The sequence below is a fragment of the Streptomyces sp. NPDC031210 genome (assembly GCF_055570395.1).
Window position 1 is genome coordinate 1 of the sequence record NZ_JBVIHH010000009.1, and the last position, 42,717, is coordinate 42,717.

39 protein-coding genes and 2 pseudogenes are annotated in these 42,717 nt (G+C 69.3%); 21 read left to right on the plus strand and 20 right to left on the minus strand.

The window, feature by feature from the left end; all coding sequences use genetic code 11:
- Window positions 1-538 precede the first annotated feature (538 nt).
- From ACZ45Z_RS17820 to ACZ45Z_RS17840, 5 genes are all read left to right on the plus strand, one after another.
- Window positions 539-1,525 carry a hypothetical protein gene (locus ACZ45Z_RS17820; protein ID WP_468362980.1) on the plus strand — a complete coding sequence of 329 codons (987 nt, stop codon included), beginning with the start codon at window positions 539-541 and terminating at the stop codon, window positions 1,523-1,525.
- Window positions 1,522-4,245, plus strand: coding sequence for a helicase associated domain-containing protein (locus ACZ45Z_RS17825; RefSeq protein ID WP_468362982.1), 2,724 nt, complete (start codon window positions 1,522-1,524; stop codon window positions 4,243-4,245). The genes ACZ45Z_RS17820 and ACZ45Z_RS17825 overlap by 4 nt, the downstream gene beginning before the upstream one ends.
- A 104-nt stretch (window positions 4,246-4,349) precedes the next feature.
- The gene (locus ACZ45Z_RS17830) at window positions 4,350-4,865 is read left to right on the plus strand and encodes a TniQ family protein (RefSeq protein WP_468362984.1); all 516 of its coding nucleotides are present in this window, start codon (window positions 4,350-4,352) and stop codon (window positions 4,863-4,865) included.
- A complete protein-coding gene (locus tag ACZ45Z_RS17835) occupies window positions 4,810-5,061 on the plus strand; it encodes a hypothetical protein (RefSeq protein ID WP_468363519.1) in 252 nt (83 codons plus the stop codon). The genes ACZ45Z_RS17830 and ACZ45Z_RS17835 overlap by 56 nt, the downstream gene beginning before the upstream one ends.
- Before the next feature lie 225 nt (window positions 5,062-5,286).
- A complete protein-coding gene (locus tag ACZ45Z_RS17840; protein ID WP_468362986.1) occupies window positions 5,287-5,700 on the plus strand; it encodes a helicase associated domain-containing protein in 414 nt (137 codons plus the stop codon).
- 48 nt (window positions 5,701-5,748) lie between these two features.
- Here the strand turns inward: ACZ45Z_RS17840 and ACZ45Z_RS17845 are convergent, their stop codons facing one another.
- The 3 genes from ACZ45Z_RS17845 to ACZ45Z_RS17855 all read right to left on the minus strand — a co-directional run bounded on the left by ACZ45Z_RS17845 (window position 5,749) and on the right by ACZ45Z_RS17855 (window position 9,100).
- Window positions 5,749-5,874 (minus strand): hypothetical protein, encoded by a 126-nt coding sequence (locus ACZ45Z_RS17845; protein ID WP_468362988.1) that lies wholly within the window; start codon window positions 5,872-5,874, stop codon window positions 5,749-5,751.
- Between the two features lie 68 nt (window positions 5,875-5,942).
- On the minus strand, window positions 5,943-6,767 hold the full coding sequence (locus ACZ45Z_RS17850; RefSeq protein ID WP_468362990.1) for a hypothetical protein: 825 nt from the start codon (window positions 6,765-6,767) through the stop codon (window positions 5,943-5,945).
- Window positions 6,650-9,100: a hypothetical protein gene (locus ACZ45Z_RS17855; protein ID WP_468362992.1), complete on the minus strand. Its 2,451-nt coding sequence runs from the start codon at window positions 9,098-9,100 to the stop codon at window positions 6,650-6,652. The genes ACZ45Z_RS17850 and ACZ45Z_RS17855 overlap by 118 nt, the downstream gene beginning before the upstream one ends.
- A gap of 379 nt (window positions 9,101-9,479) precedes the next feature.
- On the opposite strand from ACZ45Z_RS17855, the gene tpg reads away from it, so the two are divergent.
- On the plus strand, window positions 9,480-10,037 hold the full coding sequence (tpg, locus tag ACZ45Z_RS17860; RefSeq protein WP_468362994.1) for a telomere-protecting terminal protein Tpg: 558 nt from the start codon (window positions 9,480-9,482) through the stop codon (window positions 10,035-10,037).
- A 96-nt stretch (window positions 10,038-10,133) separates the two neighbouring features.
- Here the strand turns inward: tpg and ACZ45Z_RS17865 are convergent, their stop codons facing one another.
- The 4 genes from ACZ45Z_RS17865 to ACZ45Z_RS17880 all read right to left on the minus strand — a co-directional run bounded on the left by ACZ45Z_RS17865 (window position 10,134) and on the right by ACZ45Z_RS17880 (window position 14,240).
- On the minus strand, window positions 10,134-11,261 hold the full coding sequence (locus ACZ45Z_RS17865; RefSeq protein ID WP_468362996.1) for a hypothetical protein: 1,128 nt from the start codon (window positions 11,259-11,261) through the stop codon (window positions 10,134-10,136).
- Window positions 11,258-12,001, minus strand: coding sequence for an AAA family ATPase (locus ACZ45Z_RS17870; protein ID WP_468362998.1), 744 nt, complete (start codon window positions 11,999-12,001; stop codon window positions 11,258-11,260). Before ACZ45Z_RS17870 ends, ACZ45Z_RS17865 begins: the two co-directional genes overlap by 4 nt.
- Window positions 12,001-13,518 carry a transposase gene (locus ACZ45Z_RS17875; RefSeq protein WP_468363485.1) on the minus strand — a complete coding sequence of 506 codons (1,518 nt, stop codon included), beginning with the start codon at window positions 13,516-13,518 and terminating at the stop codon, window positions 12,001-12,003. The genes ACZ45Z_RS17870 and ACZ45Z_RS17875 overlap by 1 nt, the downstream gene beginning before the upstream one ends.
- Window positions 13,519-13,709: 191 nt before the next feature.
- A complete protein-coding gene (locus ACZ45Z_RS17880; protein ID WP_468363000.1) occupies window positions 13,710-14,240 on the minus strand; it encodes a TniB family NTP-binding protein in 531 nt (176 codons plus the stop codon).
- Between the two features lie 1,016 nt (window positions 14,241-15,256).
- Between ACZ45Z_RS17880 and ACZ45Z_RS17885 the strand changes: the two genes are divergently transcribed.
- Window positions 15,257-16,129, plus strand: a complete 873-nt coding sequence (locus ACZ45Z_RS17885; protein ID WP_468363002.1) for a hypothetical protein — start codon at window positions 15,257-15,259, stop codon at window positions 16,127-16,129.
- 286 nt (window positions 16,130-16,415) lie between these two features.
- On the opposite strand, the gene uppS is transcribed toward ACZ45Z_RS17885, so the two are convergent.
- From uppS to ACZ45Z_RS17905, 4 genes are all read right to left on the minus strand, one after another.
- Window positions 16,416-18,215 (minus strand): polyprenyl diphosphate synthase, encoded by a 1,800-nt coding sequence (gene uppS / locus ACZ45Z_RS17890; protein WP_468363004.1) that lies wholly within the window; start codon window positions 18,213-18,215, stop codon window positions 16,416-16,418.
- Between the two features lie 37 nt (window positions 18,216-18,252).
- Window positions 18,253-18,636: a DUF6114 domain-containing protein gene (locus tag ACZ45Z_RS17895; protein WP_468363006.1), complete on the minus strand. Its 384-nt coding sequence runs from the start codon at window positions 18,634-18,636 to the stop codon at window positions 18,253-18,255.
- On the minus strand, window positions 18,627-19,277 hold the full coding sequence (locus ACZ45Z_RS17900) for a DUF6230 family protein (RefSeq protein ID WP_468363008.1): 651 nt from the start codon (window positions 19,275-19,277) through the stop codon (window positions 18,627-18,629). The genes ACZ45Z_RS17895 and ACZ45Z_RS17900 overlap by 10 nt, the downstream gene beginning before the upstream one ends.
- A gap of 677 nt (window positions 19,278-19,954) precedes the next feature.
- Window positions 19,955-21,229, minus strand: coding sequence for a cytochrome P450 (locus ACZ45Z_RS17905; protein ID WP_468363010.1), 1,275 nt, complete (start codon window positions 21,227-21,229; stop codon window positions 19,955-19,957).
- A 577-nt stretch (window positions 21,230-21,806) separates the two neighbouring features.
- Between ACZ45Z_RS17905 and ACZ45Z_RS17910 the strand changes: the two are divergent.
- Together ACZ45Z_RS17910 and ACZ45Z_RS17915 are read left to right on the plus strand one after the other, a co-directional pair.
- Window positions 21,807-21,971 (plus strand): annotated as a pseudogene (locus ACZ45Z_RS17910) (RHS repeat-associated core domain-containing protein); the annotation flags it as partial.
- 340 nt (window positions 21,972-22,311) lie between these two features.
- The gene (locus tag ACZ45Z_RS17915) at window positions 22,312-22,701 is read left to right on the plus strand and encodes an Imm50 family immunity protein (protein WP_468363012.1); all 390 of its coding nucleotides are present in this window, start codon (window positions 22,312-22,314) and stop codon (window positions 22,699-22,701) included.
- 341 nt (window positions 22,702-23,042) lie between these two features.
- Here ACZ45Z_RS17915 and ACZ45Z_RS17920 read toward each other — a convergent pair whose 3' ends face one another.
- Window positions 23,043-23,168, minus strand: coding sequence for a hypothetical protein (locus tag ACZ45Z_RS17920; protein ID WP_468363014.1), 126 nt, complete (start codon window positions 23,166-23,168; stop codon window positions 23,043-23,045).
- Window positions 23,165-23,551: a serine hydrolase gene (locus tag ACZ45Z_RS17925; protein ID WP_468363016.1), complete on the minus strand. Its 387-nt coding sequence runs from the start codon at window positions 23,549-23,551 to the stop codon at window positions 23,165-23,167. The genes ACZ45Z_RS17920 and ACZ45Z_RS17925 overlap by 4 nt, the downstream gene beginning before the upstream one ends.
- Before the next feature lie 543 nt (window positions 23,552-24,094).
- On the opposite strand from ACZ45Z_RS17925, the gene ACZ45Z_RS17930 reads away from it, so the two are divergent.
- A complete protein-coding gene (locus tag ACZ45Z_RS17930; protein WP_468363018.1) occupies window positions 24,095-25,576 on the plus strand; it encodes an FG-GAP and VCBS repeat-containing protein in 1,482 nt (493 codons plus the stop codon).
- 163 nt (window positions 25,577-25,739) lie between these two features.
- On the opposite strand, the gene ACZ45Z_RS17935 is transcribed toward ACZ45Z_RS17930, so the two are convergent.
- Complete coding sequence (locus tag ACZ45Z_RS17935) at window positions 25,740-26,435, minus strand: hypothetical protein (protein ID WP_468363020.1); 696 nt, start codon at window positions 26,433-26,435, stop codon at window positions 25,740-25,742.
- Window positions 26,436-26,983: 548 nt separating this feature from the next.
- Here ACZ45Z_RS17935 and ACZ45Z_RS17940 point away from each other — a divergent pair.
- From ACZ45Z_RS17940 to ACZ45Z_RS17950, 3 genes are all read left to right on the plus strand, one after another.
- Window positions 26,984-27,640, plus strand: coding sequence for a TnsA-like heteromeric transposase endonuclease subunit (locus ACZ45Z_RS17940; RefSeq protein ID WP_468363022.1), 657 nt, complete (start codon window positions 26,984-26,986; stop codon window positions 27,638-27,640).
- Window positions 27,637-27,990, plus strand: coding sequence for a hypothetical protein (locus ACZ45Z_RS17945; protein WP_468363024.1), 354 nt, complete (start codon window positions 27,637-27,639; stop codon window positions 27,988-27,990). The genes ACZ45Z_RS17940 and ACZ45Z_RS17945 overlap by 4 nt, the downstream gene beginning before the upstream one ends.
- A 409-nt stretch (window positions 27,991-28,399) precedes the next feature.
- Complete coding sequence (locus ACZ45Z_RS17950) at window positions 28,400-29,440, plus strand: vWA domain-containing protein (RefSeq protein ID WP_468363026.1); 1,041 nt, start codon at window positions 28,400-28,402, stop codon at window positions 29,438-29,440.
- A 196-nt stretch (window positions 29,441-29,636) separates the two neighbouring features.
- On the opposite strand, the gene ACZ45Z_RS17955 is transcribed toward ACZ45Z_RS17950, so the two are convergent.
- Complete coding sequence (locus tag ACZ45Z_RS17955; protein ID WP_468363028.1) at window positions 29,637-31,148, minus strand: MFS transporter; 1,512 nt, start codon at window positions 31,146-31,148, stop codon at window positions 29,637-29,639.
- Window positions 31,149-31,233: 85 nt separating this feature from the next.
- On the opposite strand from ACZ45Z_RS17955, the gene ACZ45Z_RS17960 reads away from it, so the two are divergent.
- From ACZ45Z_RS17960 to ACZ45Z_RS17970, 3 genes are all read left to right on the plus strand, one after another.
- Window positions 31,234-31,620 carry a MarR family winged helix-turn-helix transcriptional regulator gene (locus ACZ45Z_RS17960; protein WP_468363030.1) on the plus strand — a complete coding sequence of 129 codons (387 nt, stop codon included), beginning with the start codon at window positions 31,234-31,236 and terminating at the stop codon, window positions 31,618-31,620.
- A gap of 330 nt (window positions 31,621-31,950) precedes the next feature.
- Window positions 31,951-32,949, plus strand: coding sequence for a hypothetical protein (locus tag ACZ45Z_RS17965; RefSeq protein ID WP_468363032.1), 999 nt, complete (start codon window positions 31,951-31,953; stop codon window positions 32,947-32,949).
- An 81-nt stretch (window positions 32,950-33,030) separates the two neighbouring features.
- The gene (locus ACZ45Z_RS17970; RefSeq protein WP_468363034.1) at window positions 33,031-33,660 is read left to right on the plus strand and encodes a class I SAM-dependent methyltransferase; all 630 of its coding nucleotides are present in this window, start codon (window positions 33,031-33,033) and stop codon (window positions 33,658-33,660) included.
- A 403-nt stretch (window positions 33,661-34,063) separates the two neighbouring features.
- Here ACZ45Z_RS17970 and ACZ45Z_RS17975 read toward each other — a convergent pair whose 3' ends face one another.
- On the minus strand, window positions 34,064-34,846 hold the full coding sequence (locus ACZ45Z_RS17975) for a transposase (RefSeq protein WP_468363036.1): 783 nt from the start codon (window positions 34,844-34,846) through the stop codon (window positions 34,064-34,066).
- A 306-nt stretch (window positions 34,847-35,152) separates the two neighbouring features.
- Here ACZ45Z_RS17975 and ACZ45Z_RS17980 point away from each other — a divergent pair, with 306 nt between their 5' ends.
- From ACZ45Z_RS17980 to ACZ45Z_RS17990, 3 genes are all read left to right on the plus strand, one after another.
- Complete coding sequence (locus ACZ45Z_RS17980) at window positions 35,153-35,431, plus strand: hypothetical protein (RefSeq protein ID WP_468363038.1); 279 nt, start codon at window positions 35,153-35,155, stop codon at window positions 35,429-35,431.
- Window positions 35,432-35,601: 170 nt separating this feature from the next.
- Complete coding sequence (locus ACZ45Z_RS17985) at window positions 35,602-36,255, plus strand: hypothetical protein (RefSeq protein WP_468363040.1); 654 nt, start codon at window positions 35,602-35,604, stop codon at window positions 36,253-36,255.
- A 287-nt stretch (window positions 36,256-36,542) separates the two neighbouring features.
- Window positions 36,543-37,637: a hypothetical protein gene (locus ACZ45Z_RS17990; protein WP_468363042.1), complete on the plus strand. Its 1,095-nt coding sequence runs from the start codon at window positions 36,543-36,545 to the stop codon at window positions 37,635-37,637.
- Between the two features lie 6 nt (window positions 37,638-37,643).
- On the opposite strand, the gene ACZ45Z_RS17995 is transcribed toward ACZ45Z_RS17990, so the two are convergent.
- The 4 genes and pseudogenes from ACZ45Z_RS17995 to ACZ45Z_RS18010 form a co-directional block, all read right to left on the minus strand.
- The gene (locus tag ACZ45Z_RS17995) at window positions 37,644-37,781 is read right to left on the minus strand and encodes a hypothetical protein (RefSeq protein ID WP_468363043.1); all 138 of its coding nucleotides are present in this window, start codon (window positions 37,779-37,781) and stop codon (window positions 37,644-37,646) included.
- Between the two features lie 109 nt (window positions 37,782-37,890).
- Window positions 37,891-38,747 (minus strand): annotated as a pseudogene (locus tag ACZ45Z_RS18000) (IS5 family transposase).
- 78 nt (window positions 38,748-38,825) lie between these two features.
- Complete coding sequence (locus tag ACZ45Z_RS18005; RefSeq protein WP_468363045.1) at window positions 38,826-39,707, minus strand: TIGR03620 family F420-dependent LLM class oxidoreductase; 882 nt, start codon at window positions 39,705-39,707, stop codon at window positions 38,826-38,828.
- Window positions 39,704-40,630 carry an NmrA/HSCARG family protein gene (locus tag ACZ45Z_RS18010; protein WP_468363047.1) on the minus strand — a complete coding sequence of 309 codons (927 nt, stop codon included), beginning with the start codon at window positions 40,628-40,630 and terminating at the stop codon, window positions 39,704-39,706. The genes ACZ45Z_RS18005 and ACZ45Z_RS18010 overlap by 4 nt, the downstream gene beginning before the upstream one ends.
- Window positions 40,631-40,749: 119 nt before the next feature.
- Here ACZ45Z_RS18010 and ACZ45Z_RS18015 point away from each other — a divergent pair, with 119 nt between their 5' ends.
- A complete protein-coding gene (locus ACZ45Z_RS18015) occupies window positions 40,750-41,337 on the plus strand; it encodes a TetR/AcrR family transcriptional regulator (RefSeq protein ID WP_468363049.1) in 588 nt (195 codons plus the stop codon).
- 106 nt (window positions 41,338-41,443) lie between these two features.
- Entirely contained in the window at window positions 41,444-42,181 is a 738-nt protein-coding gene (locus tag ACZ45Z_RS18020; protein WP_468363051.1) for a hypothetical protein, read from the plus strand.
- The last annotated feature ends 536 nt before the right edge of the window (window positions 42,182-42,717 follow it).

A 42,717-nucleotide genomic window follows, 5' to 3' on the forward strand; every position in this document is an offset into this window, starting at 1 on the left:
CCCGCGGAGCGGGTACCACATCGCTGCGCGATGTGCAAGCGAACAACCGTGCTGCGCACGGTTGTTGCTCTCCCGCTCCGCGGGAGCGCTAACGGGACGCTGCGCGTCCCGTACAACCTTGCTGCTGCGCAGCAAGGTTGACGCTCCGTCCGCTGCGCTCCCGGAGCAGCGGGACTTCGTTCCGTGGCCAGCCCTCCGCTGACGCTCCAGGCCGGCCGGGCGGATCCGCTGCGCTCCCCCGCCCTCAACGGTCCTTCCGGCTGCGCCTCCAGAACCTTGGGGCCCGCTAGCGCGGACCTGGCTGGCTAGGAGGGTGGGGGTCGCTCGTTCGTGTGGGTTCCAGTGTGCCGTGTGGATTCGGTAGATGCAGCATGTAGCGTTGGCGGAAACACGAGCCCCCCCCTAACCACCCGGGCGGGGCGCGGGAAGCGAGGACTCTTTGAATCCGTCGGGCTTCGAAAAGCGCTTTGAAGCGCGGAAGGAAAGCACTCATGAGGTTACTTCAGGGACGGACCTGGAGCTGATCCGCTATCGGATCGTGGCGCAGCGCACCGATCCGGAGCACCCGGGAGCGTCGGTGGTGACGAACTACGCCTACGGGCGGTCGGTCGAGGAGGCGATCACCAAGGTCCGCAAGGCGCTGGAGAAGCCGGACGGTCTGTACGGGGACCAGGGCATGTACCGCGTGGTGGAGGTGGTCGAGGAGAGCTGGTCCAGCGAGCTCCGGCAGCAGGAGGACGCCCGCCGGCGGTATCTCACCACCATCCTGGAGAACGCCACCACTACCGTGCGCGGTCGTGAGCCGGACAACCCGGATGCGGAACTTCTCAGCCGTCTGGACGACTTCTTCACCCGCGCCGTCGTCTTCCCCGACCCGCATGCCGGCGGCGTACACCCCCGGCCCCACCAGGCCACGTTCGGCTGGACCAGCGAGCCGCCCGGGATTCAGCACGCCAGCGACCCCGGCCGGGCCCTGGCCCTGTTCCTCCTGGCCTACCTGGACCACCACGGTTTGGACCTGGTGGAGGCAAGTGCCCGCATCAGCGCCCTGCCCGATGAGATCACGGGCGTCGGCCGGCCTTCGGCCCGTGCCGCGGAAGAGAACGAGGCGTCGCCGGAACTTGTCGAGCGCGTCCTGGACATCTGCGGACAGCACTACGCGGCCGTGACCGGCACCAGCTCCGAGCAGTGGGACCAGGAGTCGGACCGCGAGGTCGTGCGCATCGCCCTGCGGACCGTGCACTTGGCGGAGCGGGACACCTACTACCCGCGGGCGCTGGAGACCTACCTGCAGATGCACCGGGCGCGGCTGGAGCGGCTGTGGCAGCGCTACGGGCCGGACGGCATGTTCGCGGGCGAGCTCGTGCTGATCGACCTGCCTGCGTGCTTCGTGCTGTGCGAGAGGATCGACAGCAGCCCGCTCTGGCTCGAAGGGGTCTGGACGCAGGAGGGCCAGGAAGAAAACACGCTGGAAAGGCTTAAGAACGCCTGGCTGTACGACACGGGAGAGGACGACGGGCGATGAGCAGGATTCCGCTCAAGAAACACCAGATCGACCAGAAGTCGAGTTTCCGTAATTGGGTCGGATTCCCTGCAAGATCATCTGTGCCCCCTCAGGGTGCCCGTGGCACGATCGTGTCAGCGACCGGGTCCGGTAAAACGATCATGGCCGCCGCGAGCGCGCTGGAGTGCTTCCCCGAGGGCCGGATCCTCGTCACCGTGCCGACCCTGGACCTGCTCGTGCAGACCGCCCAGGCGTGGCGGGCGGTGGGCCACCGCTCCCCCATGGTCGCGGTCTGCTCGCTGGAGAACGACCCCGTCCTGACCGAGCTGGGGGTGCGCACCACCACCAACCCCATCCAGCTCGCCCTGTGGGCCGGGCACGGGCCGGTCATCGTGTTCGCCACGTACGCCTCGCTCGTGGACCGCGACGACTACGAGGCCCTCCAGGAGCAGGAGCGCCCCTACTGGCCCTGGCAGGGCAGCAGGGAGGGCACGGTGCGCAAGAAGACGCGCGGGCCGCTGGAGGCTGCTCTGGCGGGCGGAGAGCGCCTGTACGGACAGCGGATGGACGGTTTCTCGCTCGCCATCGTGGACGAAGCCCACGGAACCGCTGGTGATCTTGGTCGTCCGTGGGCGGCGATCCACGACAACGCCCGCATCCCCGCCGACTTCCGGCTCTACCTCACCGCGACCCCGCGCATCCTCGCCGCTCCCCGCCCGCAGAAGGGCGCGGACGGCCAGGAGCTGGAGATCGCGAGCATGGCCGACGACCCGGACGGCACGTTCGGCGCCTGGCTGCCTGGTGCTGAACTCGGGCTATCGGAGGCGATCGAGCGGGAAATCCTCGCCCCGTTCGAGATCGACGTGTTGGAGATCCGCGACCCCTCGCCGGTGCTCGGGTTGTCGGAGGAGGCGCTGCGGGGCCGGCGCCTCGCCCTGCTGCAGACCGCTCTCCTGGAGCACGCGGCGGCGTACAACCTGCGTACGGTCATGACCTTCCACCAGAAAGTGGAGGAAGCGGCGGCGTTCGCGGAGGCGCTGCCGAAGACCGCAGCCGAGCTGTACGTCACCGAGACCGATGACGCGACCATGGCCAAGGCAGAGAACGAACTCCCCGCATCCTCGATCGACGCTGAGTTCTACGGGCTCGAGGCCGGCCGCCATGTACCCCCGGACCGGGTGTGGTCGGCGTGGCTGTGCGGCGACCACCTCGTGTCCGAACGCCGCAAGGTGCTGCGGCAGTTCGCCAACGGCATCGACGCGGCCGACCGCCGGGTCCACCGCGCGTTCCTCGCAAGCTGTCGCGTCCTCGGGGAAGGCGTCGACATCACCGGCGAACGCGGGGTGGAAGCGATCTGCTTCGCCGACACCCGCGGCTCGCAGGTGGAAATCGTGCAGAACATCGGCCGCGCACTCAGGCTGAACCGCGACGGCTCCACCAAGGTCGCCAGGATCATCGTGCCGGTCTTCCTGGAGCCGGGCGAGGACCCGACCGACATGGTCGCCTCCGCCAGCTTCCGCCCCCTTGTAGCGGTCCTCCAAGGCCTCCGCAGTCATGACGAACGACTCGTCGAACAGCTCGCCTCCCGTGCCCTCAGCAGCGGGAAGCGCAAGGTGCACGTCCGGCGTGATGAGGACGGGCGGATCGTCGGGGCCGGCGGCGCGGGCGACGGCGAGGACCAGGAGCAGGACGACACCGACGCCGCTGCCGAGTCGGCCCTGCTCCACTTCTCCAGCCCGCGCGACGCGGCGACCATCGCGGCCTTCCTGCGCACCCGGGTCTACCGGCCCGAGTCCCTGGTCTGGCTGGAGGGCTACCAGGCCCTGCTGCGCTGGCGGGCGGAAAACGAGATCACCGGCCTCTACGCCGTTCCCTACGACGTTGAGACCGAGGTCGGCGCGACGAAATCCTTTCCCCTGGGGAGGTGGGTCCACCAGCAGAGGAAGGCACTGCGGGCAGGTGAGCTGGAGCCGCGCCGCAAGGAGCTCCTGGACGCTCCCGAGGCCGGGATGGTGTGGGAGCCGGGCGAGGAAGCCTGGGAGACCAAGCTCGCCGCGCTGCGCTCGTACCGGCGGGCCACCGGGCACCTCGCCCCGAGGCAGGACGCCGTGTGGGGCGAGGGCGAGGCGATGGTGCCCGTGGGGCAGCATCTGGCCAATCTCCGCAGGAAGGGCGGCCTCGGGAAGGACCAGGAGCGGGCAGCGGAGCGCGCGCAGCAGCTGACGGCGATCGATCCGGACTGGAACTGCCCCTGGCCGCTGGACTGGCAGCGGCACTACCGCGTCCTCGCCGACCTGGTCGACGCCGATGGCAGCCTGCCCGACATCCAACCCGGCGTACTCATGGACGGCGATGACATCGGGCGGTGGCTGGAGCGGCAGAAGCAGCCGAGCGCCTGGGCGCAGCTGTCGACCGAGCAGCAGGAGCGGCTGTCCCATCTGGGCGTGAAGCCCGTCCAGGCGCCGTCTCCCGCCCCGGCGGCCACGCGTGCGACGAAGGGCCCGAGCAAGGCGCAGCAGGCGTTCCAGCGCGGGCTTGCGGCCCTCTCCCAGTGGGTGGAGCGAGAAGGCGCCCACCGGCCGGTACCGCGCAGCCACAGCGAAGAGATCACGGTCGACGGCGAGGCAGAGCCGATGGTCGTCAAGCTGGGCGTATGGGTCTCGAACACACGCGCGAGGTGCGACAAGCTCACTCAGGACCAGCTGAATGCGCTGCGGAAGTTGGGCGTCGAATGGGTGTAGGAGCCCCGAGTTGCGACTTCCCCGCCAAGCCGTGGCTGGTGCCCCATAACGGGTGAGGCCGACTGACGGTTATGGGAGTTGCAGATCAACGGACCAGGCAGGGCATGGGCGGTAGGAATCGGAAGCTGGCGCCGTTAGGGGCGGGGTCGATACTCCTGGCAAGCGGGGTGTGGCGGGTGGCACCGCTGCGGGGTGAGATGACGCAGTCGTTTCTGAGCCGGGTGGCTGCACGCTATGGCGTAGGGCTCAGGGATCTGCTGGCGGCGATCGCCGAGGTGGGCGGGCTGTCGAACATCACGGGCCAGACGCGGTTGGACAGTGAGGTGTATCTGAACCGGCAGGCTCGGGATCGGGTGTCCCATCTGTGCCGAGTTCCGGAGGATCATTTGCGACAGGCACTGCCTGCCTGGGCACAGGAGGAGCCTCGAAAGCGGTTCGCCGCAGGCCCAGCAGCGCAGTTTCATCACACCTCGGAGAAGGTTGTGCCCTGGGGGCCGGCGTGTCCTGAGTGCGCAGCGCGATCAGCAGGGCGCGCCGAGGGCGCGCATCCTGCAACTCGGTGTCGTGCCGCTGCCCCCGGAGCAGGAGGCGCCCGCGAAGGCGTCCAAGGCGGCCTCTGAGGCGTTCGAGCGGGGTTGCGGCCCTGGCCCGCAGTACAAGGCGCGTACGGGCTCTGTGACGGCCCCCAGGGCCCACGTAGAGCAGATGGAGGACGGGACGGAGGTGAAGCTCGGGGTGTTCCTGTCCAACACGAAGTCGAGGCGCGGGCTCACCGCCGACAAGCTGGCGGTGCTGGCCGGCCTCGGTCTGAAGTGAGCGGCGGCGTGATGCGAGGGCGGTGCCTCGGCACCGCCCTCGCTGTTGGTCCAAGAGTCGGGGCCCCGGGGATGTTCCGAACCGTACGAGCTGGAGCATTCCGGCACGTCCCCGCGGTGCTGACGCTCATCTCGGCGAGCTGGGCACTCTCACTACGTCGAGCGGACGCTTCTCAACCCGCGCTAGCAAAACCCCAGCTCAGCACAGCTCGAAGCCGACACCGACGTGAGCCAGCGCCATGACAGCGGAGCGACAGTCAGCAGCGTCCTGTTCGAGGGCGACGACCTCGGACGCTGGATCCAACGACAAACACGCGACTGGAAGCATCTGTCCGCGGAGCAGCAGGAGCGGCTGTCGGAGCTGGGCGTCAAGCCCGCTGAGCGGCCGTCTCCCGCCCCGGCCCGGAAGGGCGCGGTTGGGGGTGGTCCGGGGAAGGTGTCGGCGGCCTTCCAGCGCGGCGTGGCGGCCCTGGCGCAGTACATCCAGCGTGAGGGGACGCACAGCGAACGGATCGTCATCGACAACCAGGAACACGACGTGAAACTCGGTATCTGGATCTCCAACACCAAAACCCGCCGCGACAAACTCACCGAACCCCAACGCACCGCCCTCACCGAACTCGGGGTGGAATGGGCATAGCCGGGCGTCCTCACGGGGCGGCCAGCCAGCCTGATCTGACCGGCATCGTCAGTCGGTCGGCGGCTTGGCCATGAGTAGGGACCTGAACTGCCAGAAACCGCGGCTGGCGGCGCGATTGATGATCTCGCGGGCGAGATCATCATGCTGCTGACTGCCCAAGCCGGCCAGCAGCATCGTACGAATGTCGGCTTCGCGGAGACCGGGGAGCCAGAGGTCGAGAGCCGGCGAGGTGATCCAAGTCTTCAGGACTTCGAGGACCTGCCCGTCTCGTCGCCTGCCACGCTCGCCAGGTATCGGAAGATCCGCGAGTCGGTTCCAAAGGCGCCGGTGACGCCGAGCACCGCCTGTAGCTGGTCGAGGCTCCAGTCGGCGGGGAACCGGCCGCTGGCGACGAGCGATCCGGTGCTCTCGAGCTCGGCGCGTTCGGCCGGGGTCAGATCAGCGGCGCGGCTGGCGAGGTCGGTGCTGCGCCATTCCACCCAGGTGCGTAGTCGGCCGATGTGCTCCTCGCTGATCGTGTCGTCCCCGTGCAGGGCGGCCACGATCTCCCAGGCGAGTTTCTGGAGGATCTCCGCGCTGGTGCGGGCGTAGTAGTCGGCGACGAGGCTGTCGTCCTTATCGAGGGAGACGACGCCGCACCAATAAAGGCTGATGATGTGGCTGCCCAGTTGCTGGCGCAGCACGGCCTGCCGTTCGGTTCCGTCTTCGGTTCGGGTGGCGGCTGCGGCGCGGTAGCCGTTGAGGAGGAGCTGGGCGGCAGGGCGGAAGTACGGTGCGGCCTGCAGGTATGCGTGCCAGGCGGTGGCTGCGAGCGGCCCAGTGCCACTGAGGAGCGGAACGTTGTGCCGGGCCCAGACGGGGTCGAGGTCGGCGAGCTGGGAGAACCGCTCGCCGATCACTGCGGCGATCAGCTCCGGGCCGGCGGACCCGCCAAGAGGCGCGGGGCCAGTCAGGGTGTCGAGGGTGTCGAACAGGCGATGGAAGTCGGCGCCATGCGTGCGGCGCCAGCGCGCCCAGGCCACCATGGCACGCAGGGCCTGGGCCCGGGGGTCGCTCGCGTAGAGCATGCTGGCGGCACCGGCCGGCTGTCCGCTGTCGGCGGCGGTGTGCAGCACGGTGATGAGGGTCTGCCAGATGTCCTCGGCCCGAGGCCGGGGACGGGCCGGGTCGCGGGTTTGGTGAGCGCGGCGTACAGGAGCAGGGCGGCTTGCCGCTGGAGGTCACGGGCGCGCGGGGTAGTGCGGGTAGTCGCGGCGGCGGCGAGGGCGGTCAGCGGCGCCCATTCCAGGTCATCGCCGCGGAGCGCGGCGTTGGTGAAGCCGGTGAGGACCGCGAGCAGGTAGGGGTCGTCCACGTCGGCAAAGAGCAGCGCGTGCGGGCTGTGAGCCCCGCCCCGCTGGTCGACGGCAGCCTGGACCTCTGCGGCAAAGCCATACTCGTCGGTGCCGCCGAGCGGGCGGGTTGTGGGCTTGAAATCCTGGATCTGGGTGACGAGGTCGGCGGCGCTCAGGGGGGCGAGTTCGGTGGCCGTGGCGTCGGGTTCCCCCGTCACATGGGCGGTGAACGGCTCGGGAACCTCATCCAGGGACGGTGCTGGCCCGTATTCGGCTTCGAGGCGCTCGAGCTCGGCGCGCAGGTCTTCGGGCAGGACGGCCCGGATCGCGGCGAACCGATCACGACGCCAGCCGTCCACCCACCGCTTCAGCCGCTCGTCAGTGACCTCCTGATAGGCGGCCTTCCACTCCTCGGTGTCGGGCCCCTGGCTGATGGCGTCGATCAGGCTCTGACGGGGTTCGGCCCCCAGCCGTTCACAGTGCGCGCGGGCCAGGCGCCGCCATTCGAACTCGACTCCGTCGTCCTGCAACAGCAGACCATCCGTCAGCGCCTGGCCGACCAACTCCGGTGCCGTGTGGCCGTAGTGCTCCAACAGGTGCAGGCGCAGCCTGCGGAAGATCAGGCACGGGTGGTCGGCAAGGATGTCGAGGACGGCCGGCAGACCAGTCTGGTCGGCGGTGAGGAGTTGGTGGACGGCGTTGCGCAGCGCCGCGGTCATGTGGGCCTCCCGCATCCGGTAAGGGTTGGCGGCCTCCTCCTGCTCGAGGGAGGGGTAGAAGGTCTGGGACAGGTCCAGTCCGGCAGTCCGGTGCGCTGCGCCGCGGGTAGCGAGGAGGTCTGCGAGGGTCGCCAGCCAGCGCATGCCCAGGTGTTGGGTGAAGGTGGGGCTGTGGCGGTTCAGGATGTGGCCGAACATCCACTCGTTGTGCTGACCCGTACCGTCGGCGGACTGCAGCAGGCCCGTCATCAGCTCCAGCGCCTCATCCGGCTGGTCGTGCTCGGCGCAGCGCAGAGCCAGAGTGGCGTAGCGGTCGGCGTCGAGCAGCTCAGGCATGCGGCGCGCTGCCGCGGCAATCCGCTCGATGAGCTTGATGGCCTTGGCCGCCGGCAAGGCCAGGGCAGTCTCGACGATGTCGAGGTTGATGAACGGGTTTTCTGCCTCCGGGATGTCGTCGCGGGCGATGACCAGCACCTGGTCCGGGGCGGCGGCCGCGACCCGGGCGAGGTAGGCGGAGGCCGGCCACCGGGAGTTGAAGAAGGTGTTGCCGTCCTCGTCGACGTACGGCGCGGGCATCTGGGTGAAGAAGCCTTGACTGCGCAGCGGAGCGAGCCAGGCCGGACTGTCGAGCCGGGAGAAGAAGATCTCCCAGGTCAGCTGGTTCTGGGGGAACTCCTTGCGCAGCCGCGACGCGTCGCCGTTCGACGGCTTGTCGGTGGACGCGAGCTTCTCCAGCCGGTCTACGACGTCCAGGTAGTGGGCGTCGAACGCGTCAAGGACGACATCCAGCATTTCCTCGAGGCCCTCGACGCGTTCCAGGACCTCGGTGGTGACCTCACGGGGGTGTTCCAGGTTAGTCCGGTGCGCCTGACCGTGCAGCTTGCCCACCGCCGCCAGCCACGCCTTGCCGGCAGGCGAATCCTCAGCGATGCCGTAGGCGGCGAGGATCGCCTTCACCTCGACTTTCTGGATGTTGCCCTCCACCTGGGCACGCAGCTTGCCCACCACCTCCAGGCATGCCTTACCGGCGGGCGAGTCTTCGGGCACGCCGTGAGCTGCAAGAACGGCCCTCACCTGATCCACAGGGTCGGTGTCCTCCGCCTGCGGGGACTTTCGGGCCCCGTCCGGCACCAGGACTTCCCTGACCGAACTCTCCAGTTCCCGAAGCAGATGGAAGATCAGCATCGACCGGCTGACGAGCTGGAGGTCGTAGTCCACCAGGCGACAGATATCAGCGAACAGCGCTGCCGGCCCTGGGCCCAGCCGCGTCAACCGCTTCGAGATCCGCGCCCGACGCTCGGCAACGGCCACATCCGGCTGAGAGAGGAAGGTCTGAGACTCCGTCACCCCACCATCGTCCCACCCGAGGGTAGTGACCAGGTCGGGACGGCGTCGTCGTAGTCGGTGGAGCCGTCGCCTTCGCCGCGGCCGATCCAGCGGCCGGCCCAGCACGCATGAGAATCTGCACTGTGCGTCGTGGGATGACGTCTTTCGGTGTCACCATCCTGCGAGCATTTCGGGTTCTCACGGTGACATCCCGGTGCGGCCGTGGTGACAGCGAACTGCAGATCTGTACAGAGGTGGGGCGGGGCTCATAGCTGACGGTGACCGGCGCTGTCATGGGTACGACGGAACCGGCCGGAGGGGCGGTGCGGATGTGGGACACCTGATGCGCTGGTGGCGAGGCAGGCTGCCTGACGGCATGCGTTCAAAGGGGGGTGGGGCTTTGGGGGAGATCGCAGATGGGCTGGAGCGGGCGTTGCGTACGCGGCCTGTTCCGTCAGATACCGCTGCCCGGCTGAAGTTCCTGCTCAAGGTGGAGAAGGGCTCCACGAAGAACGTCGCTGCCCTGCTGGGGGTGTCCCAGCGGACCGTGCAGCGGTGGGTCACGGTGAAGCCGGGCGGACGGCGCCGTCCTGGGCCAGCGCATGCCAGGGTGATCGAAGAGATCGTCTGGGCCCGGTGGCAGCCGCGGGTCCGCGCCCGTCTGCGTGCCCAGGCCGAGGCCGGCGGCTTTGTCTTGCACACCCGGGCGCGGTTCGGGTTCGCCTCTTCGGCGGGATCTTCCGACGATCCGCGTCTGCGGCTAATCACCCGGCACCTGTCCGGTGCTGTCGCCCGGGAGCTGTTCGCGGCCCGCGACGCCGGGGCCGGCGAGCAGCAACAGATGGTCATCCTCGCCCGTGCGCTGGAGCACGCCTACTTCCGGGACCAGGGCCGGCGTGCTCATGGTCTCCAGGTCTCCTTCAGCGATCTGGAGTTCGCGGACTTCTCTGTTGGCTGAGTGTTCTTGCGGCCTGACGGCGGCGGCGTGGGAGTCCGGTGCGTGGTCCGGGCCGGGGCAGTGGGGCGCGTGGTGGCGGGAGGGTGCCCGGCAGGCTCAGTCGCCCGGGGCCGGGGGCTGCCGGCTGGCGTGATAGGCGGCGAGTATCGCGTCGTAGCGTCCGGCTTCCTTGCGTTCGAGCCAGTCCCATTCGATACGGGACCGCGGGCCGGTCCGCTGTCCGGCGGGAGGCTGCGACGGGCGAAGCTTCGCCTGCTCGGCCAGGCGCAGCAGCAGCGGCCGGTCGCCGGGGAAGGCCAGCAGCCACCGGTCTGCGGTGGGGGTGAGCTCGGCAAAGCATGCGGCGGCGCGGAGGAAGACGCGGGCCCATTCGGGCACGGGGTGGGTGGCACAGCCGTCGGTGCAGCGGGTGGGGTCGTGGAGGGCGAGGGTGGCGGGGGTGTCGTTGTAGTCCTCAGTTCGTGCGGTGGTGAGCTGCTGGAAGGAGGCGCCGGTGAACAAGGTGGCGGCCAGAGCTCCGGCCAGGCGGGGGTGAGCTGTTGAGACGCGGATTCTACCGGCGGCCTCGCGGGCGGTTGCGGGCGTGACAGGGCGGGGCGGCTGACGTTGCCGCCACTCGGGCGGGGGCGGTGCGCACGGTCCGGGGCAGGAGGCGGTGGTGTCGTAGGACACGAGGCGGTCCAGGGCGGGGATGGTGATCCAGCGGCGGGCGCTGCTGCCGCGTTGGGGTGTGCTGGGCGTGGTGGCGGGAGCGCCGTAGTGGCGTCGGGCGGATTCGAAGTCGTCGATGCGGATGTGGGGGACGAGGTGCAGGGCCTGGTGCAGGGCGGCGGAGATGCGGGGGCGGTGGCAGACCAGGGTCAGGTGCAGGCCGGTCACGTCGCGCAGGTGCAGGAGGCGCTGCAGGCGGCGGAGGGTCAGGAGGTGGGCGCGCAGGACGGTGAGCTGGGTGACGGGGGCGGCCAGGATCCATGCGGTGGCGGCCTCCCAGGCGGGTTGTCTACCGGAACGGAAGTGGCCGGGGAGTAGCGGCGGTCTGTCCAGGGCGGCCAGGAGGTCGTGGGCGAGGGCGGTGTCGCTGGTGGTGCCCGGGCCGGGGTGCAGGGTGACCCGGCCGGCAGCCGGGTCGTGGCCGGCCAGTGCGGTGTGGGTGTGTGGCGCGTTGTCGTACGGGTCCAGTACGAGCACGACCGGCGGCGGCTCCGTGGAGCTGAGGGTGGTCATGCGAGGCGGCTGAAGGCCCAGCGCAGCAGTTCCTCGTCGACGTTCGGGCGGCCGGTGCGTGCCAGAGCGGTACGGACGTGGGCGGTGAGCTGGGCCCAGGCACGGAAGTTGCCGTGGGCGGCGTGCTGGTCGGCGAAGGTGATGTCCTCGGGGGTGGCGTCGGCCCACACGGGGTGGAACAGGGGAATGACGTCCTGGACCTCTTGCGGTGTGAGGCGGGTGAACTGCTGCCAGATGAAGACGCGGGAGGAGAGCATCGGTTCGCGGCGCAGCACGGTGTGGCAGCCGGCGCCGCCGACGAAGATGATCGCGAGCTGGGTGGCGGGTTCGTCCCACAGGTAGCGGAAGTATTCGAAGGCCTCCCCGTTGAGCCACTGGGCTTCGTCGACGAGGAAGGTGCGGGGGCGTTCGGCCAGGGCGGTTTTCAGGAGGCGGTCGAATTCGCTGGGGTGGCGGGGTGGTTCACCGGCCAGGTCGAGGGCGGTGAACAGTTCGTAGCGCACCGCGCGGGCGGTGGGGCGGGCGCGGAAGGTGACGCGGCGGACGTCCTCGTGCGGTTCGAGTTCGCGCAGGCAGGTGTTGACGGCGAGGGTCTTGCCGAAGCCGGCGCCGCCGTGGATGCACATCATGGCGCGGGCCGCGACCGTGTCGGTGATGTTCTCCCGTGCGGTGAGCAGGGCCCGGGTGGTGACGACGGACGCGTCGGGCAGGTCGACGTACTGGTAGGTGGCCGCGGTCATCAGGCGTCTCCGGTGGGGTGTGCAGCCGGCGATGGTGGGCTGTCCGCGGCAGGGGTGGGGTCGGCTGAGAGCGAAGCCGGGTCCGGCATGGTCCGGGCGACGAGAGAGGGCGGGGTCCGCCACGCAGCGGGCGGGATGAGGTCGGGCAGCGCCAGCTTCGACAAATCGATGTCGGTGGTCCGGGCGAGTTCACGGCTCGCCTCGGCCGCGTCGAGTGCGCCCAGGCGCTGGGGTGCCTGGGGTCGGGTGGCGGCAGCGTAGCGTTCGCGCTGTGATGCCTGCAGGTCTTTCTTCAGGCGGCGGCTGCGTGCTGCTCGCGTCTGGCGTACGGCGCTGATCTGTTCCTGGGTGGCCTGATCGGCGAGGTCGGCGGGGCCGAGGTAGCGGCCGGTGGTGGCGTGGAAGACCTCGATGCGGTGGTCGTGGTGCGGCATGAAGCGCACCCTGACCTGGATGCCGCCCCGGCCGGTCATCCACGGGCCCACGTAGTCGCGTTTGCGGAAGCGGACCCCGCGCGTGCCGAGCGCGTACACGCCAGCGTCTTCCAGGGTGAAGGTCCACAGGTCCTGCGCGCTCACCTCCCGCAAGGGTGTCGGGTCGGCTTCCCATGCCTGGAGCGGGGTCTTGCCCTTCAGCGGAGCCGGCCGGTGGGTGGTGTTCCACCAGGACACCCAGTCCAGGAGTCGGGCGGTGAAGTCCTCGAAGCTGAGCAGCAGCTCTTCCTTGGGGCGGGAGGGCCGTTTACCGGGGCGCGGTTGGTGGACGTAGCCGGGCAGCGCGGCAAGGAACATTGACTCCACCGCCCGGTTCAGACCCTCGACGGTGCCCTTGAGATGCGGGGTGTAGGCGGGCAGGTCCTCCACCGTCACGATCAGAGCGTCGAACGCGGCGGTCACCGTCTTGGACAAGAAGTCCTTGCCGCGGTCCACCCGCACTTTCTCCGGCAGACCACCGAGCGGACCGTAAGGATCCTCGCGCAGGACCGCCGAGCGCAGCGCGGCCAGTACCGACTCCCGCGACGGATGCCCGGGGGTGACCGCGACGCCCGTGATCGCGTTGGTGGCGCAGTCGGTGAACCAGGTGATCCACGGCCTGCGCGCGACGGCGTCGACATCGACCAGGACCGCGGCCTGCATGTGGTCGGTCTCCCACACCTGGTTACGCCAGCCCCGCGGCCGGGTGAGGAACACATCGTGCTTACGGGCCGCACGCTCCCCCGCGGCCAGGCCCGCCCGCTCCCCCGGCGTCAGATCCCGGTGGATCGCCCGGTGCAGGGTGGGCAGCGACGGCGCCGCGGCGGGCGGGCGCTGCCGGGCGGCGCGGGCGGTCAGTTCGCGGTGGACCGCGGCCACGTTCCCTTTCCACAACGCCAGCAGGTGGCGTACCTCGGGGGTGACGGTGAACCGGTCGCGGGTCTGGGCCCGCGAACCGGGCTCGACGGCTGCGGCCTCATCGCTCTCGGCTGCGGCCAGCCACCGCCACACCGTGCGCTCAGTGACCTGGAGGGACTGCGCCATCAGCCGCACGTGCTGGGTCGTCAGCGTCTGCTCCTGGCGCAGCGTCAGCAGCCGGCGTACCGCGGGGCCACGCAACGACGCGAGAGAGGCAGCAGGTAAGCCCGCCGGTACAGCTGGGCGGGCCTTGTCGGCGTCAGAGTGGGGAGGGGCGCTCCCCGGTAGTTCCGGCATTCCCGGGTCGGCCGTGTGGGTCACAGGGGCCCCACGAGCCGCGCGCAGACCCGCTCCAGCATCCGACGGTCGACCACCGCAGGACCGTGGCCATAAGTCTCGGCGGTGAGGTGCGAGGTGAGCTCCGCCCAGGTCCGGAAATTCCCGTGCCCTACATGCTCGTTCACCCACTCCATGTCTCTCTCGGCCACCTCGCCCCACAAAGGGTGGAAGGCCGCCATCACGGTGCTGACCTCGGCCGGGCCCAGGCGCGGCACCAGCTCCCATGCCAGCACCCGAGAGGCCAACGCCGGCACCCGGCGCAGCACCCGCTCACTGCCCGCCCCGGCCAGCACGAGTGCGGTGTCCGTGTCCGGGTGGTCCCACAGCCCACGGAGATACTCCAGCGCCGGCACCGGCAGGCGCTGTGCCTCGTCCAGCACCAGCACCCGCGGCTGCCTGAGCCCATCCACGAGCAGCAGGTCCGCCTCCCCCGTGCCGTGTGGGAGGCGTTTGTCCATGTCGAGTGCGTCGGCCAGCCCCCGCCGCAGCTCCGGCACCGTCGGGTGCACCCTACGTGCACCCGGCGGACCCGCGCCGGGTGCGGCAGCTGAGACAGGGCGTACTGCAGCGCGACCGTCTTCCCGTGACCGGCATCCCCGTACAAGCACACCACCGCACCAACTGCTGCAGCATGCACGGCCGTTCGCAGCACCGACTGCACCGTCGGCGTGAGGACCACATGAGCTCCGGGCACCAGGACCGGGACCTGCGCCAGATGCTTCTGCTCCCGCAAGAACACCTGCCCGCCAGCACCCTGGCCGGCCACGACATGCAGGCCCAGCTCGCTCAACGGATCCGGCCTGCGCTCCCCAGCGACCTCGATCTCCCACTCGATCACCAGCGTCCGCCCCGCCCTGCGGTCCCGGCGGATCACCCGGTGCAACGTCGACAACGACGGCACCTCACCCCCACCGCACCCGTCGGCCAGCCGACGCCTCAACTCGGCGACATTCCCGCCCACCCGGCCCAGCAACGCCCACGCCTCATCCGACATCGCGTAGCCCTGCCGGACCCCGGGCTCCGCCTGCCCCGTCGCCTTGGCCCGCTCCAGCCACCGCCACACCGTACGCACCGACACACCCGACACGTCAGCGACCGCCCGCACATGCCGGGACGTCAACTCCCCCGCCTGATGCCGCTCCAACAGACGCCGTACCACCAACGCCCGGGGCAACCCGGCCGGGCGCCTCAGTCCGGTTCCCGTGTCCTGCTCCATGCCCCGATCAAACCCGGCCCGCCACCACCGACCGCATCAGAACTCTCGAACCTGAGACAGCATCACCCGCCATGAGATAAAGCCCCACGACAGCGCTACCACCTCCGGATCTCTCGTCTCGTGACAGTGACAACCCCACCCCGCGGACCCCACAGACCAGCACCGAAAGACCACAGACCCAGACCAGCACCACTGACTCTCACCACCACCGACACCAAACCGAAAGATCGCACCCGACGGGCCACCCCCTGGCGAGCCTGAGCCCAACGCGCCCAACACCGACTGAGCCTGGTTGCGGAAAGGGCACGCATGGCAGACGACGGCGACCCCGGCACGGGGACACCCTTTCGGCGCAATTGGGTCAGCACACTCGCCACATTCGTCGCGCCGACCACATTCATCGGGGCTTTGCTGCTCTACTTCGGCTTCGCCTATACCAACGCGCTCTACGAGTACTTCGGGGTGGATGCCGCGACCCTCGGTTTCTCGACCCAGGATTTTGCCCTGCGCAGCGCGGGAGCCCTTTATGTGCCGGCCGGGGTCGCCCTCACCGTCGCGTTGGCCGATGTCCTGGTGTACTACGCGGCGCGATCCCTCGGGAGCCGGGACGCGTCGCTACCCCGAGGAATTCGAGTGTTTCCCCATGCGCTGTCGGTGTGCGGATTGCTCCTGTTCCTGCTCGGCGTGCTGGGCGGCTTCGGGGTGTGGCGCGCCGCAGCGATGGACACGCCGCTTCTGCTCGGCGGTGGTCTCGTGGTGCTGGTGTACGGCAGGGTGTTGTCCTTCAAGCTCGCCGGCGCCGACTACCCGGTGGCGCGCGAGCGACTGGCGCTCGCCTTCGTGGCGGCACTGGTCGCGCTGACATCCTTCTGGGCAACCCACGCATACGCCAAGAAACACGGCTACGACGACGCGGAATACTTGGCTTACCACCTGTGGCTGCGCCCTGAGATAACGATCGACACCGCCGAACGCCTCTACTTCGCCCACCAGCAGGTCCGCGAAACGGTCTTGCCCGCGGGTAGCTCACGCCAACGGTTCCGTTTCCGGTACGAGGGTCTGCGGCTTCTCGCGGAAGCCAACGGCCGGATGTTCGTCATCCCGCGGGGCTGGGAGCGGAACGATGGCAGCGTCCTCGTGCTCCCGGCAGATACGACGGTCCGGGTGCGATTCCGCCCATGAGACCGACCGGGCGGGGCCCTCTGGGCCCCGCCCGTGCGCTATGACTTTCGGCTCGGCTGGTTCCTCGACTTGGCGAGCCGGGTTTCCCTCACCCTGTCGCCGACCGCTTTTTTCCACCTGGTTCTCCAGCCGTCCGAGGTATGAACGGCCACTCAGTCTTGGTATGGCCACCGCTCAAGTCCTGCCGCTCGCGCTCACGCTTGCGTATCCCGGCAGGGCGGTTCCGTAGCGGAATACCGTCATAACCTGACCCTTTGTGTGGAGAGCACGGTGACGACGTGTACGTCTACGGGCGCAAGCCGGGTGGCATCTGGGGCCCAGGGGGCATCTGAGGCCCGGGCGGTGGCGCACCGTAGCGGCGTTGCCGGCGCGCGTAGGCGGCCATGGCCCGCCACAGGTCGCGGCGGTCGACATCGGGCCAGTAGCCGTCTGTGAACAGGAGCTCGGCGTAAGTGCTCTGCCAAGGCAGGAAGTTGGACGTTCGCCGCTCACCTCCGGTGCGCCACAGGAGGTCGACGTCGGGCATGTCGGGCAGCAGCAGATAGCGGGCGAGTTGCTGTTCGGATATCCGGGCGGGGTCCACGTGTCCGGCGACGGCGGCACGCGCGAGGGCCCCGGCGGCCAGGGCGAGTTCGGCCCGTCCGCCGTAGTTGACACACACGGTGAAGGTGAGGCCGGTGCAGTGGTCAGTGGCGTATTCGTGGTGGGTGAGGGCATCGACGAGGTCCAGGGGCAGGCCGTCGGGGACACCCGCCCAGCGCAGTCGTACGTCGCGGCGCAGATGCGCCTCGTCCTCGATGTGCTCGCGCACGAGGCTGGTGATCGCGGCCACCTCGGCGCTGGAGCGTTTCCAGTTTTCCGTGGAGAAGGCGTACACGGTCAGGTGGGGCAGGCCGATCTCCAGGGCGCCGTGCACGACGTCGGCCAGTGCCCGGGCTCCCGCGCGATGTCCTTCGGTGCGGGGCATTGCGCGGTCGGTTGCCCAGCGGCCGTTGCCGTCCATGACGATGGCCACGTGCTGGGGCAGCAGCTCGCGCGGGATCGTGGGCGGACGGGCCCCGGAGGGGTGCGGTGTGGGAGGCTCGGGCGGTCCGGGCCGGACGGCGAGCGGGCCCGGCCCCCGGAGTCGACCGATCTCTTCGGGGGGTGTGGACGGGACCCGCACCGGTGTCAGGCGCCAGGCGACGGCCGTGGTCACGCGGGCGCGGGCGATGCGCCACCGGGCGGTACGCGGCGCAGGCGACCTGCGGCGGAGGATCTTCGGTCCCGCCCTTTCGAGGGACTTCAGCCGCAGCAGGAGCACTTCGGTGACCGTACGCACAGCCAGCGCGAGCCCCGGGGGCAGGCCGGGCCCCAGCTCCGGCTGGCAAAGCCAGCTGCGGGCCTGCCCGGTCAGGTGGCGGATCATGCCTGCCATCGCAGGTGTCCAGCGGCGCGCGAGCAGGTCGTCGGGGGCCACCGTGAACTGCTCCAGCACCTCCAGCGGCAGGCTGATGTGCTGCCGGGCGAGGTCGGCGTGCAGGTCCTCCAGGTTGTCGGTCATCTGCAGCCCCTGCAGCCAGCGGTGGAAGGGCTCCAGATACCGCATGTGCAAGGGGATGTGCAGGCCGGCACCGGCCAGGACCAGCACTGTCTGGCCCGCGTAGCAGGTGTTGATCGTCCGGCAGTAGGCACTCCACTCCTGCCAGGTCACCGGGGCGCCCCGGTAGGGGTCCTGGGTGAGTGCGGCGAACGCCCCGCGCAGCTCGTCGGAGGACAGGCTCCATGTCTGCACCGTGTGGATCAGGGCGTGCCGTACGGGGTCCTGGCTGCTTCCCCGGCGCAGATCGTCGCCGAAGGCGTCGAGCCAGGCGGTCAGCCGGGCGGCCCGTTCGTCGGGGCCTTCCGGACCGGTGTCCACCAGGTCGTCCGTCACGCGTGCACCCGCGTACAGCGCCCAGATCGCGGGACGCACGGCGGGCGGCAAGAGGTGCGTGAGCGCGTAGTAGGTGGCGCTGTGGCCTTTGACGACGCGTCGGCAGGCCCGGTAGGCGCTCACGAGGCGGGGGTCACGGAGCTGAGCCCGGGCGAAGACGGATGAGACCATGACCCCTCCGATTGGCGGGACGGACAGGATGTGCGGGCTAACGCGGCCCGGGGGGCGGCACCCAGGAGAACGCCAGGCAGCCCCCGGCGATCCCGAGGGCGGTGCCCAGCAGGAGTCCGCCGATGTTGCAGGTGAGCAGGGCCAGCACGGCCAGCGCCACCGCCGTGATGCCGGCCAGGGAGTGCAGTTGGGGGAAGCGCAGCAGGACGATCCCGCTCAGCAGCAGCGGCAGGCTCACCCCGAAGCCGGCGCTCGCCGCCATCCCGGGCTGCAGCATCGCGGCCGGGCCGCCCAGCAGGGGCAGCGCCATCAACTCCGCGCCGGCCGCGCATACCAGGGCCGCGGAACCGGCCGGCCGCTGCCGGCACCAGGCCTTCGCGCGCCGGGCCCAACCCGCAACGGGAGGTGGGTTCAGAAGCATTCGTGCCTGCCCATCAGTAGCTCCACGGCTGGATCGCTCATGCGCAGCGTCGCCCCCGCGCCCCGCCACGCAGTGACCCTCCCGTCCAGGACGACCACACTTCGCGTGGTGGCCAGAAGGCCCCCACTCCCCCCTTCCGGCGGGCTTGCGGTTCGTCCTTCCGGCGGTCCTGCGGTTCGTCCTTCCAGCAGTCCTCCCGCCTGAGCCAGGACGTCGGTGAAGCCGACCTTCCCGCGCACCGAGTCGGCGTCCACCGCCAGCCCGGAGCCCCGCACCGGCTCCCCTCGGCCCGCCACGGCCCGCAGGGTCACCACCCCCACAGGCAGCGTCACCAACAGGCTGACGCACAGGTTCTCCAGCTCGGCCTTCTGCACGGTCGCCCGAATGACGGGGTGCCGGGTACCCTCCCCAGGCTCGGTGTAGACGCCCGGAACGGCGCTGACACCGCTGGCGGCGACCCGGTCCGCCGAGACCTTGAAGGCCGCATCGGAGGCGGCCACCGAGGTGGCCAGCGCGCCGCTGGCCGTGGCCGCCAGCACCAGCCCCGCGGCCACCAGCGCAGGGGTCAGCAACAGCCAGAACCGGCCCCAGCGCCGCCGCCCCGCCCGTACCACGTCCACCCCCGCATCACGTCGCGTCACCAGGCGAGCATTCCCGTGCGTAAGGCCACCAATCCGCCCAACGGGCGCATCCCGCCCACCCACGCCCGCGCGGCGCGCCGTGCGCCCCGGCGGAGGCAGTCGAGCGCGGATTGCCCGGCTCACCGGGTCGCGCGCGGGGCGGTGGTCCGGCCAGGCCCTAGGCCTTGGGAGCATCAGCTGCCCGCCAGCATCACGGCGCTGGGCATCCCGCGGCGCAAGAATCTGGAATGTGCCGGCGTGACGCGGATCGCTCGGGGAAAATGGCAGCGCCATATCCGAGGCGACAGGGCCGACAGGGCGATAGACGCGGTACGCCGGACACGACGACCTGTCCGAGCCGGCCGCGAACCGAGGCAGAGCCGGCCCGTGCGCCTGAAGCCGCATCAGACTGCCGAGCTGCTCATGCTCTACGACGCCTCCCGCCTACCGCAGGCCCCAACCCGCCCCGTCGCCTGGCACCGTGGTCGACGGCGACGGCGACGGAGAGCGGTGGCCGCGCACCAGCAACGGCGCCTGTTACCTGCCGAGTTTCGGTCCTTTCGCTGCTGTCTGATCCCAAGGCGGCCCCGCTCACCCCCGTTTGCACCGTTGGAAGGCTCTTGGTGGGCGCCAGCGGGGCGCGGCGCCCGCAGGTTGGAGGCGGCGTGCTCAGCGGGAGAGCGGTGCTGGTTGTTTTTTCAAAGACGCACGGGGAGGTGGGCGGGGCCGCGCAGGGTCGTGGTTTTCAGGCGCTCGGGCGGGCGAGGCAGGCTCATGTGGGGCAGACGTTCGGCGAGGGCCCGCAGAGCAACCTCGACCTCAAGGCGCACCAAAGGCGCGCCGAGGCAGTAGTGGGCACCGCTGGAGAAGGCCAGGTTTTCGGCGGTCTGGCTGTGTGTGATGTCAAAGGTGTCGGGTTGGCGGTGGGCTGCTGGATCGCGGCCGGCTGATCCCAGGAGCGCCACTACCAGAGCGCCTTGGGGGATGTGGCGGCCGGCCAGTCCGAGGGACTCGCCGGCATAGCGCAGCACCAACTGGATCGGCGGGTCGTAGCGCAGGGTCTCTTCGACGGCACTCGCCGACAGCTGGGGCTGGGTGGTGAGGAGGTGCCACTGCCGGTGGCGGTGGAGAGCGAGCACGGCGTTGCCGATCAGGCGTGCGCTGGTCTCGAACCCGGCCAGCAGCAGCAGATTGCAGATACCCAGCAGCTCGCCCCGGCTGAGTTCCTCCCCGTCCAGATGTGTCACGAGCTGGCTGAGGGCATCGTCTTCGGGTGCGGTACGGCGGTGCTCGACGAGGGCGTCGAACAGCTCGGAGAGCTCGCCGGCGGCCTGGTGGAGCCGGCGTGCCTGGGCGGCGCCGCGTAGTCCATCGATGGTTTCTCCCACCGTGTGTCCGTAGCGGCTGAAACGTGGAACATCGGCCTCGGGAACACCCAGCACAAGGCAGATGACCTCGATGGTGAGAGGCTTGGCGAACTCCGACACCAGGTCGATCTCGCGGTGGCGCCCCGCCCGTTCGATCCGGTCGATCAGTCGGTGTGCGATCCCCTCGATGCCCTGCCGGTAGCGGTCGATGCTCCGGGGACCGAAGGCGGGCTGGGCCAGACGTCGCAGACGGGTGTGGTCGGGCGCCTCCATCTGCAGGAAGCTCACGTCGATCAAGCGTGCCGCCGAGTCCACCGGCTGCCGGGGCGCCGTCACCACCAAACGCCGCTCGCGCAACACCTGACGGCACAGAGCATGGTTGGCCACCGCCCAGGCCCCGTGCACCCCGCGGTGGATCCCGCCGTCCTCCCGCAGCCTGTGGTAGAGCGGATACGGATTGACCGCCCACGGCCGGCAGACCAGTCGGGCCAGCGGATCGCCCCCTTGCGCCAGCGCGAAGAACAGCGCCCGCTTCACGGCCAACTGGGAGGCCAACAGCATCTGACCAGGCACCGAACGGATCGATCCCAACTCAGTCCTGCTCATCCATCCTCACCGCTATCGTCACCGCGCCGTCACCACCACATCGGCCTCACTTTTGAAGTCACCGGCGAGACGCGGCGCAAGGGCACCCACGCGACCACCGCTGGGAAGAGCCTGCGCGACCAGACCGCTTCCCCACACCGTGACCCGGACACATCGGTGCCCGCCCGCTGAGCGGCGTAAACGACCTTCCCGCCAAACCCCTCGCACAGCCGCCACAGACCACCCGCGCGATGTCCCGTGCCCCCTCGCCGGCCATGTCACGGCCGTATGGGACGAACACATCGACGGCGAATCCGGCTACGTCGTCTCTCGTCTCTCGTTCACCACGGTGATGAGCCGATACCTGCGACGGTGGTGCTCCTACGCCGGCGGGACACACGCCGCCGCCCCTACCGCAACGTTCCTCATCGACTGCACGCAGGAGGCCCACAGGTACCGGAACGCTCCTGCCCGACCCGCCAGTGCGCCCGCGCCATAGCGGCGGCGTGCCGGCCCTTCGCCGGCAGCTGCGAGAAGAGCTGCGGCGCACCTCCGTCCTAGGCAGTGCGCCGCAGCCATGCACGAGCCAACCAGGCATGAATCCGGACTGAGATACAACTATTTCCGGTACTACTCGCCCGACACTGCTTCATACCTGAGTCCGGACCCGCTCGGCCTTGCGCCTGCTCCCAACCACCATGCATACGTAATCAACCCGCTGTCCTGGACAGATCCGCTGGGTCTGGAGTGTCCCGATGCGGATCGCCAATATGACGAGGCCAGGCGACAAGCATTTCGCGACGCAGGAATTACCGAGGGAGCAGACCCCTACGACACATGGGAACCGCCGGTGGTGGCAGATGTGACATTGACGCCGCTCGAACAGCGGCGCATAAGGGTAGAAGTTGCGAGCAACCATACCGATCTGGCATTCACCAGTAGCGATTCCCTGACGGTGGGGCGAGTGAGCGCCTTCCGAGCCTCTACTGACGAGCCAGATCGAGAGAAACACCACCATGTAGGAAAAATGGACAAGCGGAAGTACGAATCCGTTCCCGACGTCGATTCGGCGACATACTATGAGCAGTTCTGAAGCAAACTGGATGGAAATCCTGGAAAACGCCGAGACAGCGAATCAGCTCTTTCAATCCGCGCCGGACCTTGGTCAGTGCGACCTGTTTTCCATGCAGATCGACGAACGAGGCCCGGGGCTCGCTCTTGGGATCAACCTCCTTCGCCTCCCGGACAGGCAACTGCCTGAGTGGGAAGAGAAGAATCTCAATGCACTCATGTTCTTCCTGAACTTCACCGATTTGCAAGATCTCGTCGTAGACGGCTGGTCCTACCGGCCCAGACGAAGCGTTGAAATCAAGCGGGCGAGTGGAGGACGAATTCGGGCAGAGATCCGAGGAGAGGGCGAAAGCGTGAGATTTACCGCCGGATCCGTCAAGATGATCGGAGGCAGGGCCTATCGAGCGTCGTCAATTCCCTAGCTCGGGCGGGTGTGATGCGTGACGGCACGAAGATGATTGAGCGCATTCCCTGCCGCCTCGGCGTGTATAAGGGTCCGCTCGAGGCCCAGGCCGCGCCGAGCTCAGGCGTCGGCGCTCCCTCGAAAGTCGACGCTTCTCAACCCGCTGCTCAACCCAGGGGCTGACGATTGGCGTACACGGTCGGAGCAGTCTTAAGAGGGTCCAAAGAATCCCAGAAAATTTCCCCTTTTGGATGGGCGTCCCGCCCGAAAAGCCTTCCGCGGGCGTAGACGCCGTCCCCGTCCCGGTCCTCCTCGCAGGTGTTGAGCAGCCTGGATACCACGGGACGCTGGAGAGGACCGCTACCCGGCCAAGCCGGGCGGCGGCGCCAGGCCCGGCCGCCCGGCCGCCCCCGGGACCTTGCCGCAGAACTCCGCCTCGAGCAGGCCCTCGTACAGCGCCGGGCCCGCCCACCAGTCGCCGTTCATGTGGAACGTCCACTGGTGCCGCCGTTCCGCGTGCCGACCACAACGGACATCGAGCCGTTGGCACGGCCGGTCTTGCCCACCACCGGCACTCCGCAGGACAGGGTGGTGGTCTCGACTCCGAGCCCGACCCCGACCCCGAGCCTGAACCCGAACCCGAAACCGTCGCCCGCCGGCACCTCGGTGAACAGTTCCTTCATCTGGGCAAGGGGCAGCAACGCACCGCGTATCAAAGCCCGGTGGAAGCGGTCGAGGTCACCAACGGTCGAGATCAGGTCGCCCGACGCGCCCAGCCAGGTCATGTTGTGCTCGGTGGCGTCGTGAATCGGGGCGTCCGTGGCCGGATTGTGCAGCCGCGAGTAGGCGACGGGGTTCGGATCCGGCATGCGCGTGACTGCCGTGGAACGACGTACCGCGCAGTTTCAGCGGCTTGATGATGCGGCGCGTGGCCTCCTGGGCGTATCCGCCCGGAAACGGTCGTCGGCCGAGCGCTTACGCCCCGTACCGGTGTCAGCGACGCCCGCCGAACCGAACCAGCTCCCCTTCCCGTCCCGTGCCTCGGCCGCCACGCCGGGCGGCCCGCCCCCTGTCACCATCTGCCGCAGCACGCCCTGTGTCGCCTCGTGTCCGCGCCCGTGCGCCCGTTCCGGTCCGGCGGGCGCCGCCGCGTATACGGGCGCGAGGGTGGCGGCGCCTACCGCGGTGGTCGTTGCCAGAGCGAGTACGGCGGTGCGTAGGGCTTGCCGCTTCATCCGTGCTACCTCCGGAGCCGGTGGCCGGCGGGCTCGATTCCTGGGTGTGACGAAGAGCGGCCACGTTCACCGATTGTCCGTACGCGTACAACCATCCGTTCAGCTAGGGCGTCGTATGAGCGGAGCCCCACACTCCTCTTCCGTTTCACTCTTCCGTTCCACGTGACTGGAGCAGTTTTGCGCATACGCACCTCGGCCATCGCCGTGACCGTCGTCGCCGCGGCGGTGGCGGGCGGGTCTGTGGCCCTTGCCCCTACCGCGAGCGCGGTCACCGCCAAGGCCGGCGACTTCAACGGCGACGGCATCGCCGACCTCGTTGTGGCCAGCCCCGGAGCCACCGTAGGTGGCTACACCGGCGCCGGTTCGGTCACCGTCGTCTACGGCTCCGCGGACGGGGTGTCCCCCGCCCGATCGGCGACCGTGACCCAGAATTCGTCCGGCGTCCCGGGCGGGGCTGAGCAGGGTGACCGCTTCGGCAGCTCCTACGCGACCGGCGACCTCGACGGCGACGGGTACACCGACCTCGTCGTCGGTGCCGCCAGGGAGCAGCTATCCGGACGCCGGGCCACCGGCAGCGTCACCGTCCTGTGGGGCGGGGCGAACGGCCTCACCCAGGGCGGCCTGGCGATCGACAACCCGGTGCGGGACGACGCCGACTCCCCGATACAGGGGTTCGGCTCGCAGGTCGCGGTCGGGGACTTCGACGGCGATGGGCGCGCGCAGCTCGCCGCGCTCGGCGAGAGCCAACTGTGGACCTTCGCCAACGACATCACCCGCACCACCGCGCCCACGGCCCACCTCAGTGACGAGCAGGGCGGGTCCGTGTCGTTCCGAACGCTGACCGCGGGTGACTTCCGGGGTACCGGCCGCGATCAGCTCGTGGCCACGGGCCCCTCGGACTGCGACGGCTACGGCTGCCAGTGGGCCGCCGTTTACGGGGCGAACGCCGAAGGGACCGTGGTCCAGCAGAACACCCTAACGGTGCCCAACCCCGGCGACAGCGACGAGGACGACGCGACCCGTTCCGCCGCCGCGGGCGACCTGAACCACGACGGCTACACCGACCTCGTCACCGGCCAGGCGGCGAACTACGGTGGCGCGGGCTACGTCTTCGTTCGCTACGGCAGCGCGGACGGACTCGGCGCCCACCGCACCGCCAAGCTCGACCAGAACACCTCCGGTGTGCCCGGCGCCAACGAGAACGGCGACCGGTTCGGCGCCTCCCTGGCCATCGGTGACGTCACCGGCGACGGCTACCCGGATCTCGTGGTCGGCGCCCCGGGCGAGACCATCGACGGCATCACCGAGACCGGTGAGGCGGTGCTGCTCAAGGGCTCCGCTACCGGCCTCACCGGCACCGGTGCCCAGGCCTTCCACCAAGCCACCAACGGCGTTCCCGGCGCATCGGAGCCCTTCGACTGGTTCGGCTCAGCGGTGCGCGTGACGGACGTCAACGGCAACGGCAAGGCCGATGTCGCCATCGCCGCGCGCGGCGAGGACGTCTTCGCCGGTGCGACCAAGGAGGGTGTCGACGGCTCGGACTGGGTGCTGCGCAGCTCGACGGGCGGCGTGACCACCACCAACGCCACCTCGTTCAGCGCGAAGTCCTTCGGATTCACCTACCGCAACGGCGAGTTCGGCGCGGTCCTGGGCAACTGATCCTCGTACGGGCCCTACACAGGGCCCGTACGAGCCGCTCCCGCAAGCCCGTCCTCGCGTAGGGTCCCGCACCACGCCTCCTAGCCCGCCTCGTAGCGCGCTCCGGACTGTCCCTTCGAGACCAACGCAGTGCCCCCGCCGCACGGGCCTTCCTGCCGGACGTTCACATGCGCCAGAGCCCTCGAAGCAGCCGGCAGCGATCGCCCCGGCCTGGACCTGCCCGTCGCCGCTGGACCGGCAACGCCACCACCGGGTGCTCGCTGACCTGGTCGACGCCGATGGCAGCCTGCCCGAGATCCAGCCCGGCGTGCTGATGGACGGCGTTGACATCGGGCGGTGGTGGGAACAACAGAAGCAGCCGGTCACCTGGGCGCAGCAGGCGTTCCAGCGCGACCTGGCGGCTCTGGGCGATGACGGTTCGGGGGCAAAGGGTGCTGGAACCGCGGGCGTGGAAGCAGGCCGACGTCCCGAAGGGGTCCGATGCGGATGTCCGCGCTCGGCGCCGTCCGGGTCGACCGCCGGGCACCGGAGTGCCCGGCCGCGACAGTTGCCTCGGTCCGCGGTCGGCCGGGGTCGGTACCCGCAGAAGTTTCGCGGTCCGGGTGCCTTCGTGAAGCGGCCGGTGCGGTAGGTCCCGGCGACCGCGCCGGAGCGTGAGCGGCACGGCGAGCCGGCTGAGCCGGGCTGAGCTTGCGGCGCGGGCAACGCGGGCGGCGGAGGGGGAGCCGGCCGTGACGTCTTCGCCGGAGGGCTCGGGCTCCGCTCTGCCGTGGCCGTGGCCGTGGCCGTGGCCGCCGGAGAGCTTGACGTCCTTGAGGAAGAGCGCGGTCACCAGTCCGGCCAGGACGATCAGGATCACCGCGTAGAAGATGGCGCGGAGCGAGTCCGCGTAGATGTCGGCGAGTTCGAGGCGTACGGCGGCGGAGAGTTCGGCTGAGTATCGCCGGGCCGGACCGCAGGTCAGCCAGGTCAGGACGCATGCCGGAAATCCACCGCCGGATGCCGCGTATTCACCGCACGGCGGAGGCCCCCTCGCGCGCCCGCACGAAGGGGCCTCCCGACAAGCGGGGATCCGCCGGCCGGGCCGCGTGCGCCGCACCCGCGTGGTGAACGCAGGCCCACCGCCGTCACTGGTGACGGTTCGGGTGACAGGTCGGGTGACGGGTCGGGTGACAGGTCGGTGGCACGTCGGTGGCAGACCCGGTTACAGCGCGTCGACGGCTGTTCTCTGACACTGAACATGGACTGATTGCCAGGGAAGTTGGACAACCGCTACGTTCCTGCCATTGATGTTGGACCGATGGGGCTGGGAGCAGGGTGGGGGCGCCGGCTCTTGCGTACGGGGATGCTGCGCTATCAGGTTTTGAGCTCGACTTTCTTGAGCGCGGGCGTCGGCGACGACAGCTCTTGGGGCAGGGGTGGAATACGCCGTTCGAGGCTGCGGCACCGGTCCGGAACTTCCCTTGGACCAAGGGCGTCGAGAGCTTCGCCGGCTGGTACTACTGCGCGACGGCTCGGGACCACGTCGGCTACGAATCGTGGCTGGAGCGCGACCACCTGATCCTGCTGGACCGCGATCTGCAGGTGGTGGGGATCGCCTCGCAGCCGTTCTGGCTGCACTGGCACGACGGCACCCGAAAGCGCCGGCATGCGCCGGACTACTTCGTGCGGCCGGCCGACGGCCGAGGCCGCGTCGTGGACGTACGGGCCGAGGACCAGGTCGATGACCTGGCTGCCGAGTCGTTCGAGGCGATGGAACTGGCCTGCAGCGCTGTGGGCTGGGGAGTTTGTCCGGGCCGGGACGCCCGATCCGGTCTTCATGGCGAACGTGCGATGGCTGGCCCGCTACCGGCGGCGCCGGTGTCTGCGGTGGTTGATCGCGGCAGGGCTGCTGGAGTCCTTCGAAGAGCCCGCGCCCTACTGAAAGGGGCCCTGGCGGCGGGCGACCGGCTGGTGGTGCTGCCGGTGCTGTTCCACCTGATCTGGTCCGGCGTCCTGGCTGCGGACCTGCGGGGCGAGTTGCTGCACGACCACAGCATCGTCTGGAAGGAACGGGGCTGGTGAACGCGATGCGACGGCCGTCGGGCATCGAGGTCGGGGCCTGGCTCCGCTTCGACGGACAGGTCCGCGCGGTGACCGCGGTGACCACGACGACGGTGACGCTGACCGAAACGGACGGGCCGGCGGCGGTCGTCGAGCTCGACGCACTGCTGCGCGGGGAGGACTTCGCGGTCGTCGACGTCCCGGTGCGCCAGCCGCTGCCAACGGCCTCGCTGCTGGAGGCGTTCCCGAAGCCGGTGAGGGAAAAGGCTCTGGGTGGGAGGGCCACATCCTGGAGGTCCTGCACGGACTGCCGCCCGGAGCCGAGCCGGGGACGTTGCCGCGGCCCGAGTACGGGCCGGACCGCTCGCTGACGGCCCGGCAGCGGGCCAACACGCGCTTCGTGGGGGGTGGGCAGCGTCCTGGGCGGGTGGTGTGGTGCGAGAGGTGTTCGAGCGCAGCTTGGGGGTGTGCTGGTTGGGGGGAGGCGCCGGCTGTTTCCCGTGTCGGCAGTGTGTTGGAGCGGTGGCGGGCTTGGCGCCCTGGTGCATCGTGGTCCGGTGTGGGGACCGGTTCTCGTATCCCCTTGCGGGGCGGCCCGGTTGCGGTTGGTCGGCTCTGTCTTCGGGTGTCCGGTTGGGGCGGCCGTGTGAGGGCGTAGGGCCCTGGGTCGTTCCTCGGGAGAGGTCCGGGCGACGGGTGTGCGTCCGTCTGGTCTCCAAGATCGATTGTCAGTGGTGGGTGAGACGATGAGTGCATCGAGTCGGAAAAGGGGGAGCAGTTATGTCTGGAAGCCAGAACTACATCAATCACGTTGCTCTTGTGTTGGATGCCAGTGCGTCCATGTCGCACCTGAGTCGCAAGGTCGTCGAGGTCGCCGACCAGCAGATTTCCTATTTGGCCCGCCGGTCGAAGGAGCTGGACCAGGAAACCCGCGTGACGGTGTATGTCTTCGCGAACACGGTGGAGTGCGTCATCTACGACAAGGACGTGCTGCGGATGCCGTCTTTGAAGCAGTTGTACCGGGTGGGGGGAATGACGGCTCTGCTGGCGGCCACGCTGAAGTCGCAGCGGGAGCTGGCGCAGACAGCTCAACTTTACGGTGACCACAGCTTTCTGACGTTCGTGCTGACGGACGGGCAGGAGAACGCGAGTCACCGGTGCGTGGATGCTCCTGCCAGGGATCCGCGGGAGTTGGTACAGGCGGTGGCCAAGATGAGCCAGACGCAGGAGGACAACTGGACGCTAGCTGTCCTTGTGCCGGATCAGATGGGCAAGCGCGAGGCCATGCAGTGCGGTTTCCCGAAGGACAACATCGCCATCTGGGACGCCACGAGCACACAGGGTCTGGAGGAGGCCGGGCAGGTCATCCAGCAGGCGACCGAGAACTTTATGGTGGGCCGGGCCCGGGGCATTCGGGGATCGCGGGCGGTGTTCTCCACGGGTGCCGAGGCTGTCAACAAGGACACCATAGAGGCGGCCGGTCTGACCCCGGTGAAGCCGTCCGAGTATCAGCTCATTCCGGTGGCTCGCGAAGCGACGATTCGGGACTGGGTCGTCGAATGCGGGCATACTTTCCGTACGGGTTGTGCGTTCTATCAGTTGAGTAAGTCGGAGAAGGTCCAGGCGCGCAAACAGATCGCGGTGCTGGAGAAGAAGACGGACCGGGTGTATACGGGACCCGAAGCCCGGGCCCTGCTCGGCCTGCCGGACATGGAGGTTCGCGTCAAGCCGGACCACAACGACGACTTTACGATCTTTGTGCAGAGCACCAGCGTGAATCGGAAGCTGGTGCCGAACACGCGGCTGTTGTTGATGATCTGACGCCGTGAAAGGCCCCGCCGGTCCGGACGGCGGGGCTTTTCACAAGCCAGCACGCCGCCTGCGCCGGCTGCGTGGCCAGGGGTGACGGGAGCCGAGCAGCCAACCCGCCGAGTCGTGCGGATGCCTGCAGAACGGCACATCCCGGTTTTGCCTGGTGTCTGACGCCGGGATGTGCCGTGACGGGATTGGGGATTCTTCAGTCGACGAGGGCGGGCTCCGGCTCGTCCGCCGGCTTGTCCATCTGCTTGGCCATCAGCACGTCCGCCGGCTTGGCCGTCAGCTCCTCCGCCGGCTTGTCGCTCTCGCGGCGCCCGAGCACTCCTGAGAGCGCGATGAGCAGGCCGATCGCCGAGAGGACCGCGATCGTGAGCAGTGCCGGGGTGAAGCCGGCGAGCAGGGCGTCGGGGCCGGTCTTGCCTTCGCCTCCGGCGGTGAGGACCGCGGTGACGATGGCGAGTCCGATCGCGCCCCCGACCTGCGTCGAGGTGTTCAGCAGTCCGCCGGCCAGACCCTGTTCGTGGTCCGCGATGCCGGCGGTGGCCTGGATGTTGAAGGACGCGAAGGCCAGGGTGAACCCGATACCGAGCAGGATCATGCTGGGCAGTACACCGACGACGTAGGGGGCGTCGCGGTCGATGGCGAGGAAGAGCACGTAGCCGATGAGGTGAGCGATGACACCGCCCGCGATGGTGCGCGAGGTGCCGATCCGTGCGATCAGAGGCTCCATCCGCGGCGAGCCGAAGGCGACGATCACCGCGGCCGGAAGGAAGCCGAGCGCGGTCTGGAGCGCCGACCACTGCAGCACCGACTGGAAGTAGAGCATGACCACGAACTGGAAGCCGATGTAGCCACCGAAGAACACTGATATGCCCAGGTTGGCGCGTGCCAACGAGCTTGAGCGGAGGATTCCCAAACGAATCAGCGGATGCGCACTGCGGCGTTCGATCATGATGAAGGCGAGCAGCAGCACCGCGGCGATGGCGAACTGGATCAGCGTGTTCGGCGCGGCCCAGCCGGCCTCAGGCGCCTCCACGACGGTGTAGACGAGCAGCAGCATCGCGCCGACCGAGGTGATGGCGCCGGGGATGTCGTAGCCGCCAAAGGAGCGGGGGCCGTCCTTGGGGAGCAGGCGGTTGGCCGCGATCCACGCGATCACCGCGATCGGTACCGGCAGGAAGAACGTCCACCGCCAGCCCACCTGGGTCAGCAGGCCGGAGAGCACCAGGCCGGCCGAGTAGCCGCTGGCTCCGAAAACGGAGAAGACGCCCAGCGCCTTGTTGCGCGCCGGCCCTTCGGCGAACGTGGTGGTGAGGATGGACAGCGCGGCAGGCGCGGTGAACGCCGCCGCCATGCCCTTGAGTATGCGGGTGGCGATGAGCAGGGCTCCGTCGTCGACCAGACCGCCGAGCACGGAGGCGCCGGCGAACACGGCTACCGCGGTCAGGAAGACCCGGCGGCGTCCGAGCAGGTCGGCGGCGCGTCCGCCAAGCAGCAACAGCCCGCCGTAGCTGAGGACATAGCCGCTGACGATCCACTGCAGCGCGCTGGTGGACAGGCCCAGGTCGGCCTGGATGGAGGGGAGTGCGACGCCCACCATCGAGACGTCGAGTGCGTCGAGGCCGATGACGAGGGAGACCGTGAGCAAAACCCCCCAGAGTTTGGCGTTCCACTGGGATGTGGGGGCGGGCAGGGGTGCGGAGGAAGTCATGCCACGACCCTCACATGCACACGCATCGAATGCAAGTGCATTTAATCTTCGCGCATCAAATGCTGGCGCATGCTAGTGTGGCCCCATGGTCGGTGGCTCGGAGCAGGAATTGGTCGACGAGTGGCATGGGCTTCTCGCCCGTCATGCCACCGTGCACAACGCTCTTGAGCACGAATTGCAGACGCGGCACGGCATCAGCGTCAACGAGTTCGAGGCACTCGAACTCCTCGCCTCCTCCGACCACGGCAAGTGCCGGGGCCAAGACCTCACCAACGTCGTGCACCTGAGCCAGAGCGCCGCATCCCGCCTGGTCGCCAGGCTGGAGCGAGGCGGCCTCGTCGAGCGCGTCATGTGCGACCTCGACCGCCGCGGCATCTTCGTCATCCTCACCGACCAAGGTCACAAACGCTACAACGACGCCAAACCGACCCACCGCTCCGTGCTCGCCCGAACACTCCGCCAAGACCACTGACCAGCCACCCCCGGGACCGAGGAACTGGAGACTGTCCGGGCCCGCCCACCGGGAACCCGACGCGCAGCTCACGCACAACTTCCCGCACGAAGAGGCCACTGCCCCACAGCCGAAGCCACCCAGCAGCCGCGTGAGGCAGCTGCTGAACGGCCGTCGCAGGAGCGCCACGAACAGGCGCAGAGGGATAGAGGGGTAGAGGGCAGCGCGGCCAGCGTCATCGCAGAACCGGACATCGCCACCTGACCGCACCTCGCGGGGTGTCCGGCAACCAGCAGCTGCTCGACTGGGCCGGCCGCCGATGTCAACGCAGACCGGCCGCGGTTGTGCCTGGTGCGCGGCGGGCAAGGCAGCGGCAAGAGCCGCCTGCTGGCGTGGTTTGTGGCAGGAGCAGCAGAGGCCGGCCACCCGCGTACGACGGTCCACGCCACCATCCCCGCCGACGGGCTGACCGCGGATACGTTCGCCTGGGACCTCGGCCGGCATCTGGGCTACGGGCCACTTGTCCTGGACCGCCTGCTGAACCAGGTCGCCACCGACCAGCGGCCGACGCTTGTTCTCGTTCCTGACCTGCATCGGGCCGGACGCGGGGCAGCGGCCCTCGCTCAGGCCGATCCGGCGACGCTCGTCACCGCGTTGCTCAGGCCTCTGCTTGCGCTTGCTCACGTCCGGGCCGTGACCGAGGTCGGTGACTGGGGGCTGCTCGCTGATCAGTGGGCCGAAGTCATCGAGGTGCACCCTGACGGCGATCACGAGCCGGCCAGCGCAGCAACCACCGCTTTTGTAGATCTCATCGCGGCCGTACCGCACACCGCCGCCGGCCGGCCTGACTGGGCGCAGGCTCCGGGCGACATCCGACAGCACGTGCTCGACCAGGCGCTGCATGAGGCCGAAGGGCGGCCGACTGCCGAGGTCCAGCGTCTGCTGGCCGACCCAGGCTTCCTCGTCTACGGGTCAGCTCGCGCGATCACCGCCGCGATGGATGACGCGCGTCTTTCGCTGCCGGTCGGGCCGCGTCGTATCTGGCGTCGGGCGGCGCCGCAGCTGACCGCGACAGGGCACAGTCCCCTTAAGCGGGCTGCTCTGTTGCACGCTGCTCCCCTCGGTGACAACGACCGTCTCGCCGCCTACCTCCAGCCCCTTGCCGAACAGCATCACTGGAGGGCTACCTGGGCACAGCACAACACATCAGTCGCCGCACATCGCCAGCTGTCGGGAGACGAAGGCCAGCTATTGGTCTGCGACCCGCTGGGTGTCGGCGTACGAGCTGAAGTGCAGAGCCGCGTGCAGATGAATGTGCAGAGCTGCCAGGGCCTGTCCCTGATCATGTGACAGAACAGGCAGCCTCTAGGGGTGGGGGCGGCACGGGCCCGGAGAGGCTGCGAACGTGCGCGGATGCTAGCTTTCTTTCCCGTGGTGGAGCACCAGGACGAGACCAGAGCGGCCTACGACGGGATCGTCGAACTGTATGCGTCGATGTTCGCCGATCGACTGCAGACGCAGCCGTTCTCGCGGAACATGATCGGCACCTTCGCCGAGCTGGTGCGCGGGACGGGAAACGCACGGGCGGCCGACGTCGGCTGCGGACCCGGACATCTGACGGCCATGCTGCACGACCTGGGGCTGGACGCCTTCGGGCTCGACCTCTCCCCCGCCATGGTCGACCACGCCCGGCGGGCCCATCCGGCGCTGCGGTTCGAGGAGGCGCGGATGGAGGCCCTGCCGGTCGAGGACGGCGCGCTCGGCGGCGTGCTGGCCCACTACTCGATGATCCACACCCCTCCTGGGGAACTCCCCGCACTGCTCGCCGAACAGGCGCGTGTCCTGGCCCCAGGGGGCCTGCTCCTGGTCTCGTTCTTCGCGACCGACGGGCTCGAACCGGTCCGCTTCGACCACAAGGTGACGCCCGCCTACAGCTGGCCGGCAGACCGGTTCGCCGAGCTGCTGGCCGGGGCCGGGCTCGTCACGTTCGCCCGGCTGCTCCACGACCCCGCCTCTGAGCGGGGCTTCCTCGACGCCCACTTGCTGGCCCGCCTCCGCTAGAGCAAGGCCTGCGGCCCCGAGGGGCCCGCGCATCCAACTGCGGCTGGTTCCACGAGGAACCCAGCCTGCAGGTGACCTTGTGTGATCCCCTGCGGCGTATGCACATCGGCTCCACGTCCCGCCGGGTTTCGGTGCGGAGCCGGCTGGTGGTCTTGTCGTGGTAGCCGACAGCGTCCGCGACGACGAGCGCGGGAAGTACGAGGAGTTGCTGCCGGACGGCGGCGCCGCGGGCGGCCGCGGCCGGAACTCCGACTTCGTTCAGGAGCGCCCACAGGTGGTCGGGGCGCCGACAGGTGGTCGGGGCGGGCCGGCTGACCTGCACGACCCGCCCGCCCTCAGGCCAGGCACGAAACGCCGCCGACATGGGCCGGTCAAGCTCAGATCACCGATCAGGACCGCCCTCTCACACTGGCCCCAGTGAGCCGGACCTGCCCACGGCTAGCACACCCCGACGGATACGTGCTCTCCACTCGGGTGGAGATGAGTTGCGTGTGCGGTGCTGCCCGCGCCGAGGCCAAAGACTTTGTGCACCAGGAGGAGGTGAGCCGGTGGACCGGGAGCAGTTCGAGATGGCCGAGAGGGTCTGTGGGTTGTCGACGCGGACCCGAGGGGTGCGGACGCGTGGCCGACCCGGCCCGATGCGGGCACGCGGACTTTCTCCAGTACGGATTCGAACTGCGGCGAGTCGCCGCGGTGCCCGGCCGTGATCACGATTGACATGGGCTTTCGGCCCTGCTCGACGGCCAGGTGCAGCTTGGTGGTGAACCCGCCGCGTGAGCGTCCCAGTCCGTGACCTCCGGGCTCGGCGAAGACACCGCCCGACGATTCCTTCTGCAGGTCGCCCTGCCTTCGAGCTCCGGCCGCGTGCTGGGAACACGACACCGTGGAGTCGTCGCTCAACTCCCACGTGACCGCACCCTCCACGTCGACCAGGGACTGGAACCGGGTGAGGATCCGCTGCCAGGTTCCATCCCGCTGCCACCGGCGGAAGAGGTCGTAGACCCGGCTCCACGGTGGCGTACTCGACGGGAACGTCCCGCCACGGAACGCCGGTCCGGACTCGGAACCGTATGCCGTCGATCAACTGCCGGCGGGACCAGACAGGCGGCCGCCCCACCTCCATTCCCTTCGGTAGCAACGGCTCCAACACCGCCCACCGCTCGTCCGTGAGATCACCCCGACCCATGCACTGTGATCACACACAGCCCAAGATCCACCTTCGATACATGGCCTAACCGCCGCCCTCGTGCCGACCTCGGCAGCGTGGACGACGGCCGCCGCCTGATCGACAAAGGCGAGTGGGCCGTGGCAGTCGAAGTGACCAGCCATGAGGACGGCACCGAGGGCACCGGCTTGGGTCGGGGCTACCCGGAGCCGCCGTTCGGCCCGCCGACCGCCCGCTGATCGACGGCCCCCTGGAGCTGCCCGCCTGGTGATCGGGACCGGGAGAACGCCGGGCAGCCGCAGGGCAGGCGCACCACCCTCCCTGTCCATGGCGGACCCGTTCCTCGTAGCCCTCGATCAGGCCACCCGAACCGTCGTCGCGCGCGTCCGCGGCGAACTCCCGACCGTGGCTCCCACCGCGGCAGTGGCATCGCCGAGCGAAGCGATCACGCACTACTACTGCTGCGACCCAAACCGGGCGCTGTGCGGGCTCGACCTGAGCGACATGCCGCCCGCTGGGGACGGGGAACAGGACTGCGTCGTCTGCGTCGACCTCGACGCGGACCGCCCCCTGTGCGCGAGCGGGCAAAGACCCCCGCCCGCCTGACCACGCGTCCACCCGCTGGCCGACCCGGAATCGGAAGGGCCAAGTCCGCTCGACGTGTGACTGAGCGTTTTAGGTGGCCAGTTGAGCGGGCGGTCACCGTGTGTCGCGGTTCTGTACCACCCGGCCACAAGCGCCCCTCCCCCACCGGCGCGCCCCGCATCATCAGCCCCATGCAACCCGAACTGATCAGCGCGCTCCTGGGCGCCGGCGCCGGGGTCCTTGTCGGTGGCCTCGCCCTATACGGCGCCTTGCACCAAGCCCAAGCCGCCCACCGTGCCGCCGAAGTCGCCGCCCAGGCCGCCCAACAGGCCGCCGAAACTGCCGCCCAAGCCACCCAACAGGCTACTGAGCGCGCCACCAGTGCCGCGTACGAACAGTGGCGCCAGGTCAGCAGGCGCGACGCCGCCGTGGCCTTCGCCCTGGCTGCCGACGAAGCCGTGTCCGCCGCCACGGACCTGGAGCACGGTTGGAACAACGCCACCCAGGAAGGTGAGGAAGCCGCGTATCGAGCCATGTGGCGGGCACTGGTGGTGGTCGAAGCCGAAGGCCCCGAGCCCCTGTTCAGACGAGCAAAGAGCATCGCTGATTCGGTGGCCGTCCTGTCGGAGTACGCAGTGACACTCCACCTGGAAGTCGCCGCCGGGCACGAGGAGAGGCCCCCGGTTGGGAGCCCTCCCAACCACGATCACGGAATGCTCTTGAACGGGCTTTTCCGTGAGCGGCGGGCGTTCCGAGAGGTGCTCCGCTACTACCTGGAAGACCCGGAAGCCGTCCTGCCCGAGCTGAGTACACGGGACGAATGGGAGCCGGACCCGGCAGCCTGACCCGAGTCCGGCATCCAGCACCGCCCTGCTCACGCCCCCGGCGGACACGCCCTCAACCGGCTAACTGCAACGCTCGGTGGCCAACTAGAAGGTGCTGACCGCTCTTGCGTGATGCCTAAGGCTGAAGGAGGACGCGGGCTCGGTCAGAACCCTTGAGTTGGCCAGTTGAGAAAGGTTGGCGCGCCCGCACAGTCTGCCCAGCCGACCTCGCTGTCAGCGCTCTGTGTCATTATGCGGACGCGTCCCAGGGGAGTGGGCCGCGGTTTACTGATTGCCAGGGGGTTGGGATGGGCGCGGGTACGGAGCCGGACGGCTCGTCCAGATCCGATGAGGAGTGGGAGCGGTTTCTGCGCGAGTCGGTGGCCGGTGCCGCCGACGCGCCAAAGGAACCGTCGGCCCGGGCCCGCGACGTGGCGAAGCGGCTGCGCGCCGAGCCCGGCCGCGGCCTGGAGGGCTGGCGCAGCTACACGCCCGTGCGCCCCAAGCGTCGCACGGGCTGGTACGTGGTCGGGTTGCTGGCCTCGCTGGTGCTGCTGGTGGTGGCGCTCGCCCCGGGGCGGATAGTGGACCTGTTCGCCGGTGCTGGCTCCCCGCCGCTGGCGGCCGAGACCGCCCGCCCGGCCCAGGCACCCCCGGCGGAGGCGGCCCAACGCCCCACCATGGACGAGCCGTTCCGCGGTTCGCCGGCGGCGAGGTGGGCGAGCGGAGCGGCGGGGATCACCGTGCCGAAGGCCGGGGCGGTCGGCTGGATGAGCGCGGCCGAGGTCGAGCGGGCCCTCGCCCGCAGCCGGGACTTCCTCGTCGCGTCCGGCCTGGACCGCGGGGTGCTGCGGGGCGAGCGCCCCGAGAAAGCGATTGCACTGATCAACCCGCACCAGAAGGACGTCCAAGGCCTTCTGAAAACCGCTTTCCAAACCCCGAGCGAGAAGAACGATCCCCTCCTCCTCTTCAGCCGCTTCCAGCCCTCCCGCACCCACCTGGTCGGCGACGTCGTAAAGACCCGGGGCCGGCTCACCTACCGGGAGGGCGAGCGCGGCGCGCTCGAGGTGACCGCCGACGTCACCTTCGTCTACCCGGTCACCCGCGCGGAAGCGGGCGGCGACGACGAAGTCGTGCGCACGATCGTCCGGCGCGAGCTGGTCCTGAGCTGGGACGACCCTGACAAGGTGATCACCAAGCCGGGCACGTTCTCGATCGTCTCGTACAAGTACGACATGACCAACGGCGGCTGCGGCGCCCCCACGGGCTACTTCACCCCGCCCTTCGGCACGGACCGCCGGGCGGACGAGGCCGGCACGGAGGTCGACCCGTACGACCGCAGCGCACCGGTCGGGCGGGGCGAGTCCTCTGGGGACGAGTGCGGGAGGGCGACGCGGTCCTAGCGGGCGTTACTCGGTGGCGGCCACCCCAACCCCGAGGGCGATGAACATCCAGCCGCCGATCCACTCCCAGCGCCGGCGCCAGGCCGGTCGCCCGAGCACCGCACGCGGCCGGGCGGCGACGTGCAGGACGAGCCTCATTCGCACTGCCCAGAGCCCGCATCCTCCTTCAGCCGTCGGCATCGGTTCCCACACGGCCACTCTCGCGATCATCGCCGCCTCCCTCTCGTCGCCTGAGGGCGGCCGAGGTTAGGCCTCATCTCAGGCAACGTGCAGTTGGGCGGCTCGGCCACCGGTAGAGCTTTCTTGCACGTCGAATTAAGGCCGCACGGTGACGAAGGCGGCGGCGAGGTAGAGGTAGAGGTAGAAGTCGACTACTCGGCCATCGCGTTCGAAGCAGCGGCGGATCTTGCCGCAGCCGTTCATCCAGGATTGGGTGCGTTCAACCACCCAGCGCATGCCGACTTGGATCGGAGCGGGCACGCCCTTGCGGGCGATCTCGCCGGTGAGGCCGTGGTCGTCGAGGGTCCGGCGGCTGGGCTTGCCGTCGTAGGCCGAATCGAGATGCACGGTGGCATTCGTGGGCAGGTTCCCGACCTGGTGCTTGGCGGCTTCGATGGTCGGTTCGAGCAGCACCGAGTCGTGCCGGTTGGCGCCGGCTGAGGCGAGGCCGAGCGGTATCCCGCCGCCGTCGACCAGGGGCGAACGCTTGAGCCCTTGCTTGGCCCGGTCGACTGGCGACGGCCCTGCCTTGTCGCCCTTGCATGGGGCCTTGGTGTGACAGCCGTCGACGGATGGTTCGGACAGCTCCAGGCCGGTCGTCTTGTCGTACGCAGTCAGCGCGATGCGGTGCAGTTCGTGTGCCAGTCCCAGGTTGCTCCACTCTCTGAGCCTGTTGCGGATGGTCCAGTCCGAGCAGTCGGCGGTGGCGACTCGTTCGTATCCGGAGCCGTGTACCAGTGCTTCGACAACCAGTCCGAACACCATCCTGTCTGGAACGTGTCGACGGTGGCAGCCCAGCGGATGCGTGGGGTCGAACTCGGGTCGCTCGGGCAGGAGATCCGAGAACTGTCCCCAGAGAGGCTCAAAGAGAGATGACGGCACGGAGGGCAAGGATCTCCTCGGCTTGCTCGGCGAACAGGGCGGCGAGAGCATCGGAGCCGTGCCTGTTCGCCACGTTCCTGGGCCGGGTCAGGGCAGCAGGTGTGCTGCGAGTTGCTTCCACTGCTGTGTGGGCGGTGTGTGGGGTGTGGTGGTGAGGAGGTGGAGGCTGACGTGGTCGGCCCCGGCGTCAAGGTGCTCATGGACGCGGCGGGCGATGTCCTCGGCGGTGCCGTGGGCCACGAGCGCGTCGACGAGTCGGTCGTCGAGCGAGTCCACGTTCTCGTACCCCAGGTCTGGGAGCAGGCCGCGGCGGTTGGGCAGGGCAGCTGCTGCCGTGGTGCGAGCCAGTGCGGCGGTGTGCGAGCGGTCCGGGCCCATCACGCACAGCTGGGTGACGGCCAGGAGCCCGGTGGGTCCGAGCACGGCTCTGGCGTTGCGGGTGTGTTCGACCGGCATACCCAACGAGTTTGCGCCCCAGGTCCGTTCGGCGGCGAGTGCGAGCATGCCGGGGTCCAGGGCCGCGAGCACCCGGTGTGGCGAGGGGCCTCTGACCGGAGGCCCGAAGGGGGCGGTGTCCAGCGCGTCGAGGTAGGCGCACATGGTGGGCAGTGGAGGGCCGAAGCGGTGGCCGCGGATGTCTTCGGCGAGACTGGGGTGGCTGTCCCAGAGACCGAGCAGGAAGCGTCCGGGGAATGCCTCCTCAAGGGTGCGCTGTGCGGCGGCGGTCGTCACCGCGTCACGCGCGTAGATGTCCGTGCTGCCGGCTGCCACCACCATCCGGCGGGTCTGCGACAGCAGGATCCCGGCCTGCGCCATCGCTTCCCGCCCCGCTGTCTCAGGGAACCACAAGGTGCCGAAGCCGAGCTCCTCGATCGTGGTCACGGCCTCGCGGACGCTGGCGGCCGAGCAGTCGTCGAGTTCGCCGGCCCAGATGCCGATACGCCCAAGGTGGATCCTCTGACCGCTCACGCGTCCTGTCCCTCTGCATCCTGGGCGTTCAGGAATGCCGTGATCTGGGCTGCACCCGTTCGCTCGAGCCAGGTGCGGAAGTCCATCGCGGCGGGGTGGATCCGCCGTGTGGCGGTGATGTCGGCGCGGTAACCGCGTTCGTTCAGCCACTCGTGGGCGAACGCGAACTGCTCGTTGACGGCGCGGATCGTTTCTATCGGGATCTGGGCGTACGGAAGCGGGCGTCCGGTGGCCGTCTCGATGTGCGCTGCGATCTGGACCGGAGTCAGTTCGTCGCCAGCCAAGGCCATGGCTCGCCCGACCCACTCCTGGGGCCGGGAGAAGGCCAGGGCGGTAACGAAGCCGACGTCGTCCACGGCCGTGATCTGCAGCGGAACATCGGGGGCGATACCTGAGACCAGGTTGCCGCCTTGCAGGGCGTATTCACCGGTGTAGTTCTCCATGAAGGACACCGGTCGCAGAATCGTGGCGGGCAGACCGAGCTTCGCAAGGTGCTGTTCGATCCGCCACTTGCTGATCAGGTTCTGCGGCAACATCTCACTGTCATGGCGGTCCGTGCCGGCGACCGAACTGAAGACGAGGTGCTTGATGCCGGCGGTTCGGGCGGTCTCGGCGATGTTCATTCCCCAGCGGACCTCGTCCTCGGCGGAGAAGTCCGCCGCCGTGCCGGGGGAACCCACCGTGGGCTGGACGCTGAACAGCCCATAGGCGCCTTCGGCAGCGTCGACGAGAGAGGAGATGTCCTCCATCTCCGCGCGTACGATCTGCGCGCCGGCGTTCGCCAGGGCCCTGGCCGGCGGGCCGTCCGGATTGCGCGTGAGGGCGCGCACCTGCCAGCCACCGTCGAGCAGATGCCTGGTCACTGCCCGGCCCTGCAGTCCGGTCGCGCCCGTCACCACGATGGTCTTGTCCGTCAGCTCCACTGTCTCTCCTGGATCTCGCACGCACCGGGGAGGGCCATCCAGTAAGCGGGGTGGCCCTCCGGTTAATGCTCGATACAATATGGAGGACCGCCCCGGTTAGCAAGCCGTCAGGAGCTCCCATGTCCCAAGACGCCACCGCGCCGTCCTCGCCCAGGCGTCCCCAGCGCGCCGACGCGCGGCGCAACTACGAACGGATCCTGGCCGCCGCTGGGGCCGCCATCGCCCAGCACGGCGTTGAAGCCTCCTTGGAGGAGATCGCGCGCCACGCCGGGGTCGGCTCAGCCACACTGCACCGACACTTCCCCTCCCGGCAGGCGCTGCTGGAGGCCGTCTTCAAAGACCGGGTGGAGACCCTCTGCGTCAAGGCGCACGACCTCGCGACCGAGCCCGATCCGGGGGCCGCGCTCGTCACCTGGCTCCACGCCGTCGGGGCACACGCCGCAACCAACAAGGGCCTGGGGGCAGCCCTGATGCCTGGCGCCGGCGATCCGACGCTCGGGGAGACCTGTCACACGCTCATCGTGAACGCCGGCAGCGAACTACTCGCGCGCGCTCACCAGGCACACGCCATACGCCCCCAGGTCGCCATCACCCAGCTGCTCAAACTCGTCGGAGCCATCGCGCTGGCCACCGAACACGACAGTGACGGCGCGGCCGAAACCGACCGCCTGCTGACGCTCGTCATCGACGGGGTGCGCCAGCACTGATGGCGCGGAAGATCGTCCGAAATGACGGGCTAGAACCAGTAGCGCATTGCCATCGCCATGAGATCCCCGGGCTTCCGCAACCCTCGGCCCTATCCTCGGTCGCTCTGTGAGTGACAGTGTCGTCGCGCATAAGCAACGTGTCGTCGATGGCGCGGCACCCCCTGACGGTGCCAGCGACAGCGAGACCGTCTTCATGTCGGACAGTGACAGTGCAACCGCTACCGAGAGCGCGGTCCGAGTCGGCCCGGCCCAGGGGCAAGCTGAGGGGATTCGGATCGTTCGGGGTGGAGACAGGCCCAGGGAATTCAGCGGCGATGTCCACGAGGACGGCTCGATCAGCGAATGCATTGAAGGGCGTCAGTTGGGCACAGAGGGCGGGGAGCTTCAAGTGGCTCATGCGCTTGCACAGAGGCTCAACCGGGACGGGGCGAGGTGGGGGCCGCCCCGGAAGGATGGCAAGCGTGAACGCCTGGTCGATTGCGTGGCCGATGATGAATGCGACCCGTCGCGCCCCCATCTGCTTATCCAGGTAACAAAGCCGCCCGAGAATGCCGTTCTACAGGACCTCAATCTGGGCCGTGAGGTGCGTCGCAACCACCCTGACCCTTCATCTGCGGCGGGCTACATCCGGGGCGCCATCGAGAAGAAGGCGACTCGCGCCGATGCCGATCGGGACATTCTCCTCGCCGTGGATGCCGCAGATCTCGCGGGCTATTCATTTCTCGCAGTAGTGGACACGTTCCGGGCGAAGTGCGGGGTCTGGGTGAATACCCTGGGTTTCGCGGCGGTTTGGCTCGTTGGTCCGACAGAGGAGACAACCCATCGGCTCGACAGTCAGATCTAGTCCGCGACGCCCTCAGGGCTGGCCGACGCGCGATTACGCACCACGTCTGTGAATTGGCGCTGATGCTGGTTGAGGCGCGGAATCCTCAGATGCCGAGCTTCTCGTAGCGTGACGGGCACGTCCGTGACGCATCAGTGCAGCTCAGAGCCAATCCGGCCAGTTCGACACTCGGTAAAGACGATCAGGCGCCGGCAGTACTCCTCCGGGCGCCCGCCGTTGCCGTCCAGCCAGGGCGGTCAGGGCAGCAGCGACACGATGGCCTGCCACTCCACGTCCGTCATGTCCGTGGTGTAGCGGTGCGGGCGGGCAGGACGCGGCCGGCGCCGTGGCCGAAGCGCCACGCGGCGCAGGAGCAGCCGACTTCCTCGACTGCGGAGACAGGGGGCAGGGCGGTGGCGTACAACGGCGTGACAGGACCTCTTGGTGGGGGGGGGGGGGGGGGGGGAGGGGGGGGGGAGAGGGGGGGGGGGGGGTGGGGGGGGGGGGCGACACCCCCCTTCCCCCCCCCAACCGCCGCCCCCCCCGTGGGGTTGTCG

Excerpts from the sequence above, each read along its gene's own strand:
- ACZ45Z_RS17955 (WP_468363028.1), bottom strand. The coding sequence starts at position 31,148 with ATGACTTCCTCCGCACCCCTGCCCGCCCCCACATCCCAGTGGAACGCC.
- ACZ45Z_RS17915 (WP_468363012.1), top strand. The coding sequence starts at position 22,312 with ATGGAAATCCTGGAAAACGCCGAGACAGCGAATCAGCTCTTTCAATCC.
- ACZ45Z_RS17895 (WP_468363006.1), bottom strand. The coding sequence starts at position 18,636 with ATGCTTCTGAACCCACCTCCCGTTGCGGGTTGGGCCCGGCGCGCGAAG.
- ACZ45Z_RS17905 (WP_468363010.1), bottom strand. The coding sequence starts at position 21,229 with ATGAGCAGGACTGAGTTGGGATCGATCCGTTCGGTGCCTGGTCAGATG.
- ACZ45Z_RS17920 (WP_468363014.1), bottom strand. The coding sequence starts at position 23,168 with ATGAACGGCGACTGGTGGGCGGGCCCGGCGCTGTACGAGGGCCTGCTC.
- ACZ45Z_RS17925 (WP_468363016.1), bottom strand. The coding sequence starts at position 23,551 with ATGCCGGATCCGAACCCCGTCGCCTACTCGCGGCTGCACAATCCGGCC.
- ACZ45Z_RS17825 (WP_468362982.1), top strand. The coding sequence starts at position 1,522 with ATGAGCAGGATTCCGCTCAAGAAACACCAGATCGACCAGAAGTCGAGT.
- ACZ45Z_RS17870 (WP_468362998.1), bottom strand. The coding sequence starts at position 12,001 with ATGACCGCGGCCACCTACCAGTACGTCGACCTGCCCGACGCGTCCGTC.
- ACZ45Z_RS17865 (WP_468362996.1), bottom strand. The coding sequence starts at position 11,261 with ATGACCACCCTCAGCTCCACGGAGCCGCCGCCGGTCGTGCTCGTACTG.
- ACZ45Z_RS17845 (WP_468362988.1), bottom strand. The coding sequence starts at position 5,874 with ATGCTGCTGGCCGGCTTGGGCAGTCAGCAGCATGATGATCTCGCCCGC.
- ACZ45Z_RS17980 (WP_468363038.1), top strand. The coding sequence starts at position 35,153 with ATGGCGGACCCGTTCCTCGTAGCCCTCGATCAGGCCACCCGAACCGTC.
- ACZ45Z_RS17950 (WP_468363026.1), top strand. The coding sequence starts at position 28,400 with ATGTCTGGAAGCCAGAACTACATCAATCACGTTGCTCTTGTGTTGGAT.
- ACZ45Z_RS17985 (WP_468363040.1), top strand. The coding sequence starts at position 35,602 with ATGCAACCCGAACTGATCAGCGCGCTCCTGGGCGCCGGCGCCGGGGTC.
- ACZ45Z_RS17990 (WP_468363042.1), top strand. The coding sequence starts at position 36,543 with ATGGGCGCGGGTACGGAGCCGGACGGCTCGTCCAGATCCGATGAGGAG.
- ACZ45Z_RS17830 (WP_468362984.1), top strand. The coding sequence starts at position 4,350 with ATGGGCGGTAGGAATCGGAAGCTGGCGCCGTTAGGGGCGGGGTCGATA.
- ACZ45Z_RS17975 (WP_468363036.1), bottom strand. The coding sequence starts at position 34,846 with ATGGGTCGGGGTGATCTCACGGACGAGCGGTGGGCGGTGTTGGAGCCG.
- ACZ45Z_RS18015 (WP_468363049.1), top strand. The coding sequence starts at position 40,750 with ATGTCCCAAGACGCCACCGCGCCGTCCTCGCCCAGGCGTCCCCAGCGC.
- uppS (WP_468363004.1), bottom strand. The coding sequence starts at position 18,215 with ATGGTCTCATCCGTCTTCGCCCGGGCTCAGCTCCGTGACCCCCGCCTC.
- ACZ45Z_RS17875 (WP_468363485.1), bottom strand. The coding sequence starts at position 13,518 with ATGGCGCAGTCCCTCCAGGTCACTGAGCGCACGGTGTGGCGGTGGCTG.
- ACZ45Z_RS17960 (WP_468363030.1), top strand. The coding sequence starts at position 31,234 with ATGGTCGGTGGCTCGGAGCAGGAATTGGTCGACGAGTGGCATGGGCTT.
- ACZ45Z_RS17850 (WP_468362990.1), bottom strand. The coding sequence starts at position 6,767 with ATGCTCTACGCGAGCGACCCCCGGGCCCAGGCCCTGCGTGCCATGGTG.
- ACZ45Z_RS17885 (WP_468363002.1), top strand. The coding sequence starts at position 15,257 with ATGGCAGACGACGGCGACCCCGGCACGGGGACACCCTTTCGGCGCAAT.